The organism is Andreprevotia chitinilytica DSM 18519, from assembly GCF_000711875.1.
Lineage (GTDB): Bacteria > Pseudomonadota > Gammaproteobacteria > Burkholderiales > Chitinibacteraceae > Andreprevotia > Andreprevotia chitinilytica.
Genome location: NZ_JONM01000010.1, coordinates 111,996 through 167,228, shown reverse-complemented (window position 1 = coordinate 167,228; position 55,233 = coordinate 111,996). Strand labels below are relative to the sequence as shown.

At 61.1% G+C, this 55,233-nt stretch carries 63 protein-coding genes (2 of these 63 running past the window's edge); 55 read left to right on the top strand and 8 right to left on the bottom strand.

The genetic code is table 11. From position 1 onward, the window contains the following. Window positions 1-496, top strand: the 3' portion of a protein-coding gene (locus BR41_RS14635) for an NAD(P)-dependent oxidoreductase (RefSeq protein ID WP_035058117.1). It extends 146 nt beyond the left edge of the window; the window shows 496 of its 642 coding nt (coding positions 147-642); the start codon falls outside the window, past its left edge; its stop codon occupies window positions 494-496. Window positions 497-677: 181 nt separating this feature from the next. On the opposite strand, the gene BR41_RS14630 is transcribed toward BR41_RS14635, so the two are convergent. Continuing rightward, the gene (locus tag BR41_RS14630; protein WP_035058106.1) at window positions 678-1,595 is read right to left on the bottom strand and encodes a LysR family transcriptional regulator; all 918 of its coding nucleotides are present in this window, start codon (window positions 1,593-1,595) and stop codon (window positions 678-680) included. Between the two features lie 126 nt (window positions 1,596-1,721). Here BR41_RS14630 and BR41_RS14625 point away from each other — a divergent pair, with 126 nt between their 5' ends. Continuing rightward, window positions 1,722-2,345 carry an NADPH-dependent F420 reductase gene (locus BR41_RS14625; RefSeq protein WP_035058103.1) on the top strand — a complete coding sequence of 208 codons (624 nt, stop codon included), beginning with the start codon at window positions 1,722-1,724 and terminating at the stop codon, window positions 2,343-2,345. Window positions 2,346-2,559: 214 nt separating this feature from the next. Here BR41_RS14625 and BR41_RS14620 read toward each other — a convergent pair whose 3' ends face one another. Beyond that, on the bottom strand, window positions 2,560-2,958 hold the full coding sequence (locus tag BR41_RS14620) for a type II toxin-antitoxin system VapC family toxin (RefSeq protein WP_035058091.1): 399 nt from the start codon (window positions 2,956-2,958) through the stop codon (window positions 2,560-2,562). Continuing rightward, the gene (locus tag BR41_RS24925) at window positions 2,955-3,410 is read right to left on the bottom strand and encodes an AbrB/MazE/SpoVT family DNA-binding domain-containing protein (RefSeq protein WP_211251754.1); all 456 of its coding nucleotides are present in this window, start codon (window positions 3,408-3,410) and stop codon (window positions 2,955-2,957) included. Before BR41_RS24925 ends, BR41_RS14620 begins: the two co-directional genes overlap by 4 nt. A 115-nt stretch (window positions 3,411-3,525) precedes the next feature. Here BR41_RS24925 and atzF point away from each other — a divergent pair, with 115 nt between their 5' ends. The 8 genes from atzF to urtE all read left to right on the top strand — a co-directional run bounded on the left by atzF (window position 3,526) and on the right by urtE (window position 16,631). Further along, on the top strand, window positions 3,526-5,355 hold the full coding sequence (atzF, locus tag BR41_RS14610) for an allophanate hydrolase (protein WP_035058086.1): 1,830 nt from the start codon (window positions 3,526-3,528) through the stop codon (window positions 5,353-5,355). A gap of 162 nt (window positions 5,356-5,517) precedes the next feature. After that, entirely contained in the window at window positions 5,518-9,258 is a 3,741-nt protein-coding gene (gene uca / locus BR41_RS14605; protein WP_051711007.1) for an urea carboxylase, read from the top strand. Further along, window positions 9,255-9,968 (top strand): GntR family transcriptional regulator, encoded by a 714-nt coding sequence (locus BR41_RS14600; protein WP_035058084.1) that lies wholly within the window; start codon window positions 9,255-9,257, stop codon window positions 9,966-9,968. The genes uca and BR41_RS14600 overlap by 4 nt, the downstream gene beginning before the upstream one ends. Window positions 9,969-10,299: 331 nt before the next feature. Next, a complete protein-coding gene (gene urtA / locus BR41_RS14595) occupies window positions 10,300-11,562 on the top strand; it encodes an urea ABC transporter substrate-binding protein (protein ID WP_035058082.1) in 1,263 nt (420 codons plus the stop codon). 230 nt (window positions 11,563-11,792) lie between these two features. Then, entirely contained in the window at window positions 11,793-13,370 is a 1,578-nt protein-coding gene (gene urtB, locus BR41_RS14590; RefSeq protein WP_035058080.1) for an urea ABC transporter permease subunit UrtB, read from the top strand. A 168-nt stretch (window positions 13,371-13,538) separates the two neighbouring features. After that, window positions 13,539-14,762 carry an urea ABC transporter permease subunit UrtC gene (gene urtC / locus BR41_RS14585; protein WP_084187196.1) on the top strand — a complete coding sequence of 408 codons (1,224 nt, stop codon included), beginning with the start codon at window positions 13,539-13,541 and terminating at the stop codon, window positions 14,760-14,762. Then, window positions 14,759-15,598: an urea ABC transporter ATP-binding protein UrtD gene (gene urtD, locus BR41_RS14580; protein WP_035058078.1), complete on the top strand. Its 840-nt coding sequence runs from the start codon at window positions 14,759-14,761 to the stop codon at window positions 15,596-15,598. The genes urtC and urtD overlap by 4 nt, the downstream gene beginning before the upstream one ends. A gap of 340 nt (window positions 15,599-15,938) precedes the next feature. Next, entirely contained in the window at window positions 15,939-16,631 is a 693-nt protein-coding gene (urtE, locus tag BR41_RS14575) for an urea ABC transporter ATP-binding subunit UrtE (protein ID WP_035058076.1), read from the top strand. A 225-nt stretch (window positions 16,632-16,856) separates the two neighbouring features. Here the strand turns inward: urtE and BR41_RS14570 are convergent, their stop codons facing one another. After that, window positions 16,857-17,438: a TetR/AcrR family transcriptional regulator gene (locus tag BR41_RS14570; RefSeq protein ID WP_035058074.1), complete on the bottom strand. Its 582-nt coding sequence runs from the start codon at window positions 17,436-17,438 to the stop codon at window positions 16,857-16,859. Between the two features lie 250 nt (window positions 17,439-17,688). Between BR41_RS14570 and BR41_RS14565 the strand changes: the two genes are divergently transcribed. Next, window positions 17,689-19,287 carry a DHA2 family efflux MFS transporter permease subunit gene (locus tag BR41_RS14565; protein WP_035058072.1) on the top strand — a complete coding sequence of 533 codons (1,599 nt, stop codon included), beginning with the start codon at window positions 17,689-17,691 and terminating at the stop codon, window positions 19,285-19,287. A 163-nt stretch (window positions 19,288-19,450) separates the two neighbouring features. On the opposite strand, the gene corA is transcribed toward BR41_RS14565, so the two are convergent. Next, complete coding sequence (corA, locus tag BR41_RS14560) at window positions 19,451-20,413, bottom strand: magnesium/cobalt transporter CorA (protein ID WP_035058070.1); 963 nt, start codon at window positions 20,411-20,413, stop codon at window positions 19,451-19,453. A gap of 238 nt (window positions 20,414-20,651) precedes the next feature. Here corA and BR41_RS14555 point away from each other — a divergent pair, with 238 nt between their 5' ends. From BR41_RS14555 to grxD, 5 genes are all read left to right on the top strand, one after another. Next, window positions 20,652-21,395, top strand: coding sequence for an EAL domain-containing protein (locus BR41_RS14555; protein WP_084187194.1), 744 nt, complete (start codon window positions 20,652-20,654; stop codon window positions 21,393-21,395). A 77-nt stretch (window positions 21,396-21,472) separates the two neighbouring features. Next, window positions 21,473-22,285, top strand: coding sequence for a peptide chain release factor N(5)-glutamine methyltransferase (gene prmC, locus BR41_RS14550; RefSeq protein WP_035058068.1), 813 nt, complete (start codon window positions 21,473-21,475; stop codon window positions 22,283-22,285). 117 nt (window positions 22,286-22,402) lie between these two features. Continuing rightward, the gene (locus BR41_RS14545) at window positions 22,403-22,669 is read left to right on the top strand and encodes a metal-sensing transcriptional repressor (protein ID WP_035058067.1); all 267 of its coding nucleotides are present in this window, start codon (window positions 22,403-22,405) and stop codon (window positions 22,667-22,669) included. 11 nt (window positions 22,670-22,680) lie between these two features. After that, complete coding sequence (locus BR41_RS14540) at window positions 22,681-23,829, top strand: nickel/cobalt efflux transporter (protein WP_035058066.1); 1,149 nt, start codon at window positions 22,681-22,683, stop codon at window positions 23,827-23,829. Between the two features lie 121 nt (window positions 23,830-23,950). Continuing rightward, entirely contained in the window at window positions 23,951-24,280 is a 330-nt protein-coding gene (gene grxD, locus BR41_RS14535) for a Grx4 family monothiol glutaredoxin (RefSeq protein ID WP_035058064.1), read from the top strand. Window positions 24,281-24,316: 36 nt separating this feature from the next. Here grxD and BR41_RS14530 read toward each other — a convergent pair whose 3' ends face one another. The 3 genes from BR41_RS14530 to BR41_RS14520 form a co-directional block, all read right to left on the bottom strand. After that, window positions 24,317-25,531, bottom strand: coding sequence for a GNAT family N-acetyltransferase (locus BR41_RS14530; protein ID WP_245615910.1), 1,215 nt, complete (start codon window positions 25,529-25,531; stop codon window positions 24,317-24,319). Window positions 25,532-25,834: 303 nt separating this feature from the next. Then, entirely contained in the window at window positions 25,835-26,533 is a 699-nt protein-coding gene (locus tag BR41_RS14525) for a type II secretion system protein GspD (RefSeq protein WP_051711003.1), read from the bottom strand. A 19-nt stretch (window positions 26,534-26,552) separates the two neighbouring features. Continuing rightward, on the bottom strand, window positions 26,553-27,476 hold the full coding sequence (locus BR41_RS14520) for a hypothetical protein (RefSeq protein WP_169741309.1): 924 nt from the start codon (window positions 27,474-27,476) through the stop codon (window positions 26,553-26,555). Between the two features lie 307 nt (window positions 27,477-27,783). On the opposite strand from BR41_RS14520, the gene BR41_RS14515 reads away from it, so the two are divergent. From BR41_RS14515 to BR41_RS14325, 39 genes are all read left to right on the top strand, one after another. Continuing rightward, window positions 27,784-28,593 (top strand): ABC transporter ATP-binding protein, encoded by an 810-nt coding sequence (locus BR41_RS14515; protein WP_035058058.1) that lies wholly within the window; start codon window positions 27,784-27,786, stop codon window positions 28,591-28,593. After that, a complete protein-coding gene (mlaE, locus tag BR41_RS14510) occupies window positions 28,586-29,380 on the top strand; it encodes a lipid asymmetry maintenance ABC transporter permease subunit MlaE (RefSeq protein ID WP_035058055.1) in 795 nt (264 codons plus the stop codon). The genes BR41_RS14515 and mlaE overlap by 8 nt, the downstream gene beginning before the upstream one ends. Then, window positions 29,380-29,883 (top strand): outer membrane lipid asymmetry maintenance protein MlaD, encoded by a 504-nt coding sequence (gene mlaD / locus BR41_RS14505; RefSeq protein WP_035058052.1) that lies wholly within the window; start codon window positions 29,380-29,382, stop codon window positions 29,881-29,883. The genes mlaE and mlaD overlap by 1 nt, the downstream gene beginning before the upstream one ends. Before the next feature lies 1 nt (window position 29,884). Then, a complete protein-coding gene (locus BR41_RS14500; RefSeq protein WP_035058049.1) occupies window positions 29,885-30,496 on the top strand; it encodes an MlaC/ttg2D family ABC transporter substrate-binding protein in 612 nt (203 codons plus the stop codon). Continuing rightward, complete coding sequence (locus tag BR41_RS14495) at window positions 30,493-30,768, top strand: STAS domain-containing protein (RefSeq protein ID WP_035058047.1); 276 nt, start codon at window positions 30,493-30,495, stop codon at window positions 30,766-30,768. The genes BR41_RS14500 and BR41_RS14495 overlap by 4 nt, the downstream gene beginning before the upstream one ends. A gap of 59 nt (window positions 30,769-30,827) precedes the next feature. After that, window positions 30,828-31,706, top strand: a complete 879-nt coding sequence (locus BR41_RS14490) for an MlaA family lipoprotein (protein WP_035058043.1) — start codon at window positions 30,828-30,830, stop codon at window positions 31,704-31,706. After that, the gene (locus tag BR41_RS14485; RefSeq protein WP_035058040.1) at window positions 31,703-32,611 is read left to right on the top strand and encodes an ABC transporter ATP-binding protein; all 909 of its coding nucleotides are present in this window, start codon (window positions 31,703-31,705) and stop codon (window positions 32,609-32,611) included. The genes BR41_RS14490 and BR41_RS14485 overlap by 4 nt, the downstream gene beginning before the upstream one ends. Before the next feature lie 32 nt (window positions 32,612-32,643). After that, on the top strand, window positions 32,644-33,102 hold the full coding sequence (locus tag BR41_RS14480) for a GNAT family N-acetyltransferase (RefSeq protein WP_169741308.1): 459 nt from the start codon (window positions 32,644-32,646) through the stop codon (window positions 33,100-33,102). Further along, window positions 33,099-33,854: an ABC transporter permease gene (locus tag BR41_RS14475; protein ID WP_035058037.1), complete on the top strand. Its 756-nt coding sequence runs from the start codon at window positions 33,099-33,101 to the stop codon at window positions 33,852-33,854. Before BR41_RS14480 ends, BR41_RS14475 begins: the two co-directional genes overlap by 4 nt. A gap of 25 nt (window positions 33,855-33,879) precedes the next feature. After that, the gene (locus BR41_RS14470) at window positions 33,880-34,119 is read left to right on the top strand and encodes a BolA family protein (RefSeq protein ID WP_051710999.1); all 240 of its coding nucleotides are present in this window, start codon (window positions 33,880-33,882) and stop codon (window positions 34,117-34,119) included. Next, on the top strand, window positions 34,116-34,334 hold the full coding sequence (locus BR41_RS14465; protein ID WP_156970710.1) for a hypothetical protein: 219 nt from the start codon (window positions 34,116-34,118) through the stop codon (window positions 34,332-34,334). The genes BR41_RS14470 and BR41_RS14465 overlap by 4 nt, the downstream gene beginning before the upstream one ends. An 89-nt stretch (window positions 34,335-34,423) precedes the next feature. Further along, the gene (gene murA, locus BR41_RS14460) at window positions 34,424-35,674 is read left to right on the top strand and encodes a UDP-N-acetylglucosamine 1-carboxyvinyltransferase (protein WP_035058031.1); all 1,251 of its coding nucleotides are present in this window, start codon (window positions 34,424-34,426) and stop codon (window positions 35,672-35,674) included. A 2-nt stretch (window positions 35,675-35,676) separates the two neighbouring features. Further along, complete coding sequence (locus BR41_RS14455) at window positions 35,677-36,081, top strand: DUF4870 domain-containing protein (RefSeq protein WP_035058029.1); 405 nt, start codon at window positions 35,677-35,679, stop codon at window positions 36,079-36,081. A 40-nt stretch (window positions 36,082-36,121) separates the two neighbouring features. Further along, window positions 36,122-36,772 carry an ATP phosphoribosyltransferase gene (gene hisG, locus BR41_RS14450; RefSeq protein ID WP_035058027.1) on the top strand — a complete coding sequence of 217 codons (651 nt, stop codon included), beginning with the start codon at window positions 36,122-36,124 and terminating at the stop codon, window positions 36,770-36,772. Window positions 36,773-36,972: 200 nt separating this feature from the next. Continuing rightward, window positions 36,973-37,599: a LysE family transporter gene (locus BR41_RS14445; RefSeq protein WP_035058026.1), complete on the top strand. Its 627-nt coding sequence runs from the start codon at window positions 36,973-36,975 to the stop codon at window positions 37,597-37,599. Window positions 37,600-37,709: 110 nt separating this feature from the next. Then, window positions 37,710-39,002 carry a histidinol dehydrogenase gene (hisD, locus tag BR41_RS14440; protein WP_373278351.1) on the top strand — a complete coding sequence of 431 codons (1,293 nt, stop codon included), beginning with the start codon at window positions 37,710-37,712 and terminating at the stop codon, window positions 39,000-39,002. A gap of 125 nt (window positions 39,003-39,127) precedes the next feature. Beyond that, window positions 39,128-39,643: an RDD family protein gene (locus BR41_RS14435; RefSeq protein WP_035058273.1), complete on the top strand. Its 516-nt coding sequence runs from the start codon at window positions 39,128-39,130 to the stop codon at window positions 39,641-39,643. 14 nt (window positions 39,644-39,657) lie between these two features. Next, a complete protein-coding gene (locus tag BR41_RS14430) occupies window positions 39,658-40,353 on the top strand; it encodes an RDD family protein (protein ID WP_035058025.1) in 696 nt (231 codons plus the stop codon). After that, window positions 40,350-41,297 carry a stage II sporulation protein M gene (locus tag BR41_RS14425; protein ID WP_035058024.1) on the top strand — a complete coding sequence of 316 codons (948 nt, stop codon included), beginning with the start codon at window positions 40,350-40,352 and terminating at the stop codon, window positions 41,295-41,297. The genes BR41_RS14430 and BR41_RS14425 overlap by 4 nt, the downstream gene beginning before the upstream one ends. Then, window positions 41,287-42,900: a hypothetical protein gene (locus tag BR41_RS14420; protein WP_156970708.1), complete on the top strand. Its 1,614-nt coding sequence runs from the start codon at window positions 41,287-41,289 to the stop codon at window positions 42,898-42,900. The genes BR41_RS14425 and BR41_RS14420 overlap by 11 nt, the downstream gene beginning before the upstream one ends. Then, window positions 42,897-44,063, top strand: coding sequence for a DUF4350 domain-containing protein (locus BR41_RS14415; protein ID WP_156970707.1), 1,167 nt, complete (start codon window positions 42,897-42,899; stop codon window positions 44,061-44,063). Before BR41_RS14420 ends, BR41_RS14415 begins: the two co-directional genes overlap by 4 nt. Continuing rightward, a complete protein-coding gene (locus BR41_RS14410) occupies window positions 44,060-45,028 on the top strand; it encodes an AAA family ATPase (protein WP_035058018.1) in 969 nt (322 codons plus the stop codon). Before BR41_RS14415 ends, BR41_RS14410 begins: the two co-directional genes overlap by 4 nt. Continuing rightward, window positions 45,025-46,326, top strand: a complete 1,302-nt coding sequence (locus tag BR41_RS14405) for a DUF58 domain-containing protein (protein WP_035058015.1) — start codon at window positions 45,025-45,027, stop codon at window positions 46,324-46,326. The genes BR41_RS14410 and BR41_RS14405 overlap by 4 nt, the downstream gene beginning before the upstream one ends. 15 nt (window positions 46,327-46,341) lie before the next feature. After that, window positions 46,342-46,578, top strand: a complete 237-nt coding sequence (locus tag BR41_RS14400; protein WP_035058013.1) for a hypothetical protein — start codon at window positions 46,342-46,344, stop codon at window positions 46,576-46,578. 16 nt (window positions 46,579-46,594) lie between these two features. Beyond that, complete coding sequence (locus tag BR41_RS14395; RefSeq protein ID WP_156970705.1) at window positions 46,595-46,858, top strand: hypothetical protein; 264 nt, start codon at window positions 46,595-46,597, stop codon at window positions 46,856-46,858. A 63-nt stretch (window positions 46,859-46,921) separates the two neighbouring features. Then, window positions 46,922-47,275, top strand: a complete 354-nt coding sequence (locus tag BR41_RS14390) for a TfoX/Sxy family protein (protein ID WP_035058009.1) — start codon at window positions 46,922-46,924, stop codon at window positions 47,273-47,275. Between the two features lie 8 nt (window positions 47,276-47,283). Further along, complete coding sequence (gene hisC, locus BR41_RS14385; protein ID WP_444541690.1) at window positions 47,284-48,345, top strand: histidinol-phosphate transaminase; 1,062 nt, start codon at window positions 47,284-47,286, stop codon at window positions 48,343-48,345. After that, entirely contained in the window at window positions 48,342-48,953 is a 612-nt protein-coding gene (gene hisB / locus BR41_RS14380; RefSeq protein WP_035058005.1) for an imidazoleglycerol-phosphate dehydratase HisB, read from the top strand. The genes hisC and hisB overlap by 4 nt, the downstream gene beginning before the upstream one ends. Continuing rightward, window positions 48,953-49,288: a hypothetical protein gene (locus tag BR41_RS14375; RefSeq protein WP_035058003.1), complete on the top strand. Its 336-nt coding sequence runs from the start codon at window positions 48,953-48,955 to the stop codon at window positions 49,286-49,288. Before hisB ends, BR41_RS14375 begins: the two co-directional genes overlap by 1 nt. Continuing rightward, window positions 49,285-49,926: an imidazole glycerol phosphate synthase subunit HisH gene (gene hisH / locus BR41_RS14370; RefSeq protein ID WP_035058001.1), complete on the top strand. Its 642-nt coding sequence runs from the start codon at window positions 49,285-49,287 to the stop codon at window positions 49,924-49,926. The genes BR41_RS14375 and hisH overlap by 4 nt, the downstream gene beginning before the upstream one ends. Before the next feature lie 48 nt (window positions 49,927-49,974). Next, window positions 49,975-50,718: a 1-(5-phosphoribosyl)-5-[(5-phosphoribosylamino)methylideneamino]imidazole-4-carboxamide isomerase gene (gene hisA, locus BR41_RS14365; RefSeq protein WP_035057999.1), complete on the top strand. Its 744-nt coding sequence runs from the start codon at window positions 49,975-49,977 to the stop codon at window positions 50,716-50,718. 14 nt (window positions 50,719-50,732) lie between these two features. Continuing rightward, window positions 50,733-51,500, top strand: a complete 768-nt coding sequence (gene hisF / locus BR41_RS14360) for an imidazole glycerol phosphate synthase subunit HisF (RefSeq protein WP_035057994.1) — start codon at window positions 50,733-50,735, stop codon at window positions 51,498-51,500. Then, window positions 51,497-51,892, top strand: a complete 396-nt coding sequence (hisI, locus tag BR41_RS14355; RefSeq protein WP_035057991.1) for a phosphoribosyl-AMP cyclohydrolase — start codon at window positions 51,497-51,499, stop codon at window positions 51,890-51,892. Before hisF ends, hisI begins: the two co-directional genes overlap by 4 nt. Window positions 51,893-52,017: 125 nt before the next feature. After that, the gene (locus BR41_RS14350) at window positions 52,018-52,344 is read left to right on the top strand and encodes a phosphoribosyl-ATP diphosphatase (RefSeq protein ID WP_035057989.1); all 327 of its coding nucleotides are present in this window, start codon (window positions 52,018-52,020) and stop codon (window positions 52,342-52,344) included. Next, window positions 52,341-52,664, top strand: a complete 324-nt coding sequence (locus tag BR41_RS14345) for an HIT domain-containing protein (protein ID WP_035057987.1) — start codon at window positions 52,341-52,343, stop codon at window positions 52,662-52,664. The genes BR41_RS14350 and BR41_RS14345 overlap by 4 nt, the downstream gene beginning before the upstream one ends. Window positions 52,665-52,689: 25 nt before the next feature. After that, entirely contained in the window at window positions 52,690-52,902 is a 213-nt protein-coding gene (gene tatA / locus BR41_RS14340; RefSeq protein WP_035057984.1) for a Sec-independent protein translocase subunit TatA, read from the top strand. Window positions 52,903-52,905: 3 nt separating this feature from the next. Further along, window positions 52,906-53,403, top strand: coding sequence for a Sec-independent protein translocase protein TatB (gene tatB, locus BR41_RS25565; RefSeq protein ID WP_051710997.1), 498 nt, complete (start codon window positions 52,906-52,908; stop codon window positions 53,401-53,403). After that, entirely contained in the window at window positions 53,403-54,206 is an 804-nt protein-coding gene (gene tatC / locus BR41_RS14330) for a twin-arginine translocase subunit TatC (protein ID WP_373278349.1), read from the top strand. The genes tatB and tatC overlap by 1 nt, the downstream gene beginning before the upstream one ends. Continuing rightward, window positions 54,207-55,233, top strand: the 5' portion of a protein-coding gene (locus BR41_RS14325; RefSeq protein WP_035057981.1) for a PglL family O-oligosaccharyltransferase. It continues 701 nt past the right edge of the window; the window shows 1,027 of its 1,728 coding nt (coding positions 1-1,027); its start codon is at window positions 54,207-54,209; its stop codon lies beyond the right edge, outside the window. It abuts the gene before it with no gap.

Below are 55,233 nucleotides of genomic sequence, written 5' to 3'. Positions count from 1 at the left end.
CGCCTATAACGCCGCCGATATCGCCACTGCCGTGGCCGGCCACGATGCCGTCATCAGTGCCTTCAACCCGGGCTGGGGCAAGCCGGATATTGGCGCACTGTTCCTGAAGGGCTTCAATGCGATTACTGCTGGTGTGAAGCAAGCCGGTGTGAAGCGGTATCTGGCCGTTGGTGGCGCAGGCAGCTTGTTCATTGCGCCCGGCCTGCAGCTGGTCGATACGCCGGAATTCCCGGCTGAATGGAAAGAAGGCGCGCTGGCCGCCCGCGAGGCGCTGAATCTGATCAAGAACGAGACTTCGCTCGACTGGTCGTTCGTCTCCCCGGCTGTATTCCTTGAGCCGGGCGAACGCACCGGCAAGTACCGTCTGGGTCTGGAAGAACCGCTGTTCGGTGACAACGGCCCGGCCAAGATCAGCACGGCCGATCTGGCGGTGGCGATCATCGATGAAGTTGAAACGCCGAAGCACATTCAGAAGCGGTTTACTGCGGCGTATTGATCTGCAGGGGATGCAATGTAGCCGGCCGGCAAGCCGTCCAGGCTGTGTGGGGCATAGAAGGTTTATGTAGGAGCGAGCTTGCTCGCGATGGCAACGGTGGAATATTCAACGCCGCATCGCGAGCAAGCTCGCTCCTACAAAACCCGCGTTTCTCCGTGTCCTCGGTGGTTCAAGATGTTCGTCAGACCTGCATCCACGCATCCCACGGCGGCATCTCGCCCCATTCCCCCAGCAGAAAATCGATAAAGCTGCGCACCTTGGCCGACAGGTGACGGCGGCTTGGGTAGATCGCATACAGTGCCAGTTCCGGTATGGTGAACTCGGGCAGCACATGCACCAGCGTGCCGCTTTTCAAATCATCGCCCACCAGAAACGTCGGCTCGCGGATCAACCCTTCGCCGGCGCGGGCGGCGGCGACCAGCAAGTCACCATTGTTGGCGCGCAGTGTTCCTTTCACCTTCACCGTTTGCGCATTGCCGGATTGGTCGAAGAAACGCCATTCATCGCTGTTCGCGCCGTAGCTGTAGATCAGACAGTTGTGCCCGGCGATCTCCTGCGGCATTTGCGGCGTGCCGTGGGTGGCGAGGTAGGCGGGGGCGGCGGTTACAGCGATGCGGATCGGCGCGATCCGGCGTGCCACCAGATTACCCGCGGGTTGGCTGGTGATACGTAGCGCCAAGTCGTAACCCTCTTCGACCAGATCGACCACGCGGTCAGACAAAGTGAAATCCAGCCGCACGTCTGGATAGGCCGCCTGATAACGCGGCAGCACGGCCGAGAGATGTCGCACACCGAACGACACTGGGGCATTCACCCGCAGCACGCCGCTGGGCTTTGCGGTTTCGCTGCCCAGCGCCGATTCGGCTTCGTCGATATCGGCCAGGATTTGCGTGGCACGCTCAAAGTAAGCGCGGCCGGCTTCGGTGAGGCTCAGCCGGCGTGTCGTGCGTTGCAGCAGCCGGGCGTTGAGGTGATTTTCCAGATCGGCCACCAGGCGCGATGCGGCGGTGGTGGAGATATCCAGCAGCTCGGCCGCCCGTACGAAGCTACCGGCTTCGACCACCTTTACGAACACCTGCATTGCGCTCAGCCTGTCCATCAAACTGTCCCGTTATTCGTGATGAATCATTGCATTTTCGCGCGTTTATCTCGAAATTCAATCGGATCAAACTGGCTCCATCAGTTCAGCACATCCGCTGAACCCCACTGAGCGAAGGAGCAGGACATGAACATCACCCTCATCGGTTACGGCAACATGGGTTCCGGCATTGCGCAGCGCGCATTGGCGGCGGGTCATCAAGTTACGCTCGCTGGCGCAGATGTTGCCAAGGCGCAGGAAGTAGCCGCCAAGCTCGGCACTGGTGCCGCAACGGTGGCAACTGCCGTGGCAAGCGCTGATCTCGTCGTGCTGGCGACCCCGTTTGGCGCGGCGGAAGACATCGTGCGCAGCGCGGGTGGCTTCGCCGGCAAGGTCGTGATCGATATCAGCAACCCGGTCAAGGCGGATTTCTCTGGTCTCGCCATCGGCCACTCCACATCGGCTGCGGAAGAAATCCAGACCCTCGCACCGCAAGCGCGCGTCGTCAAAGCCTTCAACACCGTCTTTGCCCAAGTGTTTGCTGAAGGTGCCGAGATCGCCGGCCGCAAGGTGCAGGTATTCGTGGCAGCAGATGATGCAGTCGCCAAGGCAACTGCCAGTGAATTTGCCGCCAGCCTGGGTTTTGAAGCCGTCGATACCGGCCCGCTGGAAAATGCCCGTCTGCTGGAGCCGCTGGGCATGCTGAATATCACCTTCGGCTACAAACTCGGCCGTGGCACTGGCATTGCGCCGGTGTGGCTGCAGCGTTGATCGTATGCAACGGATGCAATGAGTTGCTCAGACGCGAAACTCATCTCTGCTGCTTGGGGCCGTAGATGCAGCGCAATGCCCTGGCGGGCATTGCGCCTTACCAATTCGATCTCTTATTGCGTCAAGCGAACCGCCCGGCGATCAAGCATCGCCATCGGCGTAGCGTTATTGGCAGCACTGATCCTATCGACCACCGGGCTGCGTTTGAGCTGCGTTACGGCGTAATCAGCCGCACGGTAGGGAAGTGGTGCCGGTAACGCCGGGCATCGCGGGTCAGGATCGGGCAGCCAAGCACGGCAGCGTGAGCGCCGATGAAAAAATCCGGTAGTACATTTTGCTTGGTACCGCCAGCGCGTTTATAGCGCGCGAACGCCTTGCCGGCGAGGAACAACGCGGGTTTGGGAACTTCCATCAGGGGGATTCGCATCTTGCTCAATGTGGCATCCAGCGCTTCGACCGTGCTGAAAGTGAGCGCCAATTCGGCATAGATGATCGGGTTGATGCTGAGGGTATAAACCTGAGACTGAGTACGTAGCTGCTGGATCGACCAATCCGCCCATTGTGGGTCGTCTTCCAAGACGTCAACCAGCACATTGGTGTCGACCAACATCATTCATCGTTACCACGCAGCAGGTTCATCAAATCATCTGTCCGCCACGGGATATCGGCTTTGCCACGTACCGCGGCGAAGCGATCATCTTTGTTGGATTCTTGATCTGCGCGTTGCAGTACCACTTCACCTGACTGGTTAACGCTGAATTCCACCTTGCTGCCCGGCAGCAATTGCAGTGCATCGCGGATTGGTTTGGGGATAGTGACTTGCCCCTTGCTGGTGAGGGTGGTCGGCACGGCATTGCTCCTTGTGGGTAATACCAATCTCGAAATGGTATTACTTTGAGTGCTTTTGCGGCAAATCCGGCCGCTGCACGTTTGCTGAAGATTTGCCGTTTCAGCGCCCCAGAAAACCTGACTCCCCCCTGAAAATACCTTTTCCAACGCTTCAGACTTGTGCGCCCGCACCAGAAAATCGCGCTGCTTTGGTGCGGCTTCGTATGCAAAACGCATAGGTATTTCTGCTTATATTTTTGATTTTTCTCATACAAATCAATGTTGTTTCCGTTCTGGCACATGGCTTGCTCAGTAGTGAGAGCAAATCTTGTACACAAGATGGAATACAAACATGTCGCAAAACGCTTTACCGATTCCTGGGTGGACGCTGGCCGATTGGCAGCGTGCATACCGCTCTGGCCAGTTGCATGTTCGTGATGCGCTGCGCGAAGTGTTGCAGTGGTCGAATGCCGATGATCCGGCGTGGATTGCCTATGTGGCCGAGGAGCAATTCGGTTCGCAACTCGATGCACAGCTGGCCGCCTTGCAGGTGCGTCTGGCCGAGTGCGGCGGGGATCTGGTGCGCTTGCCGCTGTATGGCATCCCGTTCGCGGTGAAAGACAATATCGACGTCGCAGGCTGGCCGACCACCGCTGCGTGCCCAGCATTTGCTTATGCGCCGGAGCGCGATGCCGGCGTGGTTGCGCGGTTGATTGCGGCGGGCGGCATCGTCATCGGCAAGACCAATCTTGATCAGTTTGCCACCGGCCTGGTCGGTACGCGCTCGCCCTTTGGTGCGGTGCCGAATGTCTTTAACGCCGATTACGTCAGTGGTGGCTCCAGCAGCGGGTCTGCATCGGTCGTGGCGCGCGGCATCGTGCCGTTCGCACTGGGGACAGATACCGCTGGTTCCGGCCGCGTGCCGGCCGGCTTTAACAATATTGTCGGGCTCAAGCCGACCAAGGGCTGGCTTTCCACTGCGGGCGTGGTGCCGGCTTGCCGCACGCTCGATTGCGTGTCGGTGTTTGCGCTGAATGTGGCCGATGCGCTGGCCGTGGCGGAGATCGCTGGCGCGCCGGATGCAGCAGACGGCTATTCCCGTGCCATGCCGGAACGCGTGCCGGTCACGCTCGGCAAGCAGCCGCGCTTGGCGGTGCCATCCCGCTTGTCCTGGTTTGGTGATGCGCAAGCGGCATACGCATTCGAGCTGGCGACGCATCAATTGCGTGAGCTGGGCGCAACGCTGGTGCCGATCGATTTCACCCCATTCGAAGAACTGGCCGCCTTGTTGTATCGCGGCCCCTGGGTGGCGGAGCGCTTTGTCGCCGTCGAAGACTTGCTTGCCCGTGACCCGGCCGCGCTCAACCCGGTGGTACGCGGCATTGTGGAAGGGGCGGATGCCTATTCCGCTGCCGATGCCTTCAAGGCTGAATACCGACGCGCCGAGCTGGCGCGAGACATCGCTGCCGTGCTGGCCGATGTGGATGCGTTGGTGGTGCCGACCGCGCCAGCCATCTATACGCAGGCCGACATCGCCGCCAACCCGGTCGAGCTGAATTCGCGGCTCGGCACCTATACCAACTTCGCCAATCTGGCCGACCTGTGTGCGTTGGCGCTGCCGGCCGGGTTCCGCGCCGATGAGTTGCCGGCCGGCATCACGCTGCTTGCGCCGGCTTGGCATGACCGCGCCTTGGCCGAGTTCGGTGCGCGTTGGCAAACCGCACAAGCTTTGCCATTGGGGGCGACGGGCCGGCCTTTCGCGACTGCCCCCGCATCCACCCAACCGCCGCCCAACCACGTGCGCCTTGCCGTGGTCGGCGCGCATCTCACCGGCATGCCACTCAATCCGCAGCTCACCGATCGCGACGCGATCTTTGTCGAGCGCACCCGTAGCGCGCCGACTTACCGGTTGTATGCGCTTGCCAACACCCAGCCGCCCAAGCCGGGTCTGGTGAAGGCCACGTCCGGCCAAGCCATCGAAGTCGAGTTGTGGGATGTGCCCGTGACGGCTTTCGGTTCTTTCGTCGCACTGATCCCTGCGCCGCTGGGCATCGGCACGCTGCTGCTGGAAGACGGGCGCGAAGTGAAGGGCTTCATCTGCGAGCCGTGGGCGATTGAATCGGCTCGCGATATCAGTGAATTCGGTGGTTGGCGGGCTTATCTCGCCAGTCTCTCTGGCTGAGCATTTCGGGTTTTAAGCCTCCCTCTTTTTAAAGGGGGATTGAGGGGGATTTCGACGTCGGTAGAGGTTGAAATGCCGCAGAAATCCCCCCTAACCCCCTTCGTGGAAGGGGGGAACAGAGCACCGAACATTTGAAGAACGGGTTTTAAGGAAAGCGACATCATGTTCAACACCGTACTGATTGCCAACCGCGGAGAGATCGCTTGCCGCGCCATCCGCACCCTCAAGCGCCTGGGCGTGAAAAGCGTGGCCGTGTATTCGGATGCCGACCGCAACAGCGCCCACGTGACCGAGGCGGATGTCGCCATTGCGTTAGGGGGCGACAAGCCGGCCGATAGCTATCTCAATGTCGCCAAGATTCTGGCTGCCGCCAAGGAAACCGGCGCGCAGGCGATTTTCCCTGGCTACGGTTTCCTCTCGGAAAGCGCTGACTTCGCCGAAGCCTGCAGCGCAGCCGGCATCGCCTTTGTCGGCCCGACGCCGGAGCAAATCCGCGAGTTCGGCCTTAAGCACCGGGCACGAGAGCTGGCGGCCATTGCTGGCGTGCCGATGACGCCGGGCACCGGCCTGCTGGATTCGGTCGAGCAAGCCTTGGCCGAGGCGGACAAGATCGGCTACCCGGTGATGCTGAAAAGCACCGCTGGCGGTGGTGGCATTGGTCTGACCCGTTGCGACAATGCCGCAGGTCTGGCTGACGCCTTCGAGCGCGTGCAGCGTTTGGGTGCGCAGTTTTTTGGTGATGGCGGCGCGTTCATCGAGCGCTTTGTCGATCACGCCCGCCATGTGGAAGTGCAGATTTTCGGCGACGGCAAAGGCCATGTCGTGCCACTGGGCGAGCGCGATTGTTCGATCCAGCGCCGCAATCAGAAAGTGATTGAAGAAACGCCAGCCCCCGGCTTGCCTGCCACTACCCGCACCGCGCTGCTCGATGCCGCTCGCAAGCTGGGTGAGCTGGTCAGCTACCGCTCGGCCGGCACGGTGGAGTTCGTCTACGACGGCGCGCGTGATGCCTTCTACTTCCTCGAAGTGAACACGCGTCTGCAAGTCGAGCACCCGGTGACTGAAGCCGTGACCGGGCTGGATCTGGTCGAGTGCATGCTGCGCGTGGCGGCCGGTGACGAGCTGGATTGGACCGCGCTGACGCGTACGCCCTCCGGCGCGGCCATCGAAGTGCGCCTGTATGCCGAAGACCCGCTCAAGCAATTCCAGCCATCGCCCGGCACGCTGACTGAAGTCACCTTCCCGTCCGATGTGCGGGTGGATGGCTGGGTGAGCACCGGCAGCGTGGTGTCGGCGTTTTACGATCCGCTGGTCGCCAAACTGATCGTGCACGGCGCGGATCGGGCGGATGTGCTCGCCAAGCTGCAAATCGCGCTGGATCACACCGCGCTGCATGGCATTGCCACCAATCTGGATTATCTGAGGCAGATCATCGCCGATGCGCGTTTCGCCGCTGGCCAGATTTCGACGCGTTTTCTGGAAAGCTTCAGCTACGCGCCGGCCGTGATCGAAGTAATCGAGCCCGGCACCTACAGCACGGTGCAGGATTATCCCGGCCGCGTCGGCTATTGGAATATCGGCGTGCCGCCATCTGGCCCGATGGATGATTACGCGTTCCGGTTGGCCAACCGCATCGTCGGCAACCACCCGAGCGCGGCAGGACTGGAATGCACACTGCAAGGGCCGACGCTCAAGTTCCATGCCGATGCCGTCATCGCCCTCACTGGCGCGAGCTGTCCGGCCAAGCTGGATGGCGAACCGGTGGCGATGAATGCGCCGATCAGCGTGCGTGCCGGCCAGGTACTGACCACCGGCCGGGCCAGCAGCGGCTGCCGCACTTATCTGGCGGTGCGCAATGGCTTCGATGTGCCGGTCTACCTCGGCAGCCGCGCCGCCTTTGTACTGGGTCAGTTCGGCGGTCACGCCGGCCGCACCTTGCGCGTGGCGGACATGCTCACCATCGCCCGTCCGGAGCTGCCGGCCTCCACCACACCCGCACCGATTGCCGCACCTGCAGCCGCGCCGGCCGAGCTGGTGCCGGACTACGGCAGCCATTGGGACATCGGCGTGCTGTACGGCCCGCACGGCGCACCGGATTTCTTTACCGAAGACAGCATTACCGGGTTTTTCGAGGCCGATTGGGAAGTCCACTACAACTCCAACCGCCTCGGTGTGCGCTTGATTGGCCCCAAGCCGAGTTGGACCCGCAGCGACGGCGGGGAGGCTGGTCTGCACCCTTCCAACATCCACGACTGCGAATACGCCATCGGCAGCATCAATTTCACCGGCGACAGCCCGGTGATCCTGACTCGCGATGGCCCCAGCCTGGGCGGCTTTGTCTGCCCGGTGACGATTGCCAAGGCCGAGTTGTGGAAGGTCGGGCAGATGAAGCCGGGCGACAAGATCCGGTTTCGGGTGATGGGGTATGACGAGGCGGCGGCGTTGGAGTTGGCGCAGGATCGCTCGCTCGACACACTTGCTCCCCCCTTCATCGAAGGGGGGCTGGGGGGGACTTCGACTCAGCCTGCGAGTAACGATACGGGATCGAAATCCCCCCTAACCCCCCTTCGTGGAAGGGGGGAACTGGCAGCGCTGGAGTTGGAGACGGCACCCACCACCATCCTCGCCGCTCTCCCCGAACAAGGCACCAGCCCGGCTGTCACCTACCGCCAGGCGGGCGACAACTACATCCTGCTGGAGTACGGCCCGAACGTGCTCGATCTGGCTTTGCGCATGCGCATCTATCTGGTGATGGAAGCAATCAAGGCGCGGGATATCGCTGGCGTGCTGGAGCTTTCGCCGGGCGTGCGGTCGCTGCAGATTCGCTACGACAGCCGCATCATTCGCCAGCCGCAGCTGATCGAAACACTGCTGGCGCTGGAAGAAACCCTGCCGGATGTCGCCACGCTCAAACTGCCGACCCGTGTGGTGCACCTGCCGCTGGCATTCGAGGATTCCGCCACGCTGGGCGCGGTGCAGCGCTATCAGGAAACGGTGCGCGGCCATGCGCCGTGGCTGCCGAACAACGTCGATTTCATCCAGCGCATCAACGGGCTGGATCGCCGCGAGCAAGTGCGGGACATCATTTTCGATGCCAGCTACATGGTGCTTGGCCTCGGTGACGTCTACCTCGGTGCGCCATGCGCGGTGCCGATCGATCCGCGCCACCGTTTGCTCACGTCCAAGTACAACCCGGCGCGGACGTTTACTGCCGAAGGCACGGTCGGTATCGGCGGGGTGTACATGTGCATCTACGGCATGGATTCGCCCGGTGGCTACCAGCTGGTCGGCCGCACCTTGCCGATCTGGAACACCTTCCTCAAGAACCCGGTGTTCACCGCGGGCGAGCCGTGGCTGCTGCGCTTCTTCGATCAGGTGCGTTTCTACCCGGTGAGCGAGGCCGAGCTGACGGTGCTGCGCGAGGATTTCCGTGAAGGCCGCGCCAGCGTGCGTATCGAAGAGGAAGTGTTCGATTTCGGCGCGTACACGCAATTCCTCGCCGACAACGCCGCCAGCATCAACGATTTCCACGTCAAACAGAAAACCGCTTTCGATCTGGAAGTGGCGCGTTGGCAGCTGGATGACCACGCCGCCGCGCCGGCCGAAATGGAACGCGTCGACGAAGACGAAGTGGCCGACGGCCATCACGTGGTCAGCGCCGATCTGTGCGGCAGCATCTGGAAAGTGCTGGTCGAGCTGGGCCAGCGGGTGGAGGCCGGCGCGACGCTGATCGTGGTCGAGGCGATGAAGATGGAGTTGTCGGTCACGTCGCCGGTATCCGGCATCGTGCGGGGCATCCGCTGTACGCCGGGCCGGGCGGTGAATCCGGGCGATGCCTTGCTGGTGCTCGAACCGCTGCTGCTCGATGTGCTCGACGAAGACGCACTGGAAGCTGCCGCATGAGCGCCGAGCTGCCCAGCCGCAACATCGCCGAGCGCATCTACGCCGCGATCAAGCAGGACATCATGGATTTCCGCCTGCTGCCGGGCGACCGCTTCACCGAATCCGAAGTGGCCGCTCGCTATGCCGCCAGTCGCACCCCCGTGCGTGAGGCGCTGTACCGGCTGCAGGCGGAGCACTTCGTCGAGGTGCAATTCCGCAGCGGCTGGCAGGTGCGGCCGTTCGATTTCGATTACTTCGAAGACCTGTACGACGTGCGCATCGTGCTGGAAATGGCGGCGGTGAAACGGCTGTGCGAGCACGCCATCGACCTCGCGCCGCCCGAGCTGGAAGAACTCAAGCGCATCTGGCTGGTGCCGGATGAGGAACGCCTCACTGACGGCAAGCTGGTGTCCACGCTGGATGAGCGCTTTCACTCCACTTTGGTCGCCGCGGCTGGCAACGCGGAAATGGCCCGTATCCATCGCGACGTCACCGAGAAAATCCGCCCGATCCGCCGACTGGATTTCACCAAGCCCTATCGCGTCGATGTCACGTATTCCGAACACGGTTTGATTTTGGGCGCGGTACTCAAGCGCCGCACCGACGACGCCCAACGCATGCTGCGCGCCCACATCGAGGAGAGCAAAGCGGAGGTGCGCAAGATCACCTTGCACATGCTGCACGACGCCCGGCAGCGGGCGCATGCGGCGGTGGTGGAGGGGGTGAAGTGAGGCTCGCCAAATCGCATTGTCGTGGGCATTTCGCGTTTCATTCCCCCCTTTTTGAAGGGGGGCTAGGGGGGATTTCGACGCCGCACGCATATCCACGGATGTCGAAAATTTCCTCATTGCTCTTGGCTGAACGAAAGCACAGCTCGCCGTTCCTGCAACCTCTGCACCGGTTGGTTAAGTCGCTTTCGCGAAGGCTCCACCCGCACAGAAATCCCCCCTGCCCCCCTTCAAAAAGGGGGGATGGATTCCTCGATATTTGTAGTTCTGTAGTCCTAAGTACCGAAACCAAAGTCGTCAAACCAAGTAGTTCTTAAACCCAGGAGATGTCGCCATGAAACGCTGTATCGCACTCAAAGCCGTGACCCTTGCCCTGATCGCTGCCGTTGGCCAGTCCGCCAGCGCAGCCGAAGACACCATCAAGGTCGGCATCCTGCATTCGCTCTCCGGCACGATGGCCATTTCGGAAACCGCGCTGAAAGAGACCGCGCTGATGACGATTGCCGACATCAACGCCCACGGCGGGGTGATGGGCAAGAAGCTGGAGCCGGTGATCGTCGATCCGGCCTCCAACTGGCCGCTGTTCGCGGAAAAAGCCCGCCAGCTGATCACCAAGGACAAGGTGGCGGTGGTATTCGGTTGCTGGACGTCCGTGTCGCGCAAATCGGTGCTGCCGGTCTTCAAGGAGCTGAACAGCCTGCTGTTCTACCCGGTGCAGTACGAAGGTGAAGAGCTGGAGAAAAACGTGTTCTACACCGGAGCCGCGCCCAACCAGCAGGCGATCCCGGCGGTGGAATACCTGATGAGCAAAGACGGCGGCGAGGCCAAACGCTTCGTGCTGCTCGGCACCGACTACGTGTACCCACGCACCACCAACAAGATCCTGCGCGCCTTCCTCAAATCCAAGGGCATCGCCGATGCGGACATCATGGAGGAGTACACCCCGTTCGGGCATAGCGACTACCAGACCATCATCGCCAAGATCAAAGACTTCTCCGCCCAGGGCAAGAAGACGGCGGTGATCTCCACCATTAACGGCGATTCCAACGTGCCGTTCTACAAGGAGCTGGGCAACGCCGGCCTGAAGGCGACCGAAGTGCCGGTGGTGGCGTTCTCGGTGGGTGAAGAAGAGTTGCGCGGTGTGGATACCAAGCCGCTGGTGGGCGAGCTGGCGGCGTGGAACTACTTCATGTCGCTCAAGAACCCGCAAAACGACGCCTTCACCAAGATGTACAAGGAGTGGGCGGTGAAGAACAAGCTGCCGAACGCCGAAACCGCCGTGACCAATGACCCGATGGAAGCGACTTACGTCGGCATCCACATGTGGAAGCAGGCGGTCGAAAAGGCCAAGTCCACCGATACCGACAAGGTGATTGCGGCCATGAGCGGCCAGACCTTCAAGGCCCCGAGCGGCTTCACGCTGGAGATGGACCCGAAGAACCATCACCTGCACAAGCCGGTGTTCATCGGCGAAGTGAAGGGCAACGGCCAGTTCAACGTGGTGTGGAAGACCAAGGGCCCGGTGAAAGCCCAACCTTGGAGCCCGTTCATTGCCGGCAACGACAAGAAGAAGGATGAGGTGGTGGCGAGCAAGTAAGGCCTCTGCCTAGGCAGGCTGTTTCACCGTCCGCTGCCATTCCCCCCTTTTTGAAGGGGGGCTAGGAGGGGATTTCGACGCAGCATCAAGTTTTCACCGATGCCGAAATCCCCCTCAATCCCCCTTCGAGAAGGGGGAGGTGAAAACCGCCGCGGCGCTTGGAACGGGCCGCTTAGCATGGCTTTGATGCTTGGGCTCCACGGTTCTTCGAACCCGCATTGGAACAAATCATGAAAAAACTGCTGTTCGCCCTGCTACTGGCCTGTGCGCTCCCGGCGTGGTCGGCGCTCGATCCGGCCGTCGTGCACAAACTGGCCGATGACGATTCCGACCAGAAAATCGCCGCCATCCAGCAACTCGCTCAAAGCGTCGATCCGGTCGCCGAGCGCTTGCTGAAAGCGCTGAGCGAAGACGGCGTGTATGTATCTGGCGATACCGTGTTCTTCTCCGAGGGCGACAAACCGGTGGATGCCGTCACCGGCAAGGTCATTGCCACGCCAGCGAGCAACGACAGCATCTCGATCAATAACCGCGTGCGTGGCGTGCTGGATGGCGCGTTGGCGGGCGTCAAACTGTTCGATCCCGATGCCGCTGTCCGGTTGGCCGCCGCCCGCGCTTTGCAAGAAAAAGTCACTCCCGAGCTGATCCCGCTGCTGACCCGTGCCGCCAAGGCCGAGACGGATGCCAAGGTCGCGCCGGTGATCGTGCAATTACTGGCGCAAGCCAATTTGAAGAATCCCGATCCGGTAGCGCGATTGGTGGCGGTGCAGGCGTTGGCGGAAAGCGCCTCGCCCAATACCCGCAGCCTGTTGCTGCCGTTGACCGACCCGGCCACCGAGAAAGACGACAAGGTGCGCGCCGCCGCGCAAACGTCATTGCGCGCCATCGACGGCAAGCTCGCCTGGGGCGAAAACCTCGGCCGCGTGTTCACCGGTTTGTCGCTGGGCAGCATCTTGCTGCTGGCCTCGCTGGGCCTCGCGATCACCTACGGCGTGATGGGCGTGATCAATATGGCACACGGTGAATTGCTGATGGTCGGCGCGTATTCGGCCTACGCGGTGCAAAGCCTGTTCCGCCATTACCTGCCCGGCGCCATCGACTGGTATCTGCCTGCCGCCGTGCCGGTGGCGTTCTTCAGTGCCGCCATTGTCGGCATGGTGATGGAGCGCACCGTGATCCGCTGGCTGTACGGCCGGCCGCTCGAAACGCTGCTGGCGACCTGGGGTATCTCGCTGATCCTGATTCAAGGCGCACGCACGCTGTTCGGGGCGCAGAACGTTGAAGTCGCCAATCCGTCGTGGATGTCCGGCGGCATCGCGCTGCTGCCCAATCTGGTGTTGCCGTGGAACCGCATCGTCATCATCGGTTTTGCGCTGTCGGTACTGCTACTGGTGTGGGGCCTGATGAACAAGACCCGCCTCGGCCTGTTCGTGCGCGCCGTGACGCAGAACCGGCCGATGGCCGGCTGTGTGGGCGTACCGACCCAGCGCATCGATACGCTGGCCTTTGGCTTGGGCGCCGGCATCGCCGGGCTGGGTGGGCTGGCGCTATCGCAGATTGCCAACGTCGGCCCGGAGATGGGGCAAGGCTATATCGTCGATTCCTTCCTCGTGGTGGTACTGGGCGGGGTGGGGCAACTGGCGGGCGCGGTATATGCGGCGCTGGGGTTGGGGATCGTCGCCAAGTTCCTGGAGGGCTGGGCCGGGGCGGTGATCGCCAAGATCATCGTGCTCGCCATCGTGATCGTATTCATTCAGCGCCGGCCGCAGGGCTTGTTTGCGTTGAAAGGGCGGTTTGCGGATTCGTAGGTGAAGGTTGTGGCAGTTTGCCTCCCCCTTCCTTGAAGGGGGACTGAGGGGGATTTCTGCGGCGCTTAAATTTTTGCTGCAGCGATAACTTCAACTGGGATCGAAATCCCCCCTAACCCCCCTTCAGAAAGGGGGGAACACAAGAACAGGTCATTGCAGGAGAACACGATGCGAACATCCTTTACCGAACGCGCCCTCGTCACGCTCAGCCCCGGTGGCTGGCGGGCGTTGGCGGCGTTCCTGGCGGTCATGCTGATGGGCGTACCGCTGCTGCATTTGGCGGTGCCGGCGGGCAGCCCGCTGCATGTGTCCGATTACGTGGTCACGCTCACCGGCAAGGTGCTGTGCTACGCGCTGGTGGCGGTGGCGATGGATCTGGTGTGGGGCTATGCCGGCATCTTGTCGCTCGGGCATGGGCTGTTTTTTGCGCTGGGCGGTTACGCCTTCGGCATGTATCTGATGCGCCAGATCGGCACGGACGGCAGTTATCACAGCACGCTGCCGGACTTCATGGTCTTCCTCGATTGGAAGACGCTGCCGTGGTACTGGCAAGGCAGCGATCATTTCTGGTGGGCGGCGTTTCTGGTGCTGGCGGTGCCGGCGCTGGTGGCGTTCGTGTTTGGCTATTTCGCGTTCCAGTCCCGCATCAAGGGCGTGTATTTCTCGATCATCACGCAGGCGCTCACCTATGCCGCCATGTTGCTGTTCTTCCGCAACGAGACCGGCTTTGGCGGCAACAACGGCTTTACCGATTTCAAGCGCATCCTCGGTTACTCGGTCACCGCGCCCGAAACCCGCGTGGTGCTGCTGGGCGTGACCTCGCTCGCGCTGGCCGGCACCCTGGTGCTGGCACGCTGGCTGGTCACCAGCCGCTTCGGCCGCGTGCTGGCCGCCGTGCGCGATGCGGAATCGCGCGCCATGTTCATCGGCTACAACCCGCTTTGGTACAAGCTGTTCATCTGGACGCTCTCGGCCGCACTGTGCGGCATCGCCGGTGCTTTGTACGTGCCGCAGGTGGGCATCATCAATCCATCCGAGATGAGCGCGGCGGCATCGATCGAGATCGCGGTGTGGGTGGCGGTGGGCGGGCGTGGCAGTTTGATCGGCGCGATTGTCGGCGCGATAGCGGTCAACCTGGCCAAGAGCTGGTTCACGGTGTCGTTCCCGCAATACTGGTTGTTTTTCCTGGGCTTCCTGTTCATCGCCGTGACGCTGTTCCTGCCGGAAGGATTGGTCGGGCTGTGGCGACGTGTGCAGGCGCATTGGGCAAAGCGGGGTGAGGCGATGGAATGGCCACCCGCGCCGCTGGAGGAAACCGCCAAGCCGGTCGCATCGACTGTTGTTCCGCCGCCCGTCCCCGTTGTTCCGCTGACCGAGGAGCGCCCCGCATGAGCACCACCGAACTGATCCGCGAAATGCCCCAAGGCAGCGGCACCGAACCCGCGCCCGGCATGGCCCGCGTAGTGCAACCGGGCGAGGTCGATCTCACCCACGGCGTGATCCTGTATCTGGATGACATCACCGTGAGCTTCGATGGCTTCAAGGCGCTGAACCGCTTGAGCCTTGCCATTGGCGTGGGCGAGCTGCGCTGCATCATCGGCCCGAACGGTGCCGGCAAGACGACCATGATGGACGTGATCACCGGCAAGACCCGGCCCGATTCCGGCAAGGCGTTCTTCGGCCAGACGCTCGATCTGACCCGCCTGCGCGAACCGGAAATCGCCCACGCCGGCATCGGCCGCAAGTTCCAGAAACCGACCGTGTTCGAGCAGCACACGGTGTTCGAAAACCTGGAACTGGCCATGAAGACCGACAAGCGCGTGCGCAAGAGTCTGTTCTTCCGGCTGGATGACGCCGCCCGGGACAAGATTACCGACACACTCAAACTGATCCGGCTCGATACCGTTGCCGACCGTCCCGCTGGCCTGCTGTCGCATGGCCAGAAGCAATGGCTGGAGATCGGCATGCTGCTGATGCAGGAGCCGAAGCTGTTGCTGCTGGACGAGCCCGTCGCCGGCATGACCGACGACGAAACCATGCGCACTGCTGAGCTGTTCGTGTCGCTCGCTGGCAAGCACTCGCTGATGGTGGTCGAGCACGATATGGCGTTTGTGGAAAAGCTGGGGGGCAAAGTCACCGTGCTGCATGAAGGCAGCGTGCTGGCCGAGGGCGATTTGGCGACGGTGCAGGCGGATCAGCGGGTGATTGAGGTTTATCTGGGGCGGTAGATCAAAACCCTTAAACCTGAAATCTTGCACCACAGAGAACACAGAGGTTTCACAGAGAAAGGCAAATGCGAGGTTTTGTAGGAGCGAGCTTGCTCGCGATTGCATCGTTAGTTGATGCATTGCCATCGCGAGCAAGCTCGCTCCTACAGGGCGTTGCATCGATTTTGTCCCCTCTCACATCCCGTGCAAGGCTTCTCGCCTTGTTCAGGGAAAGTGGGAGAGGGTTAGGGAGAGGGTGCTTGCGAAGGTCGATGTACTTGGCACGACCCTCTCCCCCGGCCCCTCTCCCATGAGTGTGAGAGGGGAGAAAGTCGGTTCACCAAGATTGCAGAGGCACCACATGCTAAAAGTCGAAAACCTCAACCAATACTACGGCGGCAGTCATATCCTGCGCGGGCTGTCGTTCACGGCCGAGCCGGGCAAGGTGACGACGCTGCTGGGCCGTAACGGCGTCGGCAAGACGACGCTGCTCAAATGCCTGATGGGCCTCGTTCCGGCACAAAGCGGCAGCATCCGCTTCGGCGAGGCGGATATCACCCGCGCCGCGTCTTACGTACGCGTGCAGGCGGGCATCGGCTACGTGCCTCAGGGCCGGGAGATTTTTCCGCGTTTGTCGGTGGAAGAAAACCTGCTGATGGGCTTGGCGACGCAATCCGGCCGCACGCCGATCCCACCGCGCATCTTCGAGATGTTCCCGGTGCTGAAGCAGATGCTTGGCCGGCGTGGCGGTGATCTGTCAGGTGGCCAGCAGCAGCAACTCGCCATCGGCCGCGCATTGGCGATGGGGCCGAAGTTGCTGATCCTCGATGAGCCGACCGAGGGAATCCAGCCCTCCATCATCAAGGACATCGAACGCGCCATCCGCGCCTTGGCGGAAACCGGCGAGATGGCGATTCTGCTGGTGGAGCAGTACTACGACTTCGCCCGCTCGCTGGCCGATCACTATCTGGTGATGGAGCGCGGCGAGATCATCCGCGAGGGCAAGGGCAGCGAGATGGAGGCGGATGGGGTGCGGGCGTTGTTGTCGGTTTAGATTGGCTGGAAACCTTAAATCTCGCAGAGAACACAGAGGTTCACAGAGAAAACCAACCGCAAAGAGGCTGGGATTTCTGTAGGAGCGAGCTTGCTCGCGATGGCGACACTTGAAATGCCACCATCGCGAGCAAGCTCGCTCCTACATGCTTTCTCTCAATCGGTTTTGCCTTTCTCTGTGAAACCTCTGTGTTCTCTGCGCCCTCTGTCGTTCAAGGTTTGGGTTTTAATCCAATCCGCCCACCACCACCCCCCCCTGCCGCAACCCCGCCTGCAACATCGTCTGCGCCAACGTCGGGTCGGTCACTGCCCGCGCCATCGTCAACGTCCCGACCATGCTGCCGACGATCCCGGTCGCGTAATCGGGCGATGCGCCATCGGCGCGCAGGGTGTCTTCCACTAAACCAATCAAGGCCTGCAATTGCTCGGTGAACTGGGTGCGGGCTTCGGGGCTGTGGTGGGGAATCTCGCTGCCGACTGCCGCCGCCATGCAGCCGCTGCCGGGCTGTTCCAGATGCGCGGGGGATAGATAGGTTTCGGCCAAGGCCGTTGTCTGTGCGCCGGGGGCGGCGGCTGCGGCGATCTGGCGCAGGCGGTCGATGGTCTGAGTGAACGCATCCACGCAGGCCGCACCGACCAAGTCTTCCTTGCTGGCGAAGTGCGCGTAAAACCCGCCGTGGGTGAGGCCGGCGCTGGACATCAAACTGGCCACCCCTACCGCATCGATGCCTTCCTCGCGGAACCGGCGTGATGCGGTTTCCACGATGCGTTGGCGTGTTCCCAGCTTGTGTTCCTTGGCATATCGCATGTTCTGTTCCTAATCCTTGGGCGATCTGGCCGTAGCGCAGACATATGCGACGGCGGCGGCGATGACGCCATTATCCGCAATCAACCGGCGATGGCCCAGACCGGCCACTTCCAGCATTTCCGCACCATGCCAAGCCGCCGTGGCTGGTGGCTATGGGGAAGACGCTCGAAGGAAGGCATGGTGTTTTCATTTAAATGATGACTATCATATTATGTCCATCATGCAATGAAACCACAAGGATGCATCCGCCATGTCCCCGCCCGGTACGCAAGCTCAGAGCAACGATCCGCCCGCGCCGCATCCGCTGACCGACCGCCAGAAAATGATGCTGTTTCTGATCATGGCGCTCGGTCAGTTCATGGCGCTGCTCGATACGCAAATCGTGGCGGCATCGCTCAATGAGATTCAGGCCGGGCTGGCGGCGAGCGCCGACGAAATCTCCTGGGTGCAAACGGCCTATCTGATCGCTGAAATCATCATGATTCCGCTCTCCGGCTACCTGAGCCGCACGTTCTCCACCCGCTGGCTGTTCACCGCATCCGCAATCGCTTTTACCGTCGCCAGCATGGCGTGCGGGCTGGCGTGGAATATCGAATCGATGATCGTGTTCCGTGCCATTCAGGGCTTTGTCGGCGGGGCGATGGTGCCGACGGTGTTTGCCACTGGCTTTGCGCTGTTCCAGGGCAAGAAGCAGGCGCTGATCCCGGCGATTCTGGGTATCGTGTCCACCCTCGCGCCTACGCTGGGGCCGACGATCGGTGGCTATGTCACGCAGTCGTTGTCCTGGCACTGGCTGTTCTTCCTGAACATCGTGCCGGGAATCGTGATCTCGATCGCGGTGCCGATCATGTGCCGCATCGATCTGCCGGATTTGCGGCTGTTGCGCACCATCGACGTGATCGGAGCCCTATTGCTGACGGTGTTTCTCGGCTCGCTGGAATACGTGCTGGAGGAAGGCCCGCGGCAGGATTGGTTCGACGATCCGTTGATCAGCGGGCTGACCCTCGTTTCCGTAGTGAGCGGTGTTTTTTTCATTGCCCGGGCATTGCAGCACGCCAACCCGATCGTCGATCTGCACGCCTTGCGCTCGCGCACTTTCGCCATGGCGTGCTCGATCAATTTCGTGACCGGGTTTGGTATCTTCGGCACCGTCTACATGCTGCCCTTGTTCCTCGCCCGAATCGGCGGACTGAACAGCCTGCAGATCGGCAGCGCGGTATTCGTGGCCGGGGTGTTCATGGTGCTGTCGACGCCGCCGACAGCGATATTGTCGCGGCGAATGGATTTGCGGCTGATGACCGCCATCGGCTTGGTGATGTTTGCAGTGGCGGTATATGGCATGAGCCAGGTCAGCTCGGATTGGCGTGGCGAGCAATTCTTCTGGCCACAGGCGCTGCGCGGTTTTGCCAGCATGTTTTGCATCGTGCCGGCAACGACGCTGGCGCTGGGTTCGCTACCGCCGAGTCAATTGAAGATGGCGAGCGCACTGTTCAACACCACGCGCAATCTGGGCGGCGCCATCGGTATCGCGACCATCAATACCATGTTGAACAATCGCGGCAAATCGCATTACGCGGAGTTGGTCGAGTCGCTGCAGCGGGGGCGATTGGCGGTCGATGATTATATGGCGGCGATGACGCAGTTCTTTACCCCCACCGCCGGCAGCGCGGCCGAGGCGCAGCATATGGCGCTGGCGCATTTGTCATCGCTGGTGTCGAGAGAGGCGAATACCCTGGCGTTTGCCGATGCATTCCGGATCGTGGCGTTGCTGTTTGCGCTGGTGTTGCTGCTGGTGCCCTTCATGGGCAAGCCGCGTGGGTCGGTGAAGGTATCGGTTTCGGATCATTGAGCACCGTAGGATCGGTTGAGCGAAAGCGATACCCACGCGGTTGCGTTCAACGTGAGCGATGGGTATCGCAAGCTCAACCCATCCTACACGGGCCGCCTCGGTAGCCCGGACGGCTCTGCCGGCCGGGCTACAAATGCAGCTGGAGGAGGGGGCGGAATGAGCCCTACAACCAGCCCTTCTTCTTGAAGAACCAATACGGCGCGATGCCGGATAGCACCATCAACAGCAGTGCGAACGGGTAGCCGAATTCCCAGCTCAGCTCCGGCATGCGGCCGAAATTCATGCCGTAGATGCTGGCGATCATCGTCGGCGGCAGGAACACCACGGCGGCGATGGAGAAGATTTTGATGATCTTGCTTTGCGACAGGTTGATCAGGCCCATCACCGCGTCCATCAGGAAGTTGATCTTGTCGAACAGGAAGCCGGTGTGGTTGTTCAGTGACTCCAGATCGCGCAGGATTTCACGTAGATCGCCTTCCTGCTCGCGCTGCAGCACGCGTGAACGCAGCAGGTAGGACAGAGAGCGGCGTGTATCCATCAAATCCAGCCGCACCTTGCCGTTGACGTCTTCCTGCAGCGCGATGTCGGCCACCGTTTCGGCCATCGCCTTGTCGTTCATCTCCGTCTCGCGGTTCAGCACGCGGGCGCTGACTTTTTCCAACGCGCTATAGATGCCTTCGAGCACGTCGGCATCGTGTTCGATGGCGGCTTCGTAGATCGAGAGCAGGATGTCCTCGGCGTTTTCAACCAGGCCGGTCTGCACGCGAGCCCGCATGCGGAAGAGTCGGAACACGGCGAGTTCTTCCTGCCGCATCGTCAGCAGCCGCCGTTCGTGCAAATGGAACGACACGGTGACGTTGTTCGCGCCCTCGGCGCTCTGGTGCAGAAAGCAGGAGTTGAGGTGCAGGCCGGCTTCGTCCTGATAGCAGCGGGCGGATTCCTCGATGTCCTCCAGCTCCTGGTCATCCGGCAGCGCCAGCCGGAACACGCTTTGCACCAGCGTGCGTTCGTCATCGCTCGGGTCGATCAGATCGACCCAGATGACTTCCGGGCGGGCGAGGTCGGCGGGTGTTTCCACCGGAAACTGGACCAGACGGCCGTGGGCGAGCTGAAAGGCGGCGAGCATGGCGGACTCCGGGTGGATTGATGGGGTGAATGGATGACGGCAAAGGCCAGGGCCGCGCGATTATATAAGTGAACGCCCCGGCCTCATTGCGTGCATATCTGCATGTATTTGTTCGGGCAGGTTCAGGGTGAGGAGCAATCGCCAGCCGACGGAACGGCGGAAGTGTGACAAACTGCGGCTCCATAAGTGCTTACCCGTATGCCGATGCCCGCCACCGATCAGGTAGCATCAGCCGAAAATGACAAAAACATCCTCGCCGGCCCATCGGATGCTATCCCCCGCCTCTTTGATCGAACTGCTGCACAGCCGTCGTTTTGGTGTCGAGTACCAACCTATCGTCCAAGTGAAAAGCGGCGAGGCGTTCGGCTATGAGGCGCTGGCGCGGTTCTATGCGGCCGACGGCGGGGCCGTGCCGCCGCAGACGGTGTTCGATGCGCTGGAATCCCACCCGCTGGCGCTGTATCAGGTCGAGCACTTGCTCAAGCGCATGCAGCTGGATGAAGCGCCGTCAGGTGAGCTATTCATCAATCTCGATCCGGATACCTTCCACCTTGGCGCGAGCGATAGTGGCGAGCACGCGCTGGTCGAGATGATGAGCGAGCGTCCGAATGTGACGGTCGAGATCATCGAAAACGCCTCGTTTTGCGATGCCGAGAAAAGCCTGGCGATGGCGAGCACCTTCGCCGAGCGCAACGTTGGCCTGGCGCTGGATGACATCGGCGCGCCAGCCTCCATGTTGTCTTTGCCGGTGCTGCTGCACATGGATTACCTCAAGTTCGACCGGCACTGGTGGGATCACTGGCAAAGCCCCGGCTACCGCAAGCTGCTCGCTACGCTGATGCGCTTCGCCCGCGATCATGGGCAGTCGACCATCCTCGAAGGCGTCGAGACCGCCGAGCAATGGACCGAAGCGGTCGCGCTGGGCGTCGATTATGTGCAGGGCTATTTCTTCCGCGAGTGTTTCCATACGGTTCACCCCTGAGCCGCCGGTCCGCCCGACTCTGCCGACGTCCTCCAACGTTCTAAATAATTCACATACTGGCTGGTAGACTGCCGGCCATGCCGACTTACCAGCATCTCCTTCGTGCCAGCGGCCTTGCCCGCATTGATGCGCAAGCCTTGTTTGCACATGTGTCCGGCCATGGCCGCGCGTGGCTGATCGCCCATGCGCAGGACAAGGCCGACCCGGCGCTTGTGGCTGCATTCAAAGTGCTTGCCGCCCGTCGGCTGACAGGCGAACCGGTGGCGTATCTGGTCGGTTCGCGTGAGTTCTATGGCCGTGAATTCGCCGTGAATCCGGCCGTCTTGATTCCCCGTCCTGAAACCGAATTGCTGATCGAGCTGGCGCTGCAACGCGCACCGGCCAATGCACGCGTGGTCGATCTGGGCACGGGTTCGGGCTGTATCCCGGTCACGCTCAAACTGGAGCGGCCAGATCTGGCGGTGAGCGCGGTTGATGTTTCCGTCGCGGCGTTGGAAGTTGCGCGATCCAACGCGCAGCAATTGGCAGCCGAAGTACGCATGCTCGAATCCGACTGGTTTGCCGCGCTGGCGGGTGACACGTTCGAGCTGATCGTCTCCAACCCGCCGTATATCGAGCAACACGACCCGCATCTGGCGCAGGGCGACCTGCGCTTCGAGCCGCGTGGCGCGCTGACTGATGAGGCAGACGGCTTGGCGCATATCCGCCGCATCGTGGCGGGTGCAGCCGCGCATCTGGTGGCGAATGGCTGGCTGTTGTTCGAGCACGGCTTCGATCAGGGGGAGGCGAGCCGGGCGCTGTTGGCCAAGGCCGGATTCCTCGCCGTCGAGACCTGGCCGGATTTGGCCGGACTGGATCGGGTGACAGGTGGTCAGTGGGGCGGCCTGTAACCGGGCCATCACGAACGGGCAGCACAATCAGCGCAACTGGTCGTCAATGCTTCGGCATCGATGCGGGCGGCATATTCCGTGTTATTATCCTATCCCCCAGGATAGGATTTGAAGGTTATGAGCGCTCACACAAGCCATCCGGACATCATCAAGCGGCTCAAGCGGGCTGACGGGCATCTCAAAAGCATCATCGAGATGCTGGAAACAGGCCGGGGTTGCCTGGAAGTTGCCCAGCAATTGCAGGCGGTGGAAAAAGCCATCACCAACGCCAAGAAAACCTTGGTGCACGACCATATCGATCATTGCCTTGACCATGCGGTTGAGGAGGGGGGCGATAACGCTGCCGCAGTGCGCGAGTTCAAGGCCATCACCAAATACCTTTAGGAGTCATTCCGATGACCGATATTTCCGCGTTGCTGCAGCAGGGCGCCAGCAACATCTGGATGTTCATCCCCAGCGCCATTCTGCTTGGCGCATTGCACGGGCTGGAACCGGGCCATTCCAAGACCATGATGGCGGCCTTCATCGTGGCCGTGCGGGGCACGGTGGGTCAGGCGGTGCTGCTTGGTCTGTCGGCCACGTTATCGCACACGGCGGTAGTCTGGGCGGTGGCGATGGCTGGTTTGTATTTCGGCGGCCACCTGAATGCCGAGGCGACCGAGCCGTATTTCCAGGTCGCATCGGCGGTGCTGATCATTGGTGTAGCCACATGGATGATGTGGCGCACGTGGCGGGAGGAACGGGCTCGCCACCAGCATGAACACGGTCATTCACATGGGCATGACCACGGCCATGATCATCATCACGAAGATGAAACCAAGTGGATCGACACCGGCCACGGCCTGTTGCGCATGGAAGTGTTCGAAAACGGCGTGCCGCCGCGCTTTCGCTTGTATGCCGAGGAGGGTGCGCGCCCGATGGCATGGTCGCCGGCATCCGTTGCCGTGGAAACCGAACGCGCCGGTGGCGTGCGGCAAAGCTTCACTTTCGTTCAGCGCGATGGCTTTCTGGAGTCGGTCGAGGAAATCCCCGAGCCGCACGAATTCATCGCCCGGCTCAAACTTGGTCATGGCGATCACACCCATGATTACGACGTCGAATACACCGAACACGGCCATGCCCACGCGGTGACGGATTACGCCGGCCTCGATCTGACCGCGCCCGGCTATCAGGACCCGCACGAACTGGCCCACGCCAACGATATCCGCCGTCGCTTTGCCAACCGTGACGTGACAACCGGGCAGATCGTCGTGTTCGGCCTGACCGGTGGGCTGATTCCTTGCCCGGCGGCGATTACGGTGTTGCTGCTGTGCCTGCAGCTGAAGAAGGTCACGCTAGGCGCGACACTGGTGCTGGGTTTCAGCATCGGCTTGGCGCTGACGATGGTGATGTCTGGCGTGATCGCGGCAATCGGCATGCGGCATGCTGCCAAGCGCTGGTCCGGCTTTGGCGAGTTCGCCCGCAAGGCACCGTATTTCTCTAGCGCGCTGATCTTGCTGGTGGGGTTGTATGTTGGCTATCAGGGCTTGCATGCGCTGCTATAGCCGCTACGTGACGGTGGTCGAGACGCCTTGTCGGAACCTGATTGAGCGCGCCTTGTCGGCGCGGGGAACTCACCGTTACAATATCCGACTAATTTAATCGGTTAATTCGAGACTTCACCCCATGAGCGAACGCAACATCCAACAGGAAATCCACCAGATCGTCACCGAAAATCCGGTGGCCTTGTTCATGAAGGGAACCCCGACCTTCCCGCAATGCGGCTTCTCCGCCGGTGCAGTGCAACTGCTGAAGAACGTGGGTGTGCCGTTCGCTGCCGTCAACGTGCTGGCCGATCCGGATATCCGCCAGGGCATCAAGGACTACGCCAACTGGCCGACGATTCCGCAGCTCTATATCAAGGGCGAGTTCGTCGGCGGTTCGGACATCATGAAAGAGCTGTATGCCAGCGGCGAGCTGCAGAAGCTGGTGGAAGAGTTCACCAAGGCGGCTTAAGCGCCTCCGGTGTCAGCCAGACCCCAAACCCCGATCTCATTGGTCGGGGTTTTTTGTTGCCTTAAAGGCTTCGTGGGCGAGCAGCGTTTCGTTGTATTCGTTGATCGCTGTTGATTCGCGGTCGAGGTAATCCCCCACCGCCCGTGCAAAACCGGGGTGGGCCAGCCAATGGGCCGAGTAGGTCATCTCGGGCGAAAAGCCCCGTGCCTGCTTGTGTTCGCCCTGCGCACCGCCTTCAAACACCGCAATGCCTTGCTCGATGGCGAACTCGATGCCCTGGTAGTAGCACAGCTCGAAATGCAATCCGGGTACGAAGCCACCGCCACCGGCTGACCAATCGGCCCCCCAATAGCGCCCATACAGCCGATCCGGCCCGACCAGATTGAACGCGCACGCCAGCGGCTCGCCATTGCGGTAGGCCATGATCAGTAGGCAGGCCTGCGGCATGGCCTCGCCCAGTTGCTGGAAAAACGCTTCGTTCAAATAGGGCGACGAACGATGCTCGTGATAGGTGTTGGCATAGCAGCGATTGAAGAACGCCCAGTCCGCCGCGCTGATGTCGTCGCCACGTTTGCGCACGATCTGGATGTCGGTGAGTTTGTTGCGCTCCTGGCGGATTTTCTTGCGCTTGTCGCGCTGCAGCGCGGCCAGAAAGGCGTCGAAATCGGGCCAGCCTTGATTGATCCAGTGAAATTGCACCTGCTGCCGCAGCAACAGCCCACGTGATTCGATCAGGTCGATATCGCTTTCCGGATGGAATAGCAGGTGAAAGCTGCTGGTGTCGTTTTCCTGCGCCAATTCGATTGCGGCATCAAGTAAGGCCGCGCGAGATGCGTCGTCCCGTGCCAGCAACCGGTTGCCGGGCACTGGGGTGAACGGAATCGCCGACAGCAGTTTCGGGTAGTACTCCAGGCCGTGTTCCGCATAAGCCCGTGCCCACGCCCAATCAAACACATACTCGCCGTAGGAGTGACGCTTGAGGTAAAGCGGCATCGCCGCCGCCAGCGTATCGCCATCCCACAGTGCCAGATGGCAGGGCCGCCAACCCGTATCGCTGCCGACGCAGCCGGTGTTTTCCAGCGCGGCCAGAAAGGCGTGCTGCAACATCGGCGCATCACCGGCGAGCGCATTCCATAGTTCGGCCGCGATATCCGTGATCTCGGCGTGGATGGTGGCTTTCAGGTGGCGTGGGGAGGATGTCGGGATGTGAGGCTGCATCGGCCAAGCATAGCGGTTTTCGATGGCTGCCAAAAATAGCTTCGCACGGGGCAAAAAAAGCCCCGCCAGAGGAAAGCGGGGTGCTTGGCAATCGATTTGACTGATGTTGGGTCGGCCCGAAAGGACCTGTGAGTTCTAGGGGAGCGACTGGCGCCTTGTACTATCTGCTTGGGCTCGCGTACGAGCTAGGTTGCGCACTGCTTACCGGCGCTGGACTGGTCGCAGATCGATCACGGCAATATGCGAATTGCCAGTGACGCTAAACCGGTTTTGGTTGCTGCCCAGCAATCGTCGCCACTGTTGTAGCCGGTAGCGATCCGGTCGTTGTCGACATCGCTACGGATGTTGCCTGCAACCGGGTTCACGCACTTGCAGCACCGGTACCTGGCTTTTGATTTTCTGGTCGCTGCTGGCGGCGAACATCTGTATCGCTGGGTCGTCCACGTAGCTGCTGATATTGGTGATGGTCGGGCGGACGTTGAGCGAGATCTGGTCGTCGCTGGCGATCTGCGGCGTGACTTGCATCACCAGACCCACCGGTACGGTATGCAGCACGCTGGTAAAGACACGGCTGACGACGTTGCCGTCGGTGTTGCGGTCTTCGGTGGCCTTGATGGTGAAGTAGACCTGCTCTTCGACCACTTTCATCAGTGCAGTCTGATTATTCAGCGCCATGATCTTCGGGCTCGACAGCACACGGGTGCGGCCGAACTGTTCCAGCAACTTGACGGTGGCGTTGAAGGTGCCGCCGAACAGGGTGTTGTTGGTGTAGGAGAGCGTGGTGAACGGTGAGGTAGCGAGATTGCTGCCGATGCTTTGCTGTTGCAGCGAGAGGCCCGCGCTGCCGCTGGCGATACGGCTCCAGTCCACGCCGGCCTGATACTGATTGTTGAGCGCGACTTCGACGATGGTGGCTTCGATCAAGGCCTGCCGCCGGGCGGATGCGCCGAGCCGGGACAAGAAGTCATCAACCTGTTTCTGAACCCGGGCCGGCGCGTTGACGACGATGAGGCCGGTTTCCGGATGGATGATCACGTCGCTGGGTTTGTTGTCGTCAGTGCCGCTGCCATCGGTACTGGCGCTGGCGGAGTCGAATTTCGGAATTTGCCGTTTCTTGAAATAGCCGCCGCAGCTTTGCAGTGCTGAGTTGGCGGTGTTTGGAGCTACTCAGCACGCGGTCATAAAGTTGTGGGGCTCCTGCATGGGCTGCTGATAGCTGCTTGGCGACATCGAGCCTTTGTTCGCGGGTGGTGCCGGCCAATTCCTGTTCGAGTTGCGCCTTGTTACGTCCGCTCTGGGCTGCCAGCTTGTCGATCTCGCGTTGTTTTTCCCGGTCGGCAAGGTGTTGCTGCATGGTTTGTGCGTTGCGCCGGCCACTGAGGACGAGATCGCACAAGCCGCGTTCAAGCCGCTCCCAGAACTGGTTGTCGACAAAGCCGCCGTAGACCGAGCTGCTGTATTCGTCCGAACCGTTGGCGACGGCCGCCTTGACGCGCGTGTAGGCGGCCGAGGCGCGTGCGATGTTCAGATAGTCGAGCGTGTAGGTCTGGTTGAAGGCGGTGTCCGGTTGCACGCTGAGTACGTTGTGTTCGAGTGTCCAGCGGATGTCGACCTGCCGGGCGATCCGCTCCATGATCTGCGGCAGGGTCTGGTCAATCGCGTTGACGGTGATGTGGCCGCTGACTGCAGGGTGGATGTCGAGATTGACCTTGGCATCGCGTGCCAGCGCAAACAGCAATTCGTTCACTGGCAGGTGGTTGACGACCAGGCTGTAAGTGTCGGCTGGAGCAGGTGCTTGTGGCTTGGGTAGCGGCGGCAGTATTGCGACTGGTTTGGGAATCGAGGCCGAGGAGATTGGGGCTGGCGCTGTCAGGTGACGACCAGTTTCGAGTGGAAGTCCGCTGGAGTTCACGCAGCCTGTCAGTGCGATCAATAGCGCGACGGTCAGCTGGTGTTTCAACGATTCAAACATCGGCACGGAATAGGGCTCGGTTACGTAGCTGGTTGGTTAATTCCTGCGTAGTTTGTAAGCAATTTATGCACTTTGTCCCTGAGACGCTTCTGGTTCTGCTTGGAGTGGGCTGTCGATATGTGTAGATCTGACGACGGAAAGCGAATGCGATGGATGCCGTGGCTGCGCAGAAGCACAAGAACGCTGCAATGGCCGGCTGCTGAGCGGGCTTGGCGACATCCTGACGTGAATATGTCGCTTGTGTGAGGCGCGGCACTAGGCGTTTGTCATTTGTCCGCTTAGAATGGCACCCGTTGTACTCACCAGTCTAAATATGCCCATTCCCGCCGTTGAATTCGAGCAAGTGCGTTTCGCCTATGGCGAAAGCGAGGTGCTGCGCGACGTGTCCTTCACGGTGGCGCGCGGCGAGGTCGTTGCCGTCATGGGCGGTTCTGGCTCGGGCAAGACCACACTACTGAAGCTGATTGGTGGGCAATTGCGGCCCAAGTCCGGTCAGGTGCGGGTCGATGGCGAGGCGGTTGGCGACTTGGGTGAGTCGGCGCTGTACGCAATGCGCCGCAAGCTGGGCATGCTGTTTCAGTTCGGCGCGCTGTTTACCGATCTGTCGGTTTACGAGAATGTCGCGTTCCCGTTGCGCGAGCGCTTGTCTCTACCCGAGTCGATCGTCAATGATCTGGTGTTGATGAAGCTGCAGGCGGTCGGGCTACGCGGGGCGGCGCAATTGATGCCGAACGAGTTGTCCGGTGGTATGGCCCGCCGGGTGGCGCTGGCCCGTGCGATTGCGCTCGATCCCTTGGTGATGTTGTATGACGAGCCGTTTACCGGCCTCGATCCGATTTCCCTTGGCGTCACCGGCAAGCTGATTCGCGAACTGAACGATGCACTCGGTAGTGCTTCCATTGTGGTGACGCATGACGTGGCTGAGTCACTGGCGATTGTCGACAAGGTGGTATTCCTCGCCGATGGCGTGATCGTTGCGCATGGCACGCCTGATGAAGTTCGCGCATCCGATCTTCCATTCGTCAAACAATTCATCAATAGCGAAACCGATGGCCCGGTGCCATTCCACAAGCCGGCGGCTCCGTATGGCGAAGAGCTGGGGTTGGAGGTGGTGCGTGGTTAATTGGATCGTCAAATTCTTCTCCCGCGTTGGTGAGCCATTTACCAACGCCTTGCTCAAGCTGGGCTTTGCCAGCCGTTTTCTGATTGCCATCCTGCGTCATTCGACGACTGCTTTGGTGCGCTTCCGGCTGACGTTGCGCGAGATCTGGTTTGCCGGCGTGCTTTCAGTGCTGATCATTGCGGTATCTGGCCTGTTCGTTGGCATGGTGCTCGCGCTGCAGGGGTACGACACCTTGGTGCGCTTCGGTGCATCCTCATCGCTGGGCATCCTGGTGGCGTTATCACTGGTGCGTGAGCTTGGCCCGGTGGTTGGGGCGTTGTTGTTTGCCAGCCGGGCCGGCTCTGCAATCACTGCCGAGATCGGCCTGATGAAAGCGACCGAGCAGCTCTCCGCGATGGAAATGATGGCGGTCAATCCAATCGCCCGTGTCGTTGCACCAAAGTTCTGGGGCGGCGTGATTTCAATGCCGCTGCTGGCCGCCATGTTCAGCGCCATGGGTATCTTTGGTGGCTACATCATCGGCGTGCAACTGTTGGGGCTCGATGCCGGCAGTTTCTGGTCACAAATGCAAAGCGCGATCGATTTCCAGCAGGACGTGCTCAACGGCGTGATCAAGAGCGTGTTTTTCGGGGTCGCGATTTCGTTGATCGCCGTATTCGAAGGTTTTGATGCGCCGCCGACCGCGGAGGGCGTGTCAGGCGCGACGACACGTACCGTCGTGACGTCGTCGCTGGTCATTCTTGGTCTGGATGTGCTCCTGACCGCATTCATGTTCAGAGGTGTTTGATGAAAAGAGGCTTGATTGACTTCTGGGTCGGCCTGTTTGTCGCGGCTGGCATTGCTTCGCTGCTGTTCCTGGCGCTCAAGGTCAGTAGTTCCAGCACGCTGCCCAAGAACCAGACTTATATGTTGACGGCGAATTTCGAGAATGTTGGCGGCCTGAAGACCCGTGCGCCGATCAAGAGCGCCGGCGTGGTCGTCGGGCGTGTCACGCGTATCGCCCTGGATCAGAAAACGTACATGGCACGGGTGACCATGGTGCTGGATAAGGAATATGAGTTCAGCCGTGACACAAGCGCACAAATCCTTACATCCGGTCTCCTCGGCGAGCAGTACATTGGTCTTGAGCCGGGCGCCGACGACAAGATGCTCAAAGATGGCGATCAGCTCAAGATCACGTCGTCTGCCGTAATTCTCGAACAGCTGATCAGCCGCTTCCTGTTCTCCAAGGCGCAGGAAGGCGGTCAGGCAACGAATAACGCACCGACGAATAACGCACCGGAGAAATAACATGAAAAAATGGCTTGCTGCACTGATGCTCGGCCTGCTTCCCGCGTTCGCGCTGGCCGCCAGCGGCGACACCCCGGAAGTGATCGTCAAGAACGTCAGCCGTGACGTGCTCGACGTGATCAAGAAAAACCCGAACGATCCCGCCGCCGTGCGCGATCAGGTTGGCAAGAAGGTCGAACCCTTGGCCGACTACACGCGCATGACGTCACTGGCGGTTGGCCGCTACTGGAAATCCGCCACGCCGGAGCAACAACAGGCGTTGAGCAACGAATTCCGCCAGATGCTGATCCGCACGTATCTTTCTGCGCTGACGATCTACAAGAACGCGCAAGTGAACGTGATCGGTACGCGGCCGGGCGATTCGGCTGACGAGCAAAGCGTGCGCACCGAAGTGAGCATCCCGAACCAAAAGCCGATTCCGCTCGAGTTCTACTTCGAAAAAGCCCAGGCCGGTTGGAAGGTGTATGACATCTCCGTTGATGGCATCAGCTTCACGGTGAATAACCGCAACCAGTTTGGCGCAGCCATTCGCCAAAAGGGTGTTGATGGCCTGATCAAGCAGCTTTCCGATCTGAACGCTGCTGCCAAAACCAACGCGAGCGCCGCCAAGTGAGCACGCAGGCGCTGACTGGCCGGTTAACGCTGGATACAGCCAGCGCCCGGCTGGGCGACGTCGTCTGGCCGGCCGCCGGCGAAGCGCTGACGCTGGATTTATCCGGCGTGGATGCAGGCGATTCGGCGGGGGTTTCGCTACTGCTGCATTGGTTGCGCGAGGCGCAGGCGCGGCGGGTGTCGCTGTCGCTCGCCGGTGTGCCAGATGGCTTGTTGCAGTTGGCGGGCTTGTATGGCGTCTCGCCGTGGATCGATTCGATCCGCAAGCAATAACGCGGCAATTTGCGCGGAATTCAACCTACAATAGCGCTTTACCCCGCCCCGCTTTCCCCATGCGCAAGCTGACCCTACTCTCATCGACCATTCTGGCGCTGCTGCTTGCCGGCTGTGCCACGCCGCAAAACAATTACGATCCGCTCGAGCCCGTCAATCGCAAGATCTTCGCGGTCAACATGGCTGTCGATCGTGCCGTGCTCAAGCCGGTGGCGACTGCTTACTCGCAGCACGCACCGGGCCCGGTCAAGCAGGCGACGCATGGCTTCTTTGACAACATCGATGACTTCTTCTCCGTGCTTGGCAATCTGGCGCAAGGCAAGTTTTCAGACGCATTTCAGAGTGCTGGCCGCGTGGCGGTGAATACCACGGTTGGTATGTTCGGTTTCGTCGATTGGGCTTCCGACATGGGCCTGAAAAAGACGAACGAAGATTTGGGTCAGGCGTTGGGTCACTGGGGCGTCGGCTCCGGGCCGTTTCTCATGCTGCCTTTCTTTGGCCCGAGTTCGGCGCGCGACCTGATCAACCCGGTTTCGCGTTACTACCTCGACCCGTATGCCCCGTTCAGTGATCCGTCCACGGCCGTGACGATTTTCCGTTATGGCATGGCAGGGGTGAGCGCTCGTGCCGATTTGTTGCCGCTCGATCCGATGATCGAATCGCAAATCGATCCATACGCCTACATCCGCGATGCATGGTTGCAGAAGCGCTACAACGACGTTTGGGACGGCAATCCACCCAAGCCGCTGGATATGGGCGGTGGCCCGGATGATGGCCCGGACGATGCGGCTCCCGGGGCGCCTGCAGATAAAGCGCAACCGGCCGCGGTTCCTGATGCCAAGGCACCAGCGGTCGATGCCCCGAAGGAAGCGCCCAAGTCAGAATCCACGGCACCGGCCACTGATGCCAGCAAACCGGCTGCGGAGCCGGTGCAGTGAGCGCAATTTGTTTCGACAACGTGGTGAAGCGCTTCGGCAACTTCACTGCACTTGATGGCGTCAGCTTCAATGTCGAACAAGGGGATTTCTTTGCGCTGCTTGGCCCGAATGGCGCTGGCAAGACCACGTTGATTTCGATTCTCGGTGGCCTTACCCAGTCGAGCGCCGGGGCGATCAGCGTGATGGGGCATGACGTGGCCGGGGATTACCGGGCCGCACGTCGTGCCGTCGGCATCGTGCCGCAAGAGCTGGTGTTCGATCCCTTCTTTACGGTGCGCGAAACGCTCACCTTCCAATCCGGCTATTTCGGTCTCAAGAACAACGATGCCTGGATTGACGAGATTCTCGAAAATCTCGGCCTCACCGAAAAAGCCAACACCAATATGCGTGCGCTCTCCGGCGGTATGAAACGCCGGGTGATGGTGGCGCAGGCACTGGTGCATCGTCCCCCGGTCATCGTGCTCGACGAGCCGACCGCCGGGGTCGACGTTGAGTTGCGCCAGACTTTGTGGGCCTTTATCCGCCGCCTGAATGCCGATGGCCACACCATCGTGCTGACCACGCACTATCTCGAAGAAGCCGAGGAGTTGTGTAACCGCATCGCCATGCTCAAGCAGGGCAAGTTGATCGCGCTGGAAGAAAAAACGGCGCTGATGAATCGTGGCAAGGCACGCTCGCTCACCTTGCGGCTCCGGCCGGCCGAATTGCCGGACGCTTTGCGCCCGCTGCTGGTCGCCGAGTGCGATGGCAATTTCGAACTGAAGCTTGCCGAGCCCGATGCGCTGACCGATATCCTCGTGGCCATCAAATCTGCCGGCATCAGCGTGCGCGATATCGAAGTCGCCAAGCCTGATCTGGAAGATATCTTCGTCGACATGATGCGCAACGTGCCGCGGGGTGCCTGAGGATGTCGACCCGCTTCATGCAGCCTGGCGCCATGCAAATCCGGCCTGTGCGTGATGACGATGCCGCAGGAATTTCCCCTTTATTGGCTGACTTGGGCTACCCGAGCGACGAATCAGCGGTGCGCGTACGGCTTGCCAATCTGGAGCGGGCCGGTGGTTATGCCTGCATGGTGGCTGAGGACGGCAACGGTATCGTCGGCGTCGTAGCGCTGGCCTTGGGCTGGTTCCTCGAAATGGACGGCCCCTATGTGCGGGTGGTCGCACTGGTGGTGCGCGAGAACACACGTGGGCAGGGCGTAGGCGGGGCTTTGATGGCAGAGGCAGAACGCTGGGCCGTTGCCCAGGGCTCGTCGGTGCTGATGCTCAATAGCGGCACCCAGCGCACCGAGGCGCACGCTTTTTACACGCGGCGTGGTTTTGCCAACACCGGGCTGCGTTTCGTCAAACAGATCGGCACCCAAAGCGGTACACAAGGCGGCACTTCCACATGACCGGCTTCTCGACCCTGTTTTACAAAGAACTGCTGCGCTTCTGGAAAGTCGCGTTTCAGACCGTGCTGGCGCCGGTGCTCACTGCGCTCCTGTATCTGCTGATCTTTGCTCAAGTGCTCGATGCGCACGTGCAACCCTATCCGGGCGTGCGCTACGTGGCCTTTCTGGTGCCGGGGCTGGCGATGATGAGCATGTTGCAGAACGCCTTCGCCAATACCTCGTCGAGCCTGATCCAGTCCAAGATCACCGGCAATCTGGTGTTCATTCTGCTGCCGCCGCTGAGCCATTTTGAATTCTTTGCCGCCTATATCCTGGCCGCCATCGTGCGTGGGTTGGTGGTGGGCGCGGGCGTGCTGCTGGTGACGCTGGTTTTTGCCATCCCCCCGATTGCCAATCCCTTATGGTTACTCTTGTTTGGGCTGCTGGGTTGTGGGCTGATGGCGGTACTGGGGCTGATCGCCGGCATCTGGGCAGAGAAATTCGACCAGCTCGCGGCCTTCCAGAATTTCCTGATCATGCCGCTGACTTTTCTCTCTGGCGTGTTCTATTCCATCCATAGCCTGCCGCCGTTCTGGTACGACGTATCGCAATGGAACCCGGTGTTCTACGCCATCGACGGGTTTCGGCATGGATTCTTCGGTGTGTCGGACGTCTCGCCGTGGATGAGTCTTGCGGTTGTCGGCGCGACCTTCGTGGTGCTGTCCGGCTATGCCTACTCGCTGATAAAATCCGGCTACAAAATCAGGCACTAAGCCGTTTCCCAGGTTGCTCCCACTCATGGCTCCAGAATTCGTATCCCAACTGCTCACCGAACGCCTTGACGCGACCGCTGTCGATGTTCGCGGCGACGGTCATCACTTTTACGCCAAACTCGCCAGCCCGCGTTTCGAAGGCTTGGGTTTGCTGGCGCGGCATCGCTTGGTGAAGGACGCACTCAAAGACGTGATCGACTCCGGTGAATTGCATGCCTTGTCGCTGGAAAAAACGCTGACCCCGGCGGAATGGGACGCGCAGTGAGCGAGCCCGCCGTCGGGAAGCCTGCTGCAGGCAAACCGGCTAGTGAGCCGCGGCGCTTCGGGCTCGATGCGATCGATGCCGAGCGTGCCAAACTCGATGCAGCCAAAGACGCGGCCAAGAACGAAGACAAACGCAGCACCGCCCGCCTCGTCGCGCTGACCAACTTGCCCTGGTTGATTGCGTTCGTCGCCTGGTTGATCTGGAAATATCTCTGATCAGGCTGACAGCCTCGACCCGACACGGGATAATGCGCACGATATTCTCAACCCGCTGATCCAGCGGGCATTTTTGTTTCAAGAGACCGATGGACAAACTCAAGATCACTGGCGGCTTGCCGCTGAACGGCGAAATCACCATTTCCGGTGCCAAGAACGCGGCATTGCCCATTCTTTGTGCTGGCCTCCTAACGGCCGATACGCTGCGCCTGACCAACGTGCCGCAACTGGCGGACGTGAAGACCACGCAGAAGCTGCTGCAGGGCATGGGCGTGCGCGTGATGACCGACAACGTCCACGAATACGAAATCACCGCCAACACCATCACCAGCCTGATCGCGCCGTACGAACTAGTGAAAACGATGCGTGCCTCGATCCTGGTGCTGGGCCCGACGCTGGCGCGCTTTGGCGAAGCGCAGGTGTCCTTGCCCGGCGGCTGCGCCATCGGTGCCCGCCCGGTCGATCAACACATCAAGGGCCTGCAGGCGATGGGTGCCGAGATCGTCATCGAGCACGGCTACGTGAAGGCCAGCGGCAAGCTGCGCGGTGCGCGCATTGTCACTGATATGGTCACCGTCACCGGCACGGAAAACCTGCTGATGGCGGCCGTGCTGGCAGAAGGCACCACCGTACTGGAAAACGCCGCGCGCGAGCCGGAAGTCGTCGATCTGGCCGAGTGCCTGATCAAGATGGGCGCGAAGATCAGCGGTCACGGCACCGACACCATCACCATCGAAGGCGTGAAAGCGCTGCATGGCGCAACCCATGCCATCGTGCCGGATCGTATCGAGACCGGCACCTTTCTGGTGGCCGCCGCCGCATCGCAAGGCCGTGTGGTGCTGCGCAATACCCGCGCCAGCATTCTCGAATCCGTGCTGGAAAAGCTGCGCGAAGCCGGTGCCTATATCGAGGCTGGCGACGACTGGATTTCCCTCGACATGAAGCAACGCCCCAAGGCCGTGAATGTGCGCACGCTGCCGTACCCGGCGTTCCCGACTGATATGCAGGCGCAATTCATGACGCTGAACGCGGTGGCCGAAGGCACTGGCGTCATCACCGAAACCATTTTTGAAAACCGCTTCATGCACGCGCCGGAACTGGCCCGCATGGGCGGCAGCATCAATACCGAAGGCAATACCGCCATCGTGACCGGCGTATCCAAATTATCTGGCGCGACGGTCATGGCGACCGATCTGCGGGCGTCAGCATCGTTGGTGATCGCAGGCTTGATCGCTGAAGGCGAAACGATCGTCGATCGCATCTATCACCTTGATCGTGGCTATGAGCATATCGAGCGCAAGCTCAACGGCATTGGCGCGCAGATCGAGCGGATCGTCTGAGCATGCTGACGCTCAACCCCAAGCCGAGTGGCGAAGACAGCGACGGTAAGCTCAAGCCGCCGACCCAGCCGGAAAAGTTTTGTGCCGCGCTGGTACATCTGTCTGGCGTGTTGTGGGTGCCGCTGTTACCTGTCCCTGGGCTTGCGCTGATTGTGCCGTTCCTGGCGCTGCAGTTCGCCCGGGTGCATTCCGAATACGTTGAGCAGCACGCGGTACAAGCCGTGAATTTCCAGTTGTTGATGGGATGCCTGTTCGTGGTCGCCATGCTGCTGGGCTCGGTGCTGCACACCGCGCTACTGATCTGGTGGGTCGCTTTGGTGTCCTCCATGCTCGGGCTTTGGGAAGGTGCCAAGGCCCTCAATGGCTGGCAATCGAAATACCCGCTGACGCTCAAGCTTTTCAAATAACCACCCCGACCCTCTGCACGAAGAGGGTGGAGTTGAATCCATGATTACCATCGCCCTGTCCAAAGGCCGCATCTTCGAAGAAACCCTGCCGCTGCTGGCCGCCGCTGGCATTGTCCCGGCCGAAGACCCGGAAGCCAGCCGCAAGCTCATCATCGGCACCAATCGCGATGACGTGCGCTTGATCATCGTGCGTGCGACGGATGTGCCGACCTATGTGCAATACGGCGCAGCCGACATCGGCGTGGCCGGCAAAGACGTGCTGCTGGAACACGGCGGTGCCGGGCTGTACCAGCCGCTCGATCTCGAAATCGCCAAATGCCGGCTGATGGTCGCCGTGCGTGAGGGCTTCGATTACGAAGGCGCGGTGAAGCAGGGCGCTCGCTTACGCGTGGCCACCAAGTACACCCACTGTGCACGCGAACACTTCGCCGCCAAGGGCGTACACGTCGACCTGATCAAGCTTTATGGCTCGATGGAGCTGGCGCCGCTGGTGGGTTTGGCCGATGCCATCGTCGATCTGGTTTCGACCGGTGGCACGCTCAAGGCCAACAAGCTGGTCGCAGTGGAGCACATTCGCGATATTTCCAGCCGGCTGGTGGTGAATCAGGCGGCGCTCAAGCTCAAGCAGGGCTTGATCCAGCCGATCATTGATACTTTCGCGGATGCGATTGTCGCTCGCGGCGAAGGCTAAAACCGCGAGCAAAACCCTGCTGGCGGTGTTCTGCTCGCTTGCCGTACGACTTGTACGCTCGTACGTTCGCAGGCCTTGCCAGCACCGCTACGCTGGGTTTTTCTCGCGGTCTTGATCTTGGTTGCGTCGCCCTCTAGGTGAAAACACCGATAGGTCAGCCCCCCCGGCTGACCTAGCCTGTGCCGGATACGGAGGCTGCCATGCTTGATCCCCATTTCCTGCAAATCACCCTGATTGTTACCACCATCGCTACGCTCGGCATGCTCTCGCCCGGGCCGGACTTCTTCCTGATCGTCAAAAACGCGGCGCGCTACCGCCGGGAAGCGGCGCTTGCCACAACAGTTGGCGTCAACGCTGCCATCCTGGTGCACATGAGCTACTGCGTGGCCGGGCTGGCGGTCGTGATCACTACCACGCCGTGGCTGTTTGGCCTGCTCAAATATGCCGGCGCAGCCTACTTGATCTGGATCGGCATCAATGCCCTGCGTTCACGCGGTGGTGGCCAGCTGGCGCTGGATGCTGCACGTGAGGAAGTCAGCCTGCGCAACGCCTTCATGCAAGGCTTCTTGTGCAATCTGCTCAATCCGAAGTGCACGTTGTTTTTCCTTTCGATCTTCACGCAGGTGCTCGACCTCAATAGCAGCACGCTGGAGAAGCTCTGGGTGGCCTTCATCATCTGGATGCTGGCGGTCATCTGGTGGCCGCTGCTGGTGTTCCTGATTCAGAGCGCGCCGGTGCGGCGTGGTCTGGCCCGCGTGCAGAAGGTGATCGATAAGGTGCTTGGCGGTGTGCTGGTGGCGCTGGGCATCAAGGTCGCGCTTTCCTAGTGGCACGGCGCTTAACGAGATGTCGCAACCGTAGCGACTTTCCGTCAACGGGCACTGGTCAGTGGCTTGGGTATAATCGGGCATTCCCTTGATTTCCAAGCGCTTGTGCCATGATCCGCCGTCTTGATTCCTCCTCGTCCGAATTCCAAGCCCAGCTGTCCGCGCTGCTGGCTTTCGAAACCTCCCAAGACCCGCAAGTCGACCAGCGCGTTGCCGCGATTCTGGCCGACGTCAAAACCCGAGGCGATGCGGCTGTGGTGGAGTACACCAACCGCTTCGACGGCACCAATGCCAGTTCGATGGCCGATCTGGAACTCACCCAAGCCGAACTGAAAGCCGCATTCGAGCGCTTGCCTGCCGAACAATGCGATGCCCTGTCGCTCGCCGCTGAACGCATCCGCCGCTATCACGAACGCCAAAAAATGGTGTCCTGGAGCTACGAGGACGAAGACGGCACGCTGTTGGGTCAGCAAATCACGGCGCTGGATCGGGTCGGTATCTATGTACCGGGCGGCAAGGCGGCTTATCCGTCGTCCGTGCTGATGAACGCCATCCCGGCGCATGTGGCGGGCGTGGCTGAAATCATCATGGTGGTGCCGACGCCGAAGGGTGAGCGCAACGATCTGGTACTGGCCGCTGCCTATATCGCTGGCGTGTCGCGTGCTTTCACCGTTGGTGGCGCGCAAGCCGTCGGTGCACTGGCCTACGGCACGCAAACCGTGCCGCCGGTGGACAAGATCACCGGTCCCGGCAACGCCTACGTGGCCGCTGCCAAGCGGGCAGTGTTTGGCGTGGTCGGCATCGACATGGTCGCCGGCCCATCGGAAATCCTCGTGTTGTGCGATTGCAGTACCGATCCGGATTGGGTCGCCATCGACCTGTTCAGCCAAGCCGAGCACGACGAAATCGCCCAAGCCATTCTGCTATGCCCGGATGCCGCCTATATCGACCGCGTGGCTGCCAGCATCGAAAAGCTGCTCCCCACGCAGCCGCGCCGCGCCATCATCGAAGCGTCACTCAAGAATCGCGGCGCGCTGATCAAGGTGGCGGATCTCGACGAGGCTTGCGCTATTTCCAACCAGATCGCACCGGAACACTTGGAGTTGCAAGTGGCGGAGCCGAAAGATTGGGTGGGCAAGCTCAAGCACGCCGGGGCGATTTTCATGGGCAAATTCACCAGTGAATCGCTGGGTGACTACTGTGCCGGCCCCAACCACGTGCTGCCGACGGCCCGCACCGCTCGCTTTGCCTCGCCGCTGGGCGTGTACGACTTCCAGAAGCGCTCCAGCCTGATTCAGGTTTCCGAGGCTGGTGCGCAGCAGCTCGGCAAGATCGCCGCCGTGCTGGCACATGGCGAAGGGCTGACCGCGCACGCCAATGCGGCAGAGTTTCGCTTGAAGTAATCTGTATGAAGCCCGCACGCAACAAATACCCCGCGAAGGCGGGGTATTTTTTTGTTCGCTGTTAGAATGCTCGGGCTGTCACCCATAGACAGCCAACTGACCGATAACCACAAGGGATGAGCACCATGAATACTGAAGTGAATCCTTACGCAGCAACGCAAGTTGACCTTGAGCAAAGCGTTGGCGATGAGCTGGAGCTGGCCGGTCGCGGCACCCGCCTTGCTGCGGTAATCCTCGATGGCTTGATCGGTGGGGCGCTGGTGATTCCGGCCGTTATCGTTTTCGCTATTTCCGCTGCGGCAGGTGGTGGTAGCCAACTCGCGGCAAGTGCTGGTTCCATCGCCGCATTCAGCTTTACGGGGATCGCCCTGTTGGCGCTGACGGTTTACAACTTTGTGCTGATCCATCGTGGTGGCCAGACGATCGGCAAGAAAATCCTCAAAATCCGTATCGTTCGTACTGATGGCAGCCGTTGCGGTATTCGGCGCTTTGTTTTCATTCGTCACTTGCCGGTTGCACTATTGGGGGCCATTCCCTTCATCGGCGCAATCATCAGCCTGCTCGATCCGCTGCTGATCTTCCGCCAGAGCCGTCGCTGCCTGCACGACGAAATCGCCGGCACCATCGTCATTAAAGCTTGACCCTTCTCTAGCCCATGCTCGACGGCAAACTGCATCTTTCGACGCCCGAGGGCATCACGCTCGCGCTTACGCCAGCCGGCGCGGCGCGGCGTGGTTACGCCTGGTTTGTCGATCTGCTGCTGCGTGGCGTGCTCAGCGGTGTTGCCGTTGGCGGTTTGTTGTATGCATTTGGCGGCCGGGCCGGCTATGGCTTGGCGCTGATCGTGTTTTTCCTCATGCAGTGGGCGTATCCAGTCGTGTTCGAAGTGTTCAGCAACGGTATGACGCCGGGCAAGCGCTGGCTGGGTTTGCAGGTGCTGCGCGAGGATGGCCTGCCGGTGGGCTGGCGTGAATCGGCGCTGCGCAATCTGCTGCGTGTGGTCGATTTCCTGCCGATGCTCTATGGCGTCGGCCTTGCTTCCATGCTGATCGACGGCCAGTTCCGGCGAGTGGGCGATATCGTGGCCGGTACTTTGGTCGTGTATCGCGACCGGCGTGTGCGCCGCCTGCCTTTGCCGGTCGATGCCACCCCACGTCCCTTGCCGTTTCCGCTCACGCCGGAAGAGCAACGGGCGCTGCTGGATATGGTCGAGCGCGTGCGTGCGGTGCCGCCGCAGCGCCAGGCCGAGTTGGGCAATCTGGCCCAGCCGCTGACCGGTCTGACCGGTGAAGCCTCGCTGCAGCGTTTGTTCCAATATGCCGCCGGGCTCACTGGCGAGGCCAAGCCATGAAACAGCGGCAATTCGAAGCCCGTCATTCGGCGTTGTGGGAAGAGGTCGAGGCTGAACTGACCAGCAAGAAACCCTCGCCGACGCTTCCTTCGCGTTACCGCGCGCTGTGTCACACGCTGGCGGTGGCGCGGCAGCGGGGCTATTCGCCGTCGCTGGTGGCCCGACTCGATGCCTTGGCAATCAACACGCACCGGGCGATCTACAGCGAGGCCGGCAGCCGCGAATACGCGTTTATCCGCTGGCTCAAACGTGATTTCCCGCGCTTGGTGCGGGCTGAATGGCGCGTGGTCTGGATTTCCATCATCGCCTTCTTCGGCGTGGCAGCGTTGACGGGCGGTTTGATTGCCTGGAAGCCGGAGATCGCCTACGCCTTCACGCCGCCGCATGAGCTTGCGAGCTACGAGGCCATGTATCAGAAAGGTGCACATCGACTGGCGCGGCGTGGCGAAGCGGACGACGTGATGATGTTTGGCTTCTACATCTGGAACAACGTCTCGATCGTGTTCAGAACCTTTGCCGGTGGGCTGTTGTTCGGGCTGGGCGCCTTGTACGCCACGGCGTTCAACGGCTTGCACCTGGGCGTGATCGGTGCATGGCTATCCAGAACAGAGGCGACGCGTGATCCGTTCTGGTCTTTTGTCGTCACCCATACCGCCTTTGAAGTGACCGGCCTCATTCTGGCCGGCGCGGCCGGGCTCAAGCTGGGCGGCGTACTGATCGCGCCGGGGCGCATGACCCGCGTGGCCGCGTTGCGAACCATCGGCCCGCGCATCTTGCCGATGTTGTCTGGCGCGGCCTTGCTGACCTTTATGGCGGCCTTTATCGAAGGCTTCTGGTCGGCGCGCACCGACGTGCCATCGCTGGCCAAATACATCGTCGGCGGTTGCTTGTGGTTCGCGGTGATCTGTTATTTCAGTTTTGCGGGGCGCGATCGTGCAGCTTGAGTCGTTGCAGATCGACGTTCGTCCGGGTTCGCATTGGGCCGCCATCGATCTTGGTCAGTCATTGCTGCGCCGGTACTGGAAGCCGGTCTACCTCGCATGGTGGGTGCCGTGGCTGACACTCTCGGTGCTGCTATGGGCCTGCTTGCCGGCCGATATGCTGCCGTGGGGCAGCTTGGCCATGTGGTGGCTGCGCCCGATGTTCGACCGCCTGCCGCTTTATATCCTCTCGCGTGAAGTCTTCGGTGAGCCGGTCACGGCTTGGCAAGCATTGCGGGCATGGCCGCATCAGTTGCGCGGCTGGGCCAGATCGCTGACGTGGTGGCGGCCGATCATGGCCGGCCGCGGGCTGTACGTGCCGGTCTGGCAGCTGGAAGGCGCTCGCGGCAAATTCGCCACCCAGCGCCGCCGTGCCTTGGGGGCGCGTGGCGCGTATGGCACCGCATCGTGGTTCGGCGTGGCGTGCGTGCATTTCACGCTGGTGCTCGAAATGGCACTCTATGGCTTGGTCAGTTTTTTCCTGGCGAGCCCGGAGGAGATGAATCCGGCCGGCTTCCTCGTGACCTATGCCAACAACCCGCAGCTGCTCGCGCTGACCGGCCACATTTGCTACACGCTGGCCGATGGCTTGATCGGGCCGGTGTACGTCTCCGGCTGCTTCACGCTGTATCTGCGCCGCCGGGCCGAGCTGGAAGGGTGGGACATCGAGCTGTCCTTGCGCCGCATGGCTGAGCGGCTGGCGGCACGTTCGACGGCGCTGCGGGCGAAATCGGCCACTGTTGGCAAAACGCTGGCTGCGGCCTTGGTGTGTTCGCTGCTCTGGTTTGCGCCACAGCACGATGCGCAGGCAGCGGGTTGCCCCACGCCGGACTTCGTGACCGACATCCGCAAGGCCCGCCCGCCCACGCACGATGCCTCCCAAACCGCATTGCGCAACGATCTGGATGCGGTGCTCTCGTCGGATGAGCTGCGCAACTGGCAATGCCAGACAATCTGGATGCCCAAGAAAACGCAGAAAGAGAAACCGGGCGACTATGCCTGGCTGGAAAAATTCTTCCGCTGGCTGTTTGGCGATGGCAGCCCGGGCCATCACGAAGGGATCAATCTCGGTGCGGTGAAAGTCACGCTGATCGCGCTGTTGGTGATCTTGTTTGCTTGGCTGCTGTGGCGCTATCGCGGCCCGCTTGGCCAGTTGCTCAAGGTGGCCGAGCGCCGCCCGCCACCGCCGGAGGAAATCTGCGGTTTCGACATCCGCCCGGAAACGCTGCCCGATGACGTGCCGGCCGAGGTGCTCGCCCTCTGGCGTGCCGGTCGTACACGGGAGGCGCTGGCGCTGTTGTACCGCGCCACCGTCTCGCGGCTGGCGCATGACTACGCGGTCGAGCTGATGGCGGGATATACCGAGGGCGATATCGTTGCGGCCTGCGTCGAAGCCCGGCGCGTCGGCGCGCTGCCCTCGTTGACCGAATCCGGTTGCCGGCAAGTGACGGACCTCTGGCGCGCTGCTGCCTATGCCGCCCGCTGGCCGGATGACGCCACATTGATCGGCATACTCGACGGCTGGCGCAGCGCCTTTACCGCACCCGCGCTCAAGGTGGCCGCATGAGCAGATTCGTGCGTTGGTTGCTGTGGGGGATCGCGCTGCTAGTGGTTGGCTACTTTGCCTGGTGGTGGTTCAGCAGCATGGAGCGCCAGACCATTGCCATTCCCGCGCCGCCATCCTATGCGGCGCAGGAGAACCCGCTGTTGGCGGCGGAGCGATTCCTGCATCGGCGTGGCCTTGCCGTGGCTGGCGAGACGACCTTGTACGGCATGGCCAAGCGCTTGGGCCATCGTGATGTGGTCATCGTGCCCAGCTTCGATGCCACTTTGCCGACAGGCGAGCAGCAGGCGCTGCTGCGTTGGGTGCGGGGTGGCGGTGTCTTCGTGACCTCGATCACCAAGGTGGCGAAGGAAGAGGGCGAGGACGGCGGGGATGGCGCGAAGGTAGAAAGCACGACGCTGGTGCGTGGCCCGCTGCTGTCTCCTTTGAAGTTGCAGGTGCTTGATGCGGACCCGAAGCACCCACCCATGTTGCAGGTTCGTCCGCCCACTTCACCGTATGCGTTGTCGCTGGATGATCAGGATTCTCCCCGGCTGGCCCCATCGGCCGACGTGCCACCTGCGTGGCAGAACGACACCGGCGGCCGGGTGCTGGCCTATCGGCAAGGCAAAGGCTGGCTGGTGTTGCTCACCAATGATCGGCTGTTTGATCAAGGGAGCTTGTCCGACCGTGACCACGCCGAATTCCTCTGGCGGCTTGCCACGCTCAACCCCGGCAAGGTCTGGCTGGTGCAAGCCGGCGGCGGTGCCAAATCCTGGTATGAGCAGCTCTGGGCGAAGTGGCCACAAGCGATCCTCACCTTGGCCGTGCTGATTCTGCTCGCACTGTGGCGCAAGGGCGTGCGCTTCGGCCCGATCCTGCCCGAAGCGCCGTCCAACCGCCGTGCCTTGCTGGAGCATATTCGCGCCAGCGCCCGCTGGGCATGGCGCAGGGAGGGGCAGGCGCAGTTGTTGCAAGCCGCCCGCCGTGCCACACAAGCCCAGATCAATGCCCGAATGCCCGAGCTGGCCCGCTTGCCGCCGGATGAACTGGCGCGGCGGCTGGCCAAACGCTTTGACTTGCCGCAAGCCGATGTCGAAACCGCACTGTACAAACTGATCCCTGCTCACCCGGCTGCTTTTGCTGCCGCCGTGGCGACACTACAGACACTGAGGACCAAACTATGACCCCGGAACGCTTCAACCAGGCCGTCGAGATCGTACGGCGACTGCGTGAGGAAATCAGTCGCGCCGTTGTCGGCCAGACCGAAACGGTGAACACGGTGCTCGCCAGCCTGCTCGCCGGCGGCCACGTGTTGTTGGAGGGCGTGCCGGGTCTCGGCAAGACGCTGCTGGTGCGGGCGCTGGGCAAGACGTTTGCCGGCCAGTTCTCCCGCATCCAGTTCACCCCTGACCTGATGCCGGCCGATGTCTCCGGCCACGCTTTCCTTGATCTGAAAGAGCATCAGTTCACGCTGCGGCGCGGCCCGATTTTCGCCAATCTGGTGCTGGCCGACGAAATCAACCGCGCCCCGGCCAAGACGCAGGCGGCGCTGCTGGAAGCGATGCAGGAGCGGCAAGTCACCATCGAAGGCGAAGCCAATCCGCTGCCTGCGCCGTTCATGGTGTTGGCTACGCAAAACCCGATCGATCAGGAAGGCACCTATCCGCTGCCGGAAGCGCAGCTCGACCGTTTTCTGGTCAAGGTGCTGATCGACTATCCGACCGCTGATGAAGAATTGGCCCTGGTCAAGCAGATCACCGGTAGCCAAGTGGGGGATGCGCTCGATGTCGGCGCGGTCAACACGCTGATCAAGCCCGAGACGGTACTCGCGTTGCAACAACTGGTCGCCGAGATTCGGGTGGATGAGCAAGTGCTCGACTACGCCGTGCGCATCGTGCGCGCCACGCGGGATTGGCCGGGTCTATCGATCGGCGCGAGCCCGCGCGGTGCCATCGCCTTGGTGCGGGTAGCCCGAGCCTTTGCGCTGATCGATGGCCGCGATTTCGTCACGCCAGATGAGATCAAGCGTGCCGCTTTGCCGGTGCTGCGTCATCGCGTGGCCCTCGCACCGGAGGCCGAGCTGGAAGGCCTCACCGCGGATCGCACGCTGGCCGGCTTGCTGGAACAACTACCCGCACCCCGCGCATGACCCCCACCCCCAGACTGCTGATCCTCGTTGCCTTGGTCGCGGCCTTCGCCGTTGCTGTGCCGTGGCTGCCGGATGTGCTCTGGTGGTTGGGCGTGGCCGGCGTGGTAGCGTTGGTGGTGATCGTTGATGCAGCGCTGGGCTGGCGCGTGCCGGTCTTGGTCGCCGAGCGGCTGGTGGCAGGCGTCTGGGCGCGTGGCCGCTGGGGCGATGTAACGATCACTGTGCATCACGCGGCGGGCAGGGCGTTGGCGCTGGAATTGTTCGATCACTACCCGGTCGGCTGGGAGCTGGAAGGCTTGCCGCACGCCAGCCGCGTCCAACCCGGCGGATTTGTTCGCTTCGTCTATCGCGTGCAGCCCTTGGCGCGTGGCGACCATGCGTTTGGTCGGCTCGAAGCACGTGTAGCGTCGCCGCTGGGTTTCTGGTTGCGCCGCACTTGGTTGGGTTCGCCGACTGAAGTGCGCGTGTTCCCCGACTTTGCGCCGGTGCTCAAGCGCTCACTGGTCGCTGCTGACCGGCTGGTGCCACAGGCCGGCATCCTGCGCCGTCGCCGCCGTGGCGAGGGCACCGATTTCCACCAGCTGCGCGAATACCGTAGTGGCGACAGCTTGCGCGCCATCGACTGGAAAGCCACCGCCCGGCTGCAAAAGCCGATCAGCCGCGAATACCAGGAAGAGCGCGATCAGCAGATCATCTTCGTGCTCGATTGCGGCCGGCGCATGCAAGCGCAAGACGGTGACACCTCCCACTTCGACCACGCGCTGAACGCCATGCTGGTGCTGGCGTGGCTGGCACAAAAGCAGGGCGACGCCATCGGCCTGTTCACCTTTGCCGGTGCAGAGCGCTGGCTGCCCCCGCTAAAAGGCCGGGCCGCGTTCGACCGGCTGTTATCCAGCCTCTACGACCTGGAACCAACCGAATCGCACCCGGATTACATCGCCGCCGCTGAGTCGCTAGCGGAAAGAGCCAAGAAACGCAGCCTGATCGTGCTGCTGACCAATTTGCGTGATGAAGATAGTGATTCACTCGGCGAATCGCTCGGGTTGTTGGTGCATCGGCATCGCGTGCTGTGCGCCAGCCTGCGCGAAACGGTGCTCGATGCCCAGCTGGCCGCACCAGTGGCCGATTTCGAATCCGCGCTCACGCATTGCGGCACGCTGACCTATCTTGAGGAACGCCGCAAAGCGTTTACCGCGCTGGCCGGGCATGGACGTGAATTGCTGGACGTGACGCCGCAGCAATTGCCGGTGACGCTTGTGAATCGGTATCGGGAGTTGAAGGAGAGTGGGGCGTTGTAGTGCTACTGGGGATGGATGATGTGGAAGTTGATTGGCGGCATTCTCGGTGTCGGGATATTTCTTGCGCTCTGCATGAAATTTGTTCTGCTTGCGGCTTTGGCCTTGTTGGCTGCCCTTTGGCTCTTCATCAGAGATCTTCGTCAGCGGCGACATGACGGTGATGAAGAAGGGGCTGGCGGCGTGGCGTTTGAAGTTGTCGATGCGCTTTCGGAAGTTTCCGACTCGATTGATTTCGGTGATTGGTCCGACTGAGTATCAAAGGTAAAAGATGCGAATGTTGTTTGGCGGGTTTTGTATTGCGTTTCTGTTGGCCGCCTTGTGGCTGCACGCATGGATATTTGCCGGGATTATGGCAATCGCCGCGATATTACTGTTCGTTCATATTGGGTGGAATTCGCATCCGGACTGGCTCTGGTTTGATTCCGACGACGGTGGCCTGTTTGATTCCGGTGATTCGAGCGGCGGTTGGTTCGGCGATTCTTCCGACTGTGGCGATGGCGGAGGCGGTGATGGCGGAGGCTGTTCCGACTAGGCCATTGCGCGCAGATCGTCGCCAATGGAAGAATCAACGCCTTCTCCGTGCTACGGTTGCGCCATGCCCGCTCACAACGAATACCTCTCCTGGCTGATCGAACAACTCTCGCCGCTTGGCAGCGTCCGCGCCAAAGCGATGTTTGGCGGTTATGGCATCTATTGCGATGAGCTGTTCTTTGCCATCGTCGTGGACGACGTGCTGTACGTGAAGGCCGATGTCGAGTCAGAGTCCGAGTTCACCGCACTTGGCCTCGCGCCGTTCCAGTACGCCATGAAAGATGGCAGCGTGCAGACAATGAAGTACTATCCGCCGCCTGAATCCGCGCTTGAAGACCAGGGCGAATTACTCGTCTGGGCCAGGAAAGCGCTTGGTGCCGCCCTGCGTGCGCCGCAACGCAAGAAAAAATCCCGATGACCGCTGCAATGACCGACATCCTCCGCCCTGAAATCTCCGCCCTCCATGCCTACCACGTGCCGCCGGCCAGCGGCTTTCTGAAGCTCGACGCCATGGAAAATCCCTACGATCTGCCGGCTGAGCTGCAAGCCGAACTCGGCCGCCGCCTAGCTACCGCACCGATCAATCGCTATCCGGATCCGCAAGGCAGCGGCATCAAGGCGGGTTTGAAGACGGCGCTGGCGATTCCGGATGGATTCGAGGTGCTGCTGGGCAACGGCTCGGACGAAATCATTCAGCTGCTGGCCATGCTGGTGATGAAGCCGGGCGCAACGATCCTCTCGGTCGAACCGAGCTTCGTCATGTACAAGATGATCGCGACGTTCTGCGGGCTGAACTACGTTGGCGTGCCGCTGGATGCCGACGACTTCTCGCTCGATCTTGATGCCACGCTGGCGGCGATCCAGCAGCACCAACCGGCGCTGGTGTTCCTCGCGTATCCGAACAATCCGACCGGCAACGCCTTCGATGCCAAGGCGATTGAAACCATCATCGAAGCCGCACCGGGCTTGGTGGTGGTGGATGAGGCCTACCACGCTTTTGCCGAAGACTCTTTCTTCTCGAGGCTGTCGCGCTACCCAAATCTGGTGGTGATGCGCACCTTGTCCAAGCTGGGCCTTGCTGGCTTGCGGTTGGGCTTCATCGTCGGCAGCAGCCAATGGATCACCGAGCTGGATAAGCTGCGGCTGCCCTACAACATCAACGTGCTCACGCAAGTGGCGACTGAGCTGGCACTGGAGCACATCGACGTGCTCAACGGTCAGGCAGAAACGCTCAAGTTGGAGCGTGCGTCGTTGTTCGGCGCCCTCAATGCCTTGCCGGGGGTGACGGCGTTTCCAAGCCAGGCCAATTTCATCCTCGCCCGTGTGCCGGATGCCACTCGTGTGTTCAACGAATTGAAAACGCGGAAGATTCTCATCAAGAACCTGCACGGAGGGGCGAAAGTCTTGGATAATTGCTTACGTTTCACCGTCGGCCGCCCGGAAGACAACGCCGTTGTCATCGCCGCCCTGAAAGAGATTCTGCAATGACCGCTCCATTGAACGCCCGTATTGCCACCGTTACCCGCAATACGTCGGAAACCCAGATCACCGTTACGATCAACCTCGATGGCACTGGCCAATCGAAATTCGATACCGGCGTGCACTTCTTCGAGCACATGCTCGATCAAGTGACCCGTCATGGCCTGTTCGATATCGAAATCAAGGCCGTTGGCGATTTGCATATCGATGCCCACCACACGGTGGAAGATGTCGGTATCACCCTCGGCCAAGCCTTTGCCAAGGCCGTTGGCGACAAGAAAGGCATCCGCCGCTACGGTCACAGCTACGTGCCGCTCGATGAAGCCTTGAGCCGCGTGGTCGTGGATTTGTCCGGCCGCCCCTGTCTGGAATACGACGTCGAATACACTCGTGCGGTGATCGGCGGCTTCGATGTGGACCTGTTCGGCGAGTTCTTCCGCGGCTTCGTCAATCACGCCGCCGTGAGCCTGCATATCGACAATCTGAAGGGCAAGAACGCCCACCATCAGGCCGAAACGATCTTCAAGGCGCTGGGCCGTGCGCTGCGCATGGCGGTAGAGTTCGATGACCGCATGGCGGGCATCACGCCGAGTACCAAAGGCACCCTGGTCGGGTGATGGAAACGCGCACGCTCCGTCTCTCGCGGGATCAGAGCTGGGCAGATTGGCTGCGCGCCTATCAGATCGTGTTCAACGGCGAGATTGTCGGTACGATCCGGCATGGCGAGACGCAGGACGTGGTTCTGCCAGCCGGCGCCGGTTCGTTGCGGATGAAGATCGATTGGGCCAGCTCGAACACCATCGAGCTGCCGGACGAAGCGAATGGCAGTGTGGTGGCGTGCCGCTGTGGTTCCAGTCTGCAAGGTTGGAGACTGTTGCTCAGCGTGTGGTACATCACTTTTGGATATCGAAATTATCTCTGGCTGCGCCAGATCGACGTGCTTGAATCATGAAAATCGCCATTGTTGATTACGGAATGGGCAACCTGCACTCGGTGACCAAGGCCATGGAGCTGGTTGCCGAAGGCGGGGCCGAGGTCGTGCTGACTGCCGACCCGGCTGTTGTCGCCTCGGCGGACAAGGTGGTCTTCCCCGGTCAGGGCGCAATGCCGGATTGCATGCGCCATCTGGAAGAATCCGGCCTGAAGGCCGAAGTGCTGAAGGCGGCGGAAGAAAAGCCGTTTCTTGGCATTTGCGTTGGCGCGCAGTTGCTGTTCGAAGAAAGTGAAGAAGGCAACACCAAGAGTCTGGGCGTGTTCAAGGGCCGTGTGATCCGCTTTCCGCAAGCCAAGATGATCGGCGCGGAAGGGCAGAAGCTCAAAGTGCCGCACATGGGCTGGAACGAAATGTTCATCGTGCACGATCACCCGTTGTGGGCCGGCATTCCCGATGGCGATCGCTTCTATTTCGTGCACAGCTACCACTTCGCGCCGGCTGAAGACATCGCTGTCATCGAATCCGCCTATCCATATCGCTTTGCAGCGGCTGTGGCACGTGACAATATCTTCGCCATTCAGTGCCACCCGGAAAAATCGCATCATGCCGGGCTGCAGCTGCTCAAGAATTTTGTAAACTGGAACGGCCAGGTTTAACCGTTCGCTTAAGTCGTTCATTCAACTCACGATTTTATTGCCTCCATCATGCTGATCATCCCCGCCATCGACCTCAAAGACGGCCAGTGCGTTCGCCTGCGCCAAGGTGAAATGAACGACGCCACCGTGTTCTCCGACGATCCTGCGAGCTTTGTGTCGCATTGGCTCGGCCAGGGCGCGCGACGCATGCACCTCGTTGACCTCAACGGTGCCTTCGCCGGCAAGCCGAAGAACCTCGATGCGGTCAAACGCATCCTCGCCGCGATCGATGGCGATGTGCCGGTGCAACTGGGCGGCGGCATCCGCAATCTGGACACCATCGAGATGTATCTCGATGCCGGCATCGACTACGTGATCATCGGCACCGCCGCGATCAAGCAGCCGGGCTTCCTGCACGAAGCCTGCGATGCCTTCCCCGGCCACATCATCGTGGGCCTCGATGCCAAGGATGGCAAAGTGGCGACCGATGGTTGGGCCAAGGTCACTGACCATGACGTGGTCGACTTGGCCAAGCGCTTCCAGGACTACGGCGTCGAAAGCGTGATCTACACCGATATCGGCCGCGACGGCATGCTGTCCGGTGTGAACATCGAAGCCACGGTGAAGCTCGCCCAAGCGCTGACGATCCCGGTGATCGCCTCGGGCGGCCTGACCAATCTCGACGACGTGAAGAAACTGGTCGAAGTGGAAGACGAAGGCATCGAAGGTGTCATTACCGGCCGCGCCATCTATGAAGGCACCATTGACTTCAAGGCCGCGCAAGAGCTGGCTGATTCGCTGGTCGCAGCCTAGGTCCTGATTCCACAATGCCACTCGCCAAACGCATCATCCCCTGCCTGGACGTGACTGACGGTCGCGTCGTCAAAGGCGTTAATTTCGTCGGTCTGCGCGATGCGGGTGATCCGGTCGAGATCGCCAAGAAATACGACGACCAGGGCGCGGATGAGCTGACTTTTCTCGATATCACCGCCAGCTCGGACAACCGCGACCTGATCCTGCACGTGATCGATGCGGTTGCATCGCAGGTATTCATTCCGCTGACCGTTGGTGGTGGCGTGCGCAAGGCTGAAGACGTGCGGCGGTTGCTCAATGCCGGTGCGGACAAGGTCAGCATCAACACCACCGCCGTGCTGAATCCGGATGTGGTCAAGGAAGCGGCCGACAAGTTCGGCAGCCAGGCCATCGTCATCGCTATCGATGCCAAGGCCGTCAATGCCGACAACACGCGTTGGGAAGTCTTCACCCACGGTGGGCGCAAGGCCACCGGGCTGGATGCGGTCGAATGGGCGAAACGGATGCAGGCATACGGCGCGGGCGAAATCCTGCTGACGTCGATGGATCGGGATGGCACCAAGATCGGGTTTAACCTGCCGCTGACGTGTGCGGTGAGCGATGCCGTGGATATCCCGGTGATCGCCTCTGGCGGCGTCGGCAATCTGCAGCATCTGGTCGACGGCGTGCTGCAAGGCCATGCCGATGCGGTACTGGCCGCCAGCATTTTCCACTTCGGCGAATACACCGTGCGCGAGGCCAAAGAAGCCATGCGTGCGGCTGGCATCGAGGTGCGGCTATGAGCGCGCCGGCTTGGCTCAACGAAATCCTCTGGGACGACAAAGGCCTCGTGCCAGTGATCGCACAAGATGCGCACACCGGCCGCGTGCTGATGTTCGCCTATGCCAACCGCGATGCGGTGGCGTTGACGGCAGAAAAGGGCACCGCACATTACTGGACCCGCTCGCGCCAGAAGCTATGGCACAAGGGCGAGGAGAGCGGGCATTTCCAGCGCGTGCAGGAAATCCGCCTGGATTGCGATGGCGATGTATTGATCTACGTGATCGAGCAGGAAGGGGGCATTGCGTGCCACACCGGCCGTGAAAGCTGCTTCTTCCGCGTGCTCAAGGATGGCGAGTGGGAGACGGTCGATCCGGTGCTGAAAGACCCCGCCGCGATCTATCACAAGCATTGATTCCGACCGGTTTTCACGACAAAGGCTGACGGATGTCGGCCTTTTTCATTGAGAAGTAGTCTAGACGACACGCCGTCGCAACTAAACGGCAATATAATTCCGCTTTTGCCTGATCGGACAACCTCATGGTCTCTGCCGAAATTCTTGAACGCCTGTCTGAAACGCTGGCCAGCCGCCGTGGTGCCGACCCATCCACCTCCTACGTCGCCAAGCTCTTGCACAAGGGCACCGATGCGATCCTGAAAAAGGTGGGCGAGGAAGCGGTGGAAGTGGTGATGGCCGCCAAGGATGGCGACAAGCTGCACGTGGTGCGCGAAGTGGCCGACTTGTGGTTCCACACCTTGGTGTTGCTGGCACACGAAGGCTTGAGCGCGGAAGACGTGCTGGCCGAACTGGCGCGCCGCGAAGGTATTTCCGGCATCGACGAAAAAGCATCCCGCAAGGAGCAATGACCATGTGCCTGTTCTGCAAGATCAGCGCCGGCGAGATTCCGGCCAACAAGCTGTATGAAGACGACGAAGTCATGGCGTTCCACGATATCCACCCCAAAGCGCCGGTGCATTTCCTGATCATTCCCAAAAAGCACATCGATTCGCTGTTCACGGCGACGGCTGACGATCAGGCGATTCTCGGCAAGCTCCTGTTGCTGGCACCGAAGCTCGCGAAGGAACAAGGGTTGGCTGACGGGTTCCAAACCCGTGTCCATACCGGCCCGGCCGGTGGGCAAGAGGTTTACCACATTCATCTGCACGTGTTGGGCCAGCCGGCCTGACGCGATCAATTCGGAGCATATATTCATGGGTTCTTTGAGCATCTGGCATTGGCTGATCGTGCTGGCCATCGTCGTGATCGTGTTTGGCACCAAGAAACTGGGCAATGTCGGCAAGGATCTGGGTTCCGCCGTGCGTGGCTTCAAGGAAGGCATCAAGGGCGATGGCGAGGACGTGCCCAAGGCCAAGACCGACGAGACCGGCAAGGTCATCGAAGTGGCTGACAAGGACAAGCGGTAAGCGGTGTTCGATTTCAGTTTTGGTGAGGTCTTGGTCGTCGGCGCCGTTGCACTGGTGGTGCTCGGCCCGGAGCGGCTGCCCAAGGTGGCGCGTACCGTTGGCGCGTTGATTGGTCGCGCGCAGCGGTTTGTGGCGAGCGTGAAAGCCGATCTCGACCGCGAAATGCATAATACCGAGCTTGCCAAGATCGAGGCCGAGCTGCGCGCCGAAGGGGATGCGCTACGCAATACCATCCACGGCAGCATAGTTGCGCCGGTGACTGATGCGCATGCGGAAATTCGCGATGCTGCGGCTGGCCTGTCGGCGGCAGTGACCGGGGATATTTCAGCGCCTGCGCCGGTTGCTGCGCACGCCGAGCCACTGGCTGGTGTTGCCGCACCGCATCAAGCCGAAGTTGAGTCCGTCGTCATGCCGGAACACGCGCCGGAACGCGATGAACGCCAGCTTGACCTGTTCGCGCCACCGCCCGCCGCCCCGACCGTCGTGAACGACCGCCGCTAATGTCCTCCACCAACAAGTCGCCCATGGAAGAACAACTGCAACCCTTGCTGGTGCATTTGCTCGAGCTGAGAACCCGGCTGGTGCGGGCCGCGCTGGTCTTCATCGTCGGTTTCCTGATCTGCTTCGCGTTTTCACGCAATCTCTACGATTTTGCCGTTGCCCCGCTGGCTCATGTGTTGCCGGGCCAGAAGCTGGTGACCATCGGCATCGCTTCGCCGTTTCTGGTGCAGGTGAAGCTCGCCGCGATGGCGGCCTTGCTGGTCACGCTGCCGCATACGCTGTACCAAGCCTGGGCGTTTATCGCGCCGGGCTTGTACGCACACGAAAAGCGTCTGGTGCTGCCCCTGGTGGTGTCGTCTACGCTGTTGTTCCTGGCTGGCATGGCATTTGCGTATTACTTCGTGTTTGGCGTGGTGTTCAAATTCATCGCCTCGGTCGTGCCGGCCTCGATGCAGTGGCTGCCAGATTCTGCGCAATACCTCGATTTCATCCTCGGCATGTTCCTTGCCTTCGGCACCACGTTTGAAGTGCCGGTGCTGGTGGTTGTGCTGGTGCGCATGGGGTTTGTCACGGTCGCCAAGCTGCGCGAGTGGCGGCCGTATGTGATCGTCGGCGCCTTCGTTGTCGCGGCTGTCGTTACGCCGCCGGATGTCCTGAGCCAATGTCTGCTCGCTGTGCCGCTCTGGTTGCTGTTTGAAGTCGGTTGCATCGTCGCAGCCTGGACCACCCGCCCCAAGGCCGAGCAAGCCTCCGAATCCAATACCGAATCCAAAGCGGATCACTCCCCAGAAGTGGATCAATAAATGCAGCTTCTTTTCCAGGTTCTCTTGTTCCTGCTCGCCGCCGTGCCTTGCGGCATCCCGTTCCGGTACAACCCGAATCCGGTGTTCCCCTCTGAGCTGGCGGCGGTTGGTTTTTCCGTGCTGTTGATCATGGCCGGCTCGGTCTTGCCCAGTCGTGAGGGTAAATCCAGCCCGCCGTGGTCGGCGCTGATCTGGCTGGGCATGGCGGTCGTCATTCTGATCCAGTGTGTAGCGCTGCCGGTGCCGTACTGGTCTGAGCGGACAACGCCGATTGTCTACTTCGTGACGGCGGGCCTGCTGGTCTGGAGCCTTGCCCGTGCTCGGGACGTATTCGGCTATGAGCCGCTGCTCACCGCTTTTGCGCTGGGTTTGCTGACGGGGGCGCTGTTCAACACCGGCGTGGCAATGCCGCAGGTCATCCACGTGCTGAAGGTTGGGGAAGGCTTGGTGTTCGGCAATATCGGCCAGAAGAACATGTACGGCCATTACCTCGCCTGGGGCATGGCAGCGGCGTGCTGGCTGGCGGCCGAGCGCAAGTTGCCGATGTGGCTGTTTGGTGTGCTGATGGCGTGGTTGGCGCTTTCGCTGGCTTGGTGCGGCTCGCGCTCGCCGTTCATGTATGGCCTCGCCTGGCTCGGCTTCGGCGCGCTGCTGACCATGACCGGCAAGAACACCAAGCGGTTTGGCATCTTGTTGGTGGTTTCGGCGTTGCTGATTTTTGCCATGCAGTTCATCGCGCCGCTGATCAGCGATGTGTTGCAGCATGCGCTGGGCGCCAAGAACGACGTGCCGACCGGCTTGGCCCGGCTTGATTCCAACGGCTCTCGCCGCTTGGTCGAGTGGCATAAGGCATGGCTGGCCTTCATGGATAACCCGGTGTTCGGCGTGGGCTGGAGCGCCTATGGCGCGCAGAGCATCCTCTATCAAGTACGGCCGGAATTCGCCCGTGTGAGCGAGAGCGTGCTGTTCACCCACGCGCACAATTCGCTGTTGAACCTGATGGCGGAAACCGGCGTGATCGGCACCG

Coding starts and splice junctions, on each gene's coding strand:
- BR41_RS14630 (WP_035058106.1), bottom strand. CDS start 1,595: ATGGACAGGCTGAGCGCAATGCAGGTGTTCGTAAAGGTGGTCGAAGCC.
- BR41_RS14625 (WP_035058103.1), top strand. CDS start 1,722: ATGAACATCACCCTCATCGGTTACGGCAACATGGGTTCCGGCATTGCG.
- BR41_RS14620 (WP_035058091.1), bottom strand. CDS start 2,958: ATGATGTTGGTCGACACCAATGTGCTGGTTGACGTCTTGGAAGACGAC.
- BR41_RS24925 (WP_211251754.1), bottom strand. CDS start 3,410: ATGCGTTTTGCATACGAAGCCGCACCAAAGCAGCGCGATTTTCTGGTG.
- atzF (WP_035058086.1), top strand. CDS start 3,526: ATGTCGCAAAACGCTTTACCGATTCCTGGGTGGACGCTGGCCGATTGG.
- uca (WP_051711007.1), top strand. CDS start 5,518: ATGTTCAACACCGTACTGATTGCCAACCGCGGAGAGATCGCTTGCCGC.
- BR41_RS14600 (WP_035058084.1), top strand. CDS start 9,255: ATGAGCGCCGAGCTGCCCAGCCGCAACATCGCCGAGCGCATCTACGCC.
- urtA (WP_035058082.1), top strand. CDS start 10,300: ATGAAACGCTGTATCGCACTCAAAGCCGTGACCCTTGCCCTGATCGCT.
- urtB (WP_035058080.1), top strand. CDS start 11,793: ATGAAAAAACTGCTGTTCGCCCTGCTACTGGCCTGTGCGCTCCCGGCG.
- urtC (WP_084187196.1), top strand. CDS start 13,539: ATGCGAACATCCTTTACCGAACGCGCCCTCGTCACGCTCAGCCCCGGT.
- urtD (WP_035058078.1), top strand. CDS start 14,759: ATGAGCACCACCGAACTGATCCGCGAAATGCCCCAAGGCAGCGGCACC.
- urtE (WP_035058076.1), top strand. CDS start 15,939: ATGCTAAAAGTCGAAAACCTCAACCAATACTACGGCGGCAGTCATATC.
- BR41_RS14570 (WP_035058074.1), bottom strand. CDS start 17,438: ATGCGATATGCCAAGGAACACAAGCTGGGAACACGCCAACGCATCGTG.
- BR41_RS14565 (WP_035058072.1), top strand. CDS start 17,689: ATGTCCCCGCCCGGTACGCAAGCTCAGAGCAACGATCCGCCCGCGCCG.
- corA (WP_035058070.1), bottom strand. CDS start 20,413: ATGCTCGCCGCCTTTCAGCTCGCCCACGGCCGTCTGGTCCAGTTTCCG.
- BR41_RS14555 (WP_084187194.1), top strand. CDS start 20,652: ATGACAAAAACATCCTCGCCGGCCCATCGGATGCTATCCCCCGCCTCT.
- prmC (WP_035058068.1), top strand. CDS start 21,473: ATGCCGACTTACCAGCATCTCCTTCGTGCCAGCGGCCTTGCCCGCATT.
- BR41_RS14545 (WP_035058067.1), top strand. CDS start 22,403: ATGAGCGCTCACACAAGCCATCCGGACATCATCAAGCGGCTCAAGCGG.
- BR41_RS14540 (WP_035058066.1), top strand. CDS start 22,681: ATGACCGATATTTCCGCGTTGCTGCAGCAGGGCGCCAGCAACATCTGG.
- grxD (WP_035058064.1), top strand. CDS start 23,951: ATGAGCGAACGCAACATCCAACAGGAAATCCACCAGATCGTCACCGAA.
- BR41_RS14515 (WP_035058058.1), top strand. CDS start 27,784: ATGCCCATTCCCGCCGTTGAATTCGAGCAAGTGCGTTTCGCCTATGGC.
- mlaD (WP_035058052.1), top strand. CDS start 29,380: ATGAAAAGAGGCTTGATTGACTTCTGGGTCGGCCTGTTTGTCGCGGCT.
- BR41_RS14500 (WP_035058049.1), top strand. CDS start 29,885: ATGAAAAAATGGCTTGCTGCACTGATGCTCGGCCTGCTTCCCGCGTTC.
- BR41_RS14490 (WP_035058043.1), top strand. CDS start 30,828: ATGCGCAAGCTGACCCTACTCTCATCGACCATTCTGGCGCTGCTGCTT.
- BR41_RS14480 (WP_169741308.1), top strand. CDS start 32,644: ATGCAAATCCGGCCTGTGCGTGATGACGATGCCGCAGGAATTTCCCCT.
- BR41_RS14475 (WP_035058037.1), top strand. CDS start 33,099: ATGACCGGCTTCTCGACCCTGTTTTACAAAGAACTGCTGCGCTTCTGG.
- BR41_RS14470 (WP_051710999.1), top strand. CDS start 33,880: ATGGCTCCAGAATTCGTATCCCAACTGCTCACCGAACGCCTTGACGCG.
- murA (WP_035058031.1), top strand. CDS start 34,424: ATGGACAAACTCAAGATCACTGGCGGCTTGCCGCTGAACGGCGAAATC.
- BR41_RS14455 (WP_035058029.1), top strand. CDS start 35,677: ATGCTGACGCTCAACCCCAAGCCGAGTGGCGAAGACAGCGACGGTAAG.
- hisG (WP_035058027.1), top strand. CDS start 36,122: ATGATTACCATCGCCCTGTCCAAAGGCCGCATCTTCGAAGAAACCCTG.
- BR41_RS14445 (WP_035058026.1), top strand. CDS start 36,973: ATGCTTGATCCCCATTTCCTGCAAATCACCCTGATTGTTACCACCATC.
- hisD (WP_373278351.1), top strand. CDS start 37,710: ATGATCCGCCGTCTTGATTCCTCCTCGTCCGAATTCCAAGCCCAGCTG.
- BR41_RS14435 (WP_035058273.1), top strand. CDS start 39,128: ATGAATACTGAAGTGAATCCTTACGCAGCAACGCAAGTTGACCTTGAG.
- BR41_RS14430 (WP_035058025.1), top strand. CDS start 39,658: ATGCTCGACGGCAAACTGCATCTTTCGACGCCCGAGGGCATCACGCTC.
- BR41_RS14425 (WP_035058024.1), top strand. CDS start 40,350: ATGAAACAGCGGCAATTCGAAGCCCGTCATTCGGCGTTGTGGGAAGAG.
- BR41_RS14415 (WP_156970707.1), top strand. CDS start 42,897: ATGAGCAGATTCGTGCGTTGGTTGCTGTGGGGGATCGCGCTGCTAGTG.
- BR41_RS14410 (WP_035058018.1), top strand. CDS start 44,060: ATGACCCCGGAACGCTTCAACCAGGCCGTCGAGATCGTACGGCGACTG.
- BR41_RS14405 (WP_035058015.1), top strand. CDS start 45,025: ATGACCCCCACCCCCAGACTGCTGATCCTCGTTGCCTTGGTCGCGGCC.
- BR41_RS14400 (WP_035058013.1), top strand. CDS start 46,342: ATGATGTGGAAGTTGATTGGCGGCATTCTCGGTGTCGGGATATTTCTT.
- BR41_RS14395 (WP_156970705.1), top strand. CDS start 46,595: ATGCGAATGTTGTTTGGCGGGTTTTGTATTGCGTTTCTGTTGGCCGCC.
- BR41_RS14390 (WP_035058009.1), top strand. CDS start 46,922: ATGCCCGCTCACAACGAATACCTCTCCTGGCTGATCGAACAACTCTCG.
- hisC (WP_444541690.1), top strand. CDS start 47,284: ATGACCGACATCCTCCGCCCTGAAATCTCCGCCCTCCATGCCTACCAC.
- hisB (WP_035058005.1), top strand. CDS start 48,342: ATGACCGCTCCATTGAACGCCCGTATTGCCACCGTTACCCGCAATACG.
- BR41_RS14375 (WP_035058003.1), top strand. CDS start 48,953: ATGGAAACGCGCACGCTCCGTCTCTCGCGGGATCAGAGCTGGGCAGAT.
- hisH (WP_035058001.1), top strand. CDS start 49,285: ATGAAAATCGCCATTGTTGATTACGGAATGGGCAACCTGCACTCGGTG.
- hisA (WP_035057999.1), top strand. CDS start 49,975: ATGCTGATCATCCCCGCCATCGACCTCAAAGACGGCCAGTGCGTTCGC.
- hisF (WP_035057994.1), top strand. CDS start 50,733: ATGCCACTCGCCAAACGCATCATCCCCTGCCTGGACGTGACTGACGGT.
- hisI (WP_035057991.1), top strand. CDS start 51,497: ATGAGCGCGCCGGCTTGGCTCAACGAAATCCTCTGGGACGACAAAGGC.
- BR41_RS14350 (WP_035057989.1), top strand. CDS start 52,018: ATGGTCTCTGCCGAAATTCTTGAACGCCTGTCTGAAACGCTGGCCAGC.
- BR41_RS14345 (WP_035057987.1), top strand. CDS start 52,341: ATGACCATGTGCCTGTTCTGCAAGATCAGCGCCGGCGAGATTCCGGCC.
- tatA (WP_035057984.1), top strand. CDS start 52,690: ATGGGTTCTTTGAGCATCTGGCATTGGCTGATCGTGCTGGCCATCGTC.
- tatC (WP_373278349.1), top strand. CDS start 53,403: ATGTCCTCCACCAACAAGTCGCCCATGGAAGAACAACTGCAACCCTTG.